This is a genomic window from Neobacillus sp. NPDC097160, assembly GCF_044762155.1.
Lineage (GTDB): Bacteria > Bacillota > Bacilli > Bacillales > Cytobacillaceae > Neobacillus.
In genome coordinates, this window is record NZ_JBIWDU010000027.1 from 1 (window position 1) to 54,716 (window position 54,716).

Annotated in this window: 60 protein-coding genes; 9 read left to right on the forward strand and 51 right to left on the reverse strand. The window is 38.5% G+C overall.

Annotated elements, in window-relative coordinates; all coding sequences use genetic code 11:
- Positions 1 to 121: 121 nt before the first annotated feature.
- The 21 genes from ACIQXV_RS26830 to ACIQXV_RS26930 form a co-directional block, all read right to left on the reverse strand.
- Positions 122 to 1,270, reverse strand: coding sequence for a YqgU-like beta propeller domain-containing protein (locus tag ACIQXV_RS26830; RefSeq protein ID WP_402964540.1), 1,149 nt, complete (start codon positions 1,268 to 1,270; stop codon positions 122 to 124).
- A 122-nt stretch (positions 1,271 to 1,392) separates the two neighbouring features.
- Positions 1,393 to 2,367 carry an ROK family glucokinase gene (locus ACIQXV_RS26835; RefSeq protein WP_402964543.1) on the reverse strand — a complete coding sequence of 325 codons (975 nt, stop codon included), beginning with the start codon at positions 2,365 to 2,367 and terminating at the stop codon, positions 1,393 to 1,395.
- A 9-nt stretch (positions 2,368 to 2,376) separates the two neighbouring features.
- Positions 2,377 to 2,586: a YqgQ family protein gene (locus ACIQXV_RS26840; protein ID WP_402964546.1), complete on the reverse strand. Its 210-nt coding sequence runs from the start codon at positions 2,584 to 2,586 to the stop codon at positions 2,377 to 2,379.
- A gap of 8 nt (positions 2,587 to 2,594) precedes the next feature.
- A complete protein-coding gene (locus ACIQXV_RS26845; protein ID WP_402964549.1) occupies positions 2,595 to 4,157 on the reverse strand; it encodes a rhomboid family intramembrane serine protease in 1,563 nt (520 codons plus the stop codon).
- Positions 4,158 to 4,346: 189 nt separating this feature from the next.
- Positions 4,347 to 4,541, reverse strand: coding sequence for a hypothetical protein (locus ACIQXV_RS26850; RefSeq protein ID WP_402964552.1), 195 nt, complete (start codon positions 4,539 to 4,541; stop codon positions 4,347 to 4,349).
- A gap of 90 nt (positions 4,542 to 4,631) precedes the next feature.
- Positions 4,632 to 5,591, reverse strand: a complete 960-nt coding sequence (locus tag ACIQXV_RS26855) for an L-lactate dehydrogenase (RefSeq protein ID WP_402964555.1) — start codon at positions 5,589 to 5,591, stop codon at positions 4,632 to 4,634.
- A 56-nt stretch (positions 5,592 to 5,647) separates the two neighbouring features.
- On the reverse strand, positions 5,648 to 6,433 hold the full coding sequence (locus ACIQXV_RS26860; RefSeq protein ID WP_402964558.1) for a DUF92 domain-containing protein: 786 nt from the start codon (positions 6,431 to 6,433) through the stop codon (positions 5,648 to 5,650).
- Positions 6,430 to 6,996 carry a 5-formyltetrahydrofolate cyclo-ligase gene (locus ACIQXV_RS26865; RefSeq protein ID WP_402964561.1) on the reverse strand — a complete coding sequence of 189 codons (567 nt, stop codon included), beginning with the start codon at positions 6,994 to 6,996 and terminating at the stop codon, positions 6,430 to 6,432. Before ACIQXV_RS26865 ends, ACIQXV_RS26860 begins: the two co-directional genes overlap by 4 nt.
- A gap of 58 nt (positions 6,997 to 7,054) precedes the next feature.
- Positions 7,055 to 7,204, reverse strand: a complete 150-nt coding sequence (gene rpmG, locus ACIQXV_RS26870; RefSeq protein WP_015594975.1) for a 50S ribosomal protein L33 — start codon at positions 7,202 to 7,204, stop codon at positions 7,055 to 7,057.
- A gap of 55 nt (positions 7,205 to 7,259) precedes the next feature.
- A complete protein-coding gene (locus ACIQXV_RS26875; protein WP_402964565.1) occupies positions 7,260 to 7,895 on the reverse strand; it encodes a hypothetical protein in 636 nt (211 codons plus the stop codon).
- The gene (locus ACIQXV_RS26880; protein WP_402964568.1) at positions 7,892 to 9,166 is read right to left on the reverse strand and encodes a glycosyltransferase family 4 protein; all 1,275 of its coding nucleotides are present in this window, start codon (positions 9,164 to 9,166) and stop codon (positions 7,892 to 7,894) included. Before ACIQXV_RS26880 ends, ACIQXV_RS26875 begins: the two co-directional genes overlap by 4 nt.
- On the reverse strand, positions 9,159 to 9,680 hold the full coding sequence (locus ACIQXV_RS26885; protein ID WP_402964571.1) for a DUF4912 domain-containing protein: 522 nt from the start codon (positions 9,678 to 9,680) through the stop codon (positions 9,159 to 9,161). The genes ACIQXV_RS26880 and ACIQXV_RS26885 overlap by 8 nt, the downstream gene beginning before the upstream one ends.
- 309 nt (positions 9,681 to 9,989) lie before the next feature.
- A complete protein-coding gene (gene phoU, locus ACIQXV_RS26890; RefSeq protein WP_402964574.1) occupies positions 9,990 to 10,649 on the reverse strand; it encodes a phosphate signaling complex protein PhoU in 660 nt (219 codons plus the stop codon).
- 13 nt (positions 10,650 to 10,662) lie between these two features.
- Positions 10,663 to 11,436: a phosphate ABC transporter ATP-binding protein PstB gene (gene pstB, locus ACIQXV_RS26895; RefSeq protein ID WP_402964577.1), complete on the reverse strand. Its 774-nt coding sequence runs from the start codon at positions 11,434 to 11,436 to the stop codon at positions 10,663 to 10,665.
- Positions 11,437 to 11,448: 12 nt separating this feature from the next.
- Positions 11,449 to 12,255 carry a phosphate ABC transporter ATP-binding protein PstB gene (pstB, locus tag ACIQXV_RS26900; protein WP_402964698.1) on the reverse strand — a complete coding sequence of 269 codons (807 nt, stop codon included), beginning with the start codon at positions 12,253 to 12,255 and terminating at the stop codon, positions 11,449 to 11,451.
- 32 nt (positions 12,256 to 12,287) lie between these two features.
- Positions 12,288 to 13,175: a phosphate ABC transporter permease PstA gene (pstA, locus tag ACIQXV_RS26905; RefSeq protein ID WP_402964580.1), complete on the reverse strand. Its 888-nt coding sequence runs from the start codon at positions 13,173 to 13,175 to the stop codon at positions 12,288 to 12,290.
- The gene (gene pstC / locus ACIQXV_RS26910; RefSeq protein WP_402964583.1) at positions 13,175 to 14,095 is read right to left on the reverse strand and encodes a phosphate ABC transporter permease subunit PstC; all 921 of its coding nucleotides are present in this window, start codon (positions 14,093 to 14,095) and stop codon (positions 13,175 to 13,177) included. The genes pstA and pstC overlap by 1 nt, the downstream gene beginning before the upstream one ends.
- A gap of 81 nt (positions 14,096 to 14,176) precedes the next feature.
- Positions 14,177 to 15,106 carry a phosphate ABC transporter substrate-binding protein gene (locus ACIQXV_RS26915; RefSeq protein WP_402964586.1) on the reverse strand — a complete coding sequence of 310 codons (930 nt, stop codon included), beginning with the start codon at positions 15,104 to 15,106 and terminating at the stop codon, positions 14,177 to 14,179.
- 267 nt (positions 15,107 to 15,373) lie between these two features.
- Positions 15,374 to 17,473 (reverse strand): peptidoglycan D,D-transpeptidase FtsI family protein, encoded by a 2,100-nt coding sequence (locus tag ACIQXV_RS26920; RefSeq protein ID WP_402964700.1) that lies wholly within the window; start codon positions 17,471 to 17,473, stop codon positions 15,374 to 15,376.
- A gap of 361 nt (positions 17,474 to 17,834) precedes the next feature.
- Entirely contained in the window at positions 17,835 to 19,061 is a 1,227-nt protein-coding gene (locus ACIQXV_RS26925) for an MFS transporter (protein WP_402964589.1), read from the reverse strand.
- Between the two features lie 111 nt (positions 19,062 to 19,172).
- Positions 19,173 to 19,781 carry a superoxide dismutase gene (locus tag ACIQXV_RS26930; RefSeq protein ID WP_402964592.1) on the reverse strand — a complete coding sequence of 203 codons (609 nt, stop codon included), beginning with the start codon at positions 19,779 to 19,781 and terminating at the stop codon, positions 19,173 to 19,175.
- Between the two features lie 351 nt (positions 19,782 to 20,132).
- Between ACIQXV_RS26930 and ACIQXV_RS26935 the strand changes: the two genes are divergently transcribed.
- The 4 genes from ACIQXV_RS26935 (at position 20,133) to ispG (ending at position 23,410) form a co-directional block, all read left to right on the forward strand.
- The gene (locus ACIQXV_RS26935) at positions 20,133 to 20,828 is read left to right on the forward strand and encodes a Crp/Fnr family transcriptional regulator (protein WP_402964595.1); all 696 of its coding nucleotides are present in this window, start codon (positions 20,133 to 20,135) and stop codon (positions 20,826 to 20,828) included.
- 153 nt (positions 20,829 to 20,981) lie between these two features.
- The gene (locus ACIQXV_RS26940) at positions 20,982 to 21,755 is read left to right on the forward strand and encodes a DUF1189 domain-containing protein (protein ID WP_402964598.1); all 774 of its coding nucleotides are present in this window, start codon (positions 20,982 to 20,984) and stop codon (positions 21,753 to 21,755) included.
- A 102-nt stretch (positions 21,756 to 21,857) separates the two neighbouring features.
- Positions 21,858 to 22,193: a hypothetical protein gene (locus ACIQXV_RS26945; protein ID WP_402964601.1), complete on the forward strand. Its 336-nt coding sequence runs from the start codon at positions 21,858 to 21,860 to the stop codon at positions 22,191 to 22,193.
- A gap of 116 nt (positions 22,194 to 22,309) precedes the next feature.
- Positions 22,310 to 23,410, forward strand: a complete 1,101-nt coding sequence (gene ispG / locus ACIQXV_RS26950; RefSeq protein ID WP_402964702.1) for a flavodoxin-dependent (E)-4-hydroxy-3-methylbut-2-enyl-diphosphate synthase — start codon at positions 22,310 to 22,312, stop codon at positions 23,408 to 23,410.
- Between the two features lie 58 nt (positions 23,411 to 23,468).
- Here ispG and ACIQXV_RS26955 read toward each other — a convergent pair whose 3' ends face one another.
- Complete coding sequence (locus ACIQXV_RS26955; protein ID WP_402964704.1) at positions 23,469 to 23,813, reverse strand: hypothetical protein; 345 nt, start codon at positions 23,811 to 23,813, stop codon at positions 23,469 to 23,471.
- 336 nt (positions 23,814 to 24,149) lie between these two features.
- On the opposite strand from ACIQXV_RS26955, the gene ACIQXV_RS26960 reads away from it, so the two are divergent.
- On the forward strand, positions 24,150 to 24,752 hold the full coding sequence (locus tag ACIQXV_RS26960) for a hypothetical protein (protein ID WP_402964604.1): 603 nt from the start codon (positions 24,150 to 24,152) through the stop codon (positions 24,750 to 24,752).
- Between the two features lie 44 nt (positions 24,753 to 24,796).
- Here ACIQXV_RS26960 and zur read toward each other — a convergent pair whose 3' ends face one another.
- From zur to ACIQXV_RS26975, 3 genes are read right to left on the reverse strand one after another with little or no spacing between them, the layout of a single operon-like run.
- Positions 24,797 to 25,207: a zinc uptake transcriptional repressor Zur gene (gene zur / locus ACIQXV_RS26965; protein ID WP_402964607.1), complete on the reverse strand. Its 411-nt coding sequence runs from the start codon at positions 25,205 to 25,207 to the stop codon at positions 24,797 to 24,799.
- Complete coding sequence (locus ACIQXV_RS26970) at positions 25,204 to 26,055, reverse strand: metal ABC transporter permease (protein ID WP_402964610.1); 852 nt, start codon at positions 26,053 to 26,055, stop codon at positions 25,204 to 25,206. The genes zur and ACIQXV_RS26970 overlap by 4 nt, the downstream gene beginning before the upstream one ends.
- Complete coding sequence (locus tag ACIQXV_RS26975; RefSeq protein ID WP_402964613.1) at positions 26,052 to 26,828, reverse strand: metal ABC transporter ATP-binding protein; 777 nt, start codon at positions 26,826 to 26,828, stop codon at positions 26,052 to 26,054. Before ACIQXV_RS26975 ends, ACIQXV_RS26970 begins: the two co-directional genes overlap by 4 nt.
- 171 nt (positions 26,829 to 26,999) lie before the next feature.
- On the opposite strand from ACIQXV_RS26975, the gene ACIQXV_RS26980 reads away from it, so the two are divergent.
- Positions 27,000 to 27,257: a DUF2624 domain-containing protein gene (locus ACIQXV_RS26980; RefSeq protein WP_402964616.1), complete on the forward strand. Its 258-nt coding sequence runs from the start codon at positions 27,000 to 27,002 to the stop codon at positions 27,255 to 27,257.
- A gap of 31 nt (positions 27,258 to 27,288) precedes the next feature.
- On the opposite strand, the gene ACIQXV_RS26985 is transcribed toward ACIQXV_RS26980, so the two are convergent.
- Positions 27,289 to 28,182, reverse strand: a complete 894-nt coding sequence (locus ACIQXV_RS26985) for a deoxyribonuclease IV (RefSeq protein WP_402964619.1) — start codon at positions 28,180 to 28,182, stop codon at positions 27,289 to 27,291.
- Between the two features lie 22 nt (positions 28,183 to 28,204).
- The gene (locus tag ACIQXV_RS26990; protein WP_402964622.1) at positions 28,205 to 29,521 is read right to left on the reverse strand and encodes a DEAD/DEAH box helicase; all 1,317 of its coding nucleotides are present in this window, start codon (positions 29,519 to 29,521) and stop codon (positions 28,205 to 28,207) included.
- A 264-nt stretch (positions 29,522 to 29,785) separates the two neighbouring features.
- Here ACIQXV_RS26990 and vrrA point away from each other — a divergent pair, with 264 nt between their 5' ends.
- Together vrrA and ACIQXV_RS27000 are read left to right on the forward strand one after the other, a co-directional pair.
- Entirely contained in the window at positions 29,786 to 30,523 is a 738-nt protein-coding gene (vrrA, locus tag ACIQXV_RS26995; RefSeq protein ID WP_402964625.1) for a VrrA/YqfQ family protein, read from the forward strand.
- Between the two features lie 131 nt (positions 30,524 to 30,654).
- Positions 30,655 to 31,602 (forward strand): 4-hydroxy-3-methylbut-2-enyl diphosphate reductase, encoded by a 948-nt coding sequence (locus tag ACIQXV_RS27000; protein ID WP_402964628.1) that lies wholly within the window; start codon positions 30,655 to 30,657, stop codon positions 31,600 to 31,602.
- Between the two features lie 46 nt (positions 31,603 to 31,648).
- Here the strand turns inward: ACIQXV_RS27000 and ACIQXV_RS27005 are convergent, their stop codons facing one another.
- The 24 genes from ACIQXV_RS27005 to rpsU all read right to left on the reverse strand — a co-directional run bounded on the left by ACIQXV_RS27005 (position 31,649) and on the right by rpsU (position 53,481).
- A complete protein-coding gene (locus ACIQXV_RS27005) occupies positions 31,649 to 32,764 on the reverse strand; it encodes a Nif3-like dinuclear metal center hexameric protein (protein ID WP_402964631.1) in 1,116 nt (371 codons plus the stop codon).
- On the reverse strand, positions 32,751 to 33,470 hold the full coding sequence (locus ACIQXV_RS27010) for a tRNA (adenine(22)-N(1))-methyltransferase (RefSeq protein WP_402964634.1): 720 nt from the start codon (positions 33,468 to 33,470) through the stop codon (positions 32,751 to 32,753). The genes ACIQXV_RS27005 and ACIQXV_RS27010 overlap by 14 nt, the downstream gene beginning before the upstream one ends.
- 95 nt (positions 33,471 to 33,565) lie before the next feature.
- Positions 33,566 to 33,934 (reverse strand): cytochrome c550, encoded by a 369-nt coding sequence (gene cccA / locus ACIQXV_RS27015; RefSeq protein ID WP_402964637.1) that lies wholly within the window; start codon positions 33,932 to 33,934, stop codon positions 33,566 to 33,568.
- Positions 33,935 to 34,124: 190 nt separating this feature from the next.
- Complete coding sequence (locus ACIQXV_RS27020) at positions 34,125 to 35,264, reverse strand: acyl-CoA dehydrogenase family protein (protein ID WP_402964640.1); 1,140 nt, start codon at positions 35,262 to 35,264, stop codon at positions 34,125 to 34,127.
- Positions 35,265 to 35,512: 248 nt separating this feature from the next.
- A complete protein-coding gene (gene rpoD / locus ACIQXV_RS27025) occupies positions 35,513 to 36,643 on the reverse strand; it encodes an RNA polymerase sigma factor RpoD (RefSeq protein WP_402964643.1) in 1,131 nt (376 codons plus the stop codon).
- A 42-nt stretch (positions 36,644 to 36,685) separates the two neighbouring features.
- Entirely contained in the window at positions 36,686 to 38,494 is a 1,809-nt protein-coding gene (gene dnaG / locus ACIQXV_RS27030; RefSeq protein ID WP_402964646.1) for a DNA primase, read from the reverse strand.
- 485 nt (positions 38,495 to 38,979) lie between these two features.
- Positions 38,980 to 39,789: a pyruvate, water dikinase regulatory protein gene (locus tag ACIQXV_RS27035; RefSeq protein ID WP_402964649.1), complete on the reverse strand. Its 810-nt coding sequence runs from the start codon at positions 39,787 to 39,789 to the stop codon at positions 38,980 to 38,982.
- Positions 39,790 to 39,822: 33 nt separating this feature from the next.
- Complete coding sequence (gene ccpN, locus ACIQXV_RS27040) at positions 39,823 to 40,455, reverse strand: transcriptional regulator CcpN (protein ID WP_402964652.1); 633 nt, start codon at positions 40,453 to 40,455, stop codon at positions 39,823 to 39,825.
- 110 nt (positions 40,456 to 40,565) lie between these two features.
- Positions 40,566 to 41,948, reverse strand: a complete 1,383-nt coding sequence (locus ACIQXV_RS27045) for a glycine--tRNA ligase (protein ID WP_402964655.1) — start codon at positions 41,946 to 41,948, stop codon at positions 40,566 to 40,568.
- A 294-nt stretch (positions 41,949 to 42,242) separates the two neighbouring features.
- Positions 42,243 to 42,995: a DNA repair protein RecO gene (gene recO / locus ACIQXV_RS27050; protein WP_402964658.1), complete on the reverse strand. Its 753-nt coding sequence runs from the start codon at positions 42,993 to 42,995 to the stop codon at positions 42,243 to 42,245.
- A 36-nt stretch (positions 42,996 to 43,031) separates the two neighbouring features.
- Positions 43,032 to 43,175 (reverse strand): YqzL family protein, encoded by a 144-nt coding sequence (locus ACIQXV_RS27055; RefSeq protein WP_024030127.1) that lies wholly within the window; start codon positions 43,173 to 43,175, stop codon positions 43,032 to 43,034.
- 160 nt (positions 43,176 to 43,335) lie between these two features.
- A complete protein-coding gene (gene era, locus ACIQXV_RS27060; RefSeq protein WP_402964661.1) occupies positions 43,336 to 44,256 on the reverse strand; it encodes a GTPase Era in 921 nt (306 codons plus the stop codon).
- Complete coding sequence (locus ACIQXV_RS27065; RefSeq protein WP_402964664.1) at positions 44,246 to 44,647, reverse strand: cytidine deaminase; 402 nt, start codon at positions 44,645 to 44,647, stop codon at positions 44,246 to 44,248. Before ACIQXV_RS27065 ends, era begins: the two co-directional genes overlap by 11 nt.
- Positions 44,648 to 44,859: 212 nt before the next feature.
- Positions 44,860 to 45,234: a diacylglycerol kinase family protein gene (locus tag ACIQXV_RS27070; RefSeq protein WP_402964667.1), complete on the reverse strand. Its 375-nt coding sequence runs from the start codon at positions 45,232 to 45,234 to the stop codon at positions 44,860 to 44,862.
- Positions 45,218 to 45,688: an rRNA maturation RNase YbeY gene (gene ybeY, locus ACIQXV_RS27075; protein WP_402964670.1), complete on the reverse strand. Its 471-nt coding sequence runs from the start codon at positions 45,686 to 45,688 to the stop codon at positions 45,218 to 45,220. Before ybeY ends, ACIQXV_RS27070 begins: the two co-directional genes overlap by 17 nt.
- Complete coding sequence (locus tag ACIQXV_RS27080; protein ID WP_402964673.1) at positions 45,685 to 47,862, reverse strand: HD family phosphohydrolase; 2,178 nt, start codon at positions 47,860 to 47,862, stop codon at positions 45,685 to 45,687. Before ACIQXV_RS27080 ends, ybeY begins: the two co-directional genes overlap by 4 nt.
- A gap of 175 nt (positions 47,863 to 48,037) precedes the next feature.
- Positions 48,038 to 49,006 carry a PhoH family protein gene (locus ACIQXV_RS27085; protein ID WP_402964676.1) on the reverse strand — a complete coding sequence of 323 codons (969 nt, stop codon included), beginning with the start codon at positions 49,004 to 49,006 and terminating at the stop codon, positions 48,038 to 48,040.
- Positions 49,003 to 50,199, reverse strand: coding sequence for a sporulation protein YqfD (gene yqfD, locus ACIQXV_RS27090; RefSeq protein WP_402964679.1), 1,197 nt, complete (start codon positions 50,197 to 50,199; stop codon positions 49,003 to 49,005). The genes ACIQXV_RS27085 and yqfD overlap by 4 nt, the downstream gene beginning before the upstream one ends.
- Positions 50,196 to 50,498, reverse strand: coding sequence for a sporulation protein YqfC (gene yqfC / locus ACIQXV_RS27095; protein ID WP_402964682.1), 303 nt, complete (start codon positions 50,496 to 50,498; stop codon positions 50,196 to 50,198). The genes yqfD and yqfC overlap by 4 nt, the downstream gene beginning before the upstream one ends.
- A gap of 74 nt (positions 50,499 to 50,572) precedes the next feature.
- A complete protein-coding gene (locus tag ACIQXV_RS27100) occupies positions 50,573 to 51,028 on the reverse strand; it encodes a hypothetical protein (protein WP_402964684.1) in 456 nt (151 codons plus the stop codon).
- Positions 51,029 to 51,061: 33 nt separating this feature from the next.
- A complete protein-coding gene (gene floA, locus ACIQXV_RS27105) occupies positions 51,062 to 52,057 on the reverse strand; it encodes a flotillin-like protein FloA (RefSeq protein ID WP_402964687.1) in 996 nt (331 codons plus the stop codon).
- 21 nt (positions 52,058 to 52,078) lie between these two features.
- Complete coding sequence (locus ACIQXV_RS27110; protein WP_402964690.1) at positions 52,079 to 52,714, reverse strand: NfeD family protein; 636 nt, start codon at positions 52,712 to 52,714, stop codon at positions 52,079 to 52,081.
- A 131-nt stretch (positions 52,715 to 52,845) separates the two neighbouring features.
- A complete protein-coding gene (locus ACIQXV_RS27115) occupies positions 52,846 to 53,292 on the reverse strand; it encodes a GatB/YqeY domain-containing protein (protein ID WP_402964693.1) in 447 nt (148 codons plus the stop codon).
- A 15-nt stretch (positions 53,293 to 53,307) separates the two neighbouring features.
- Positions 53,308 to 53,481 carry a 30S ribosomal protein S21 gene (gene rpsU / locus ACIQXV_RS27120; protein WP_007087607.1) on the reverse strand — a complete coding sequence of 58 codons (174 nt, stop codon included), beginning with the start codon at positions 53,479 to 53,481 and terminating at the stop codon, positions 53,308 to 53,310.
- A 183-nt stretch (positions 53,482 to 53,664) separates the two neighbouring features.
- Here rpsU and ACIQXV_RS27125 point away from each other — a divergent pair, with 183 nt between their 5' ends.
- Positions 53,665 to 54,606, forward strand: a complete 942-nt coding sequence (locus ACIQXV_RS27125; protein ID WP_402964696.1) for a Na/Pi symporter — start codon at positions 53,665 to 53,667, stop codon at positions 54,604 to 54,606.
- Positions 54,607 to 54,716: the final 110 nt, after the last annotated feature.

A 54,716-nucleotide genomic window follows, 5' to 3' on the forward strand; every position in this document is an offset into this window, starting at 1 on the left:
TTTGCCATAGAAAAATCCCCTCCAAGTAGTAGTGTATCATCCATAAGAAATAATGGACTTTTTTACACTGTCTACCTAAAGGGGATAATATCAAAATGACAGTCTTTTTTATATACAATCGTTATTCTTTTATCACATTATATATTTTTTTAGCATTTATATCGATTATTTTTTCAAACTGGTTGCCATAAAGAAGTGCCTTACCTGATGGCGAAAAATTGATTGGTTCATTTTGCAATCCTTCCATAATCAGTGTACTACTCCCTTTTTTAAGATCAAAGGTTAGAAGCTGGAAGCCGTCAGAATAAGAATCAGCTTCACCGCTTTTAAGTGGACTAAAGGTAATAAATTGTTTCATCTGGACATTATAGTCATAAAAAGGAACTAACCAATCTGAAAACTTTGTTAACTGCGGGATTGAAAATGTGAATAGCTTTTTCATCTCATGGTCAAAAAAAGAATAATCGGCCATCTTCTTGTCTTGCTCATTAACAGTAACCGCCATGAGCAGGCTGCGAAAAGCGGAAAACTGAATGGCTGATGGTAATACTGTTTTTTCCATTCCATTGTCTAACCTTTTCACGACAAGCGGGGCATATAATGAGGGATTACTTTCATCCCAATTTAAAAAGGCTACCTCGCTCTCATCCATCCACTTAACAAAAGGCTGCGGCAAATAAATCTCCGTAGTTTTGGCATTGTTAATATCTAATAAAAAAAGTTGAAAGTTCCAATCCTCATCAAATTTCGAAACCAACACCTCAAACTCATTATAAGGATTCCATTCAAATACTAATTCATAGGATGCAAAAGATTGCTTCGATAGTTCTGTTCCTTTTGAATCGATGATCGTGACAAGTCCTTCATATGATGACGGTGAGGAATGGATCAAAAGGAATTTTCTTGTGGGACTGATTTGTACAGTGACAATTGGACTCCCACACCTATATATTAATTCACTTTTACCTGATAATAGATTGTAACGAAAGACACTTGAAGTTTGTTCAAGATTGGTAATATAAAGGAGCTCTGTGTCAGAAAGCCAGCCAGCGAGCCTGGAAAATTCACCTTCTCTTTTTGGAATCGAAATAGGTAACTTCCACTCATTCTCTAGTGCAGCAACGGGTGCTTTAGGCTTTTCATTTTTAGCTGGAATTTTATTTTTAGGCTGCTCCTTATTCGTGCATGCACCTAAAAGGAGGGTCGATAAAATAAACATGAGGATAAAGGAAACACAATTTGTTCGTTTTAGCTTGTTCAATTTAATCAAATTCCCTCCCCGGTTTACACTCTCTATGTTAGTACGTATTTTTAACAAAAATGTTTCAATATTTCAATCATATTAAAAAAATAGGAAAAAAGCCGCGTTTCTGCGGGCTTTTCCTTCATAATTTATTGATTCAATTTATTTTTTATCAGCCAGGCAGCACCAAGTACACCTGCATCATTTCCTAAAGTTGCTAAAGCTAATTCTGTAGAATCTCTTACTGCAGAAAAAGCAAACTTTGCGAACTTTTCATTTACTGCATCTAATAAAACTTTTCCTGCTTTTGAAACACCGCCGCCTAAAACAATTTTTTCCGGATTCAAGGTGTTGGCAATATTTGCTAACACAAACCCTAAATGAAAGGAAACCTCTTCCAATATTTTATTGGCCATTTGGTCTCCATTTCTTGCAGAGTCAAATACATCTTTAGCGGTAATTTTCCCATTTACCGCAATCAGTTTGCTCAATTCACCAGATGATTCATTTTTATTAACTTCTGCCATTGCTAAACGAACAATTCCAGTGGCGGAAGCAACTGTTTCAAGGCAGCCCGTCTTCCCACAATTACAAGGAGCACCACCAGAGGGAATTGCCGTAATATGACCTATTTCTCCTGCTGCCCCATTTATTCCTTGAACAATATTTCCATTAGCAATCACTCCGCCGCCAACACCAGTCCCTAATGTAACACAAACAAGGTCTGTAGCGCCGTTACCGGCACCCTGCCACATCTCACCCAATGCCGCACAATTTGCATCATTTTCAATCGCTGCCGGGAGGGAGGCTGCTGTTTCAAGACTATCTTTAAGCGGATAGTTATCCTTCCAGCCTAAATTGACCACGTTCAATATAATCCCAGTTTCATAGTCCACCGGCCCCGGTGCACCCATTCCAATTCCTGCTAACTTGTCTTTTGTCTCGTCAATTTGTGAAAGCCTTTCAGCTATTGCAGTCGCAATATTTGTAGTAATATTTTGACCCTCATTAGAATTATCCGTTGGTATTTCCCATTTATGAACGATTTCTCCATCCATCGTAATAAAGGCTATTTTAGTAGTTGTACCACCAAGATCGACTCCAGCTATCCATTGTTCTGCCACGTAACTCACCTATCTTTGTTTACTTTTTTCTTTTTGTATTTGGATTTCGTGCCTTAGAATTAAAAGCGCTGTTTGGAATTCCCTCGTTTCAATTAATTGGGCCTGATAAAGCTCCTTTAATTCTGATTCCATTAATTCAAGGTCTCCGACACGATCACCAACATAAATAATCGTTCCAAATTGCTTTAAAAATTGTTGAATCTCATAGATTGATTTCATTTCTGGTATTACTCCCCGCCTTCGCCAGTTGATTGAAGTTGATGAATATAATTTACTAAATTCGAAAATCCCTTATCATCCGGGCTTAGTTTTGCAGCCTTTTCTGCATTTATTTTGGCTTGATTAACATTATCCTCATTTAAATTTACTAATGCAAGATAATAATAGGCCGGTGCGAAATTTTCGTCAAGACTTATCGCTTTTTGCAGATGTTTCTTGGCATTCGAAAACATATCTTGCTTATACTCTACAAAGGCTAAAATGACATATGTTTTTTCAGTAGGATTGGCTGCTTTCTCTTCAAAATTCTTTAATAAATGATAGGCATGTTGATAATCTTCTTGATTAACATACTCTTGAGCCTTTATAATAACCGATTGTTCTTCAAGGGTTTTTGCCACTGAATGGAATCCATATGATAATGCTCCCCAACAAATAGCTCCTGAAGCAATTAAAAACAACATTTGCCCTATAAGCCTTTTCTTTTTAGGAAAGTGAACAATACCTGCTGCTAAGAAACCCCCTGCTAACCCTCCTAGATGGGCGGCCATATCGATCCCGGATGCTGTGTAACTAATAACAAGGTTTATTCCAAGAATAAAGATTAAGTTCATCCCCATTGTCCGGGAAAATAATTTTGGATAGATTACACCAAAATACAATAACGCACCGAAACAACCATAAATTGCACCGCTTGCTCCTGCGGATATGGTAGCACTAAAGATAAAACTGGCAATACAACCCGTAACACCAGCAAACAAGTAAATAAATAGAAAACGCCCCTTACCAAATATCCTTTCGACTGTCGTCCCAAGAAAATACAAGGCAAGGGTGTTCATTGCCAAATGCACAAATCCAATATGCAAGAAAACGGGTGTAATAAATCTCCACCATTCTCCACCATTAATTAATTGCTTCACCATTGCCCCGTATTTAATTAGCGTGGAAGTATTGGTGCTCCCACCGTGCAGTTCAAGCCAGAAAAAGACAGCTACCTGGATAACGATAAATACATAGGTAAAGAAGGGGTTTCCAGTTGAGAGAATTGCCCTTTCCGTTTTTACTTTTTTTATTGCAAAATCCAATGTTGCTTTCTTTAAGGATTCAACATCTTGTTCAGAATAATCCTCATTAAGGGAAAAGTGAATCTCAGCCCCTATCCTTTCGGAAATCCGATCGAAACCAGGATCATATTCCCCTTTTGCTAACAGAATCGAGCTAACCATCGTTTTATTTCCTTCAGGATATACAAAGGGTTTAGCTATTCGATATTCATATTCATCAACAGGTGGAAATTGGCTGATGTAGATATTAACAACATTTAATTCAGTACGGCCAATTTGTTTGCGGACTCTTTCTCCATTAGAAGCAGTAAATTCAATATCTCTCTGCATGGCATTACCCCAATCTAAATCTTGAAGCAGCATGCGAATAATCGGAGCCTTCTTATTTTCTAATTTTTCAAGCCATAGTTCTTTTTGATTTTCAAATAATTGAATAATTCGATAACCATGATCAGAGATGAAAGAATAAGCCAGCCTCCAAAAAATGTACCCCTCTTTATTATTCATTTCTCCCCTTCTTTCCATTACAATACGCCATGCCGAAGTCATCCATCGTGACAATCTGATTAATAATATGTATTCATTTTTACCGCATTAGTTTCATTATAAACGAAGGAAGACGTTTTACATGACTGAATCATCTTAAAATGTGGACAATTAATAAACTCTACAAAAGTAAAAAACCATCTGTGGTTTTCACCATTCAGATGGTCTTCCAAATACCGATTTCATCATTTTATTTTTCACACCGGGTAAGCTCATCATGGATCCAACTGCAAGCCGGCGCATCCAGCTTGAACCAAGCAGCACATTGATAATTCGGTATCGGAAGCGGTAAGCAAAATATCCAATGGAACCAATCATAAAAATCGATGTTAACATTCGAGACATCGTACATCCCTCCTGCTATTATTCTGTGTTAGCGGCAGCCATTTTATCCAAGGATACTGAAAAAAGGATCGAATGGTAGAATCCGATCCATTACAATTCGATATTTTTAAACACAGGCTCCATTGTTTTCTTTAAAACTTGAACAGAGTTCGTGAATTTTGCCTTTTCCTCTTCATTTAAATCAAGCTCGACTATTTGTCTAATTCCTTTACGGTTGACTACAGCAGGTACACCGATGTAAATATCATGTTGTCCGTAGTCTCCCTCCAAATAGGCAGAAACGGTTAAAACAGAATTTTCATTTTCAAGAATGGCCTTTGTCAATCTGACAAGCCCCATAGCGATACCATAATATGTGGCACCTTTCCGCTCGATGATATGGTAGGCAGCATCACGAACATTCAAAAAGATTTGATTCAAATCCTCTTGATTATATCCATCCTTATTTTTTGTCCATTCAGAAATGGATGTACCGGCAATATCAGCATGGCTCCATACAGGAAGCTCTGTATCACCATGTTCTCCAATAATATAAGCATGAACATTCCGCGTATCAACATCAAAATAATCTCCCAGCAAAAAGCGGAACCGTGCGGTATCCAAAATCGTTCCAGAGCCAATTACCCGCTCTTTTGGCAGGCCGGAAAACTTCCAAACTGCATATGTTAAAATATCCACTGGGTTGGTGGCAACTAGGATAATACCATCAAATCCACTTGCCATAATCGCCTCGACAATACCTTTAAAAATTTTTGTATTTTTTTCAACCAAATCAAGCCGCGTTTCACCAGGCTTTTGGTTTGCTCCCGCTGTGATCACAACTAAATCAGCTTCACCGCAATCCTGATAATCACCATACCAGATTTTCGTCCGTGATGGAGCGAATGGGAGTCCATGGTTTAAATCCATTGCGTCCCCTTCTGCCTTATCTTTATTTAAGTCAATTAGGACAAGCTCTTCAGTAATGCCTTGATTTAAAAGGGCAAACGCATAGCTTGAACCAACAGAGCCAGTTCCAATTAATGCAACCCTGTTAACACGTTTTAACATGACCATTCCTCCAGTAGACCCTATTTATTAATATTATTGCAAAAGTAGTTAGCTTACTATAACACTAAAATGATTCCTAGGGCTAACACTGCAGCAAGAAAGCCCGAGAGAAAATTCACCATATCATTATCCACTAAGGTGAACCCTTTTATTCTAGTTGTTGGCTGCTGACAATGTTTCTTTTTTTCTGTCTCAATACCGCAATGCTGACACACATATACTTGTTGGTAAAAGGCTCCCACTACCGTATCGATGACATTACCGATATAACCAAAGAGAAATACAAGTAAAGTTAACTTAATATCTAAATGGAATAACCAAAAACTGATGATTGAAATAAGCAACGATCCAGCAAGTGCTGCTGTACTTCCTAATAAGCTGATCGCTCCTGATGTCCCTTTTTCAATACGCTTAAATGTCCGGATATAAATTGGATTCTTTCGGCTTAAACTGCCGATTTCTGATGCCCATGTATCTGAATTAGCACTTGCAAGACAAACAACAAACGCAATTAGCCAGACGCTGCCGTGATGAAAATAATGAATAATACTAAAAAGTCCGGCTGCTCCCCCGTTGGCTATCACTTGACGCCAATCCCTTGTTGTCCCTTTAGCCAATTTTTCTTCGATCGTCCTCTTTAAGGAACTTTTATAATTTGACCAAAGACTTGAAGAGGCAAAGAAGGTGCCGAGTAATAAGAGTCCATTTACTCCAAAACCAGCATAGACGGCCAGTCCAACTAAAATCGCTGCCGATGCACCTGATTTGGTCAAGGATTTAACCAGGTAACCACAAATTCCAGTTACAATGATTACACAAATAATGATTGTAACGTTTATCATTTTATGTAAATGGTACTTTCGTTTGTAATAATTTTAGCAACTGGGATATCGAACCCTTCCACAGGGAATTGCGGGATGATTTGTTCTTTAAAGGCGAGTGATAGGGTTTTACCTAAGAAATTTGGTATGTATCGATCATAATATCCACCGCCAAAACCTAAGCGATAACCCTCCAACGTATAAGCCAAACCAGGAACAATTAAAAGATCAATCTTATTGGCAGGAACTTCGGTGGTCAATGCTTCGATCGGCTCAAGTAATCCATAGTAGACGGATTCAAGCTGAGAAAATTCTCGTAAAGTTCTGAAGATTAGTCTTTTTTCCTTCGGATAACATTTTGGGACAACCACTTGTTTTCTCAGTTCCCATGCTTTACGGATAATTTGGTATGTATCGACTTCAGGCTGTTTCGAAACCGTAATCCCGATTACCTCTGCATGTTTAAAGTCTTCATCTTCATAAAGCCTGCCTGCGATTTTATAGGAATAATCTTCGTAGAGGGGTTTGGTAAGCTTTGAGAGAGACTCCTTTACCTGATTACGAACAATATTTTTATCATTCATGTATGTATGTTCCTCCTAACTTTTAGACAACAAAAAAAGCAGCAGGAAGCCCTACTGCTTATTTTGTTTCACGGTGTGCTGTTGTACGCTTTTCTCTTGGGCAATATTTCTTAAGCTCAAGACGATCCGGGTTGTTACGTTTATTTTTTGTTGAAATATAGTTACGATCTCCACACTCAGTGCAAGCTAACGTAATATTTACACGCATGTCAATTTCCCTCCAAACGATTAAGCTAGTTCGTGCATACGACTTTTCTATAATATCATTTTTCCACAGGAAATGCTAGTGTGTTTTTTAAAAGTGCGTGCTCCATTGAAATCAATTCATTTTTGCTTGAACCATTAATCGTCCATGTGTTCATTTTACTGGTTTCATGAGGTGCAATCGACATTTTCATGGCAAAGATACTAGCTGCCGAACCTTTAGCCATTGGCTGAAATTTTAAGCTCCCATTATGAAGCGAACTCCAGATTTGATCGGTGTATGCATTCCACAACGGAATGGCGGTGTATTCTTGCATGCCTGAATGTTGATATTGTGCGTTAACAAGAAAAACCTTTTTATTTGCATGGTGAAAAATTTGATTATCTGTCGGAGAAACAAATGTTAAATGGTCTTGTCCGACATTTAAAAAATGGTGCATGGCTAAAATTTTTATCTCTTTCGTCTGATTGCTATGATTACTTACAAAAATACTTGAAAAACGAATTTTAGAGTGGATTTGTTCCTGCTTCACTTTCATAATTAATTCTTCGTCGTAAATGACCTTTTCAGTACAGTTTTGCAGCCAAAGATACTTGCCATTTACCCAAATTCCAGGAACAAATTGGAGAATTTCCGTCGGTAATTGTGATTTAGGAATGTGTTGATTCTTTTGTAATTCAGTTAGGTTCATCATTGTTTACACCTTTTTTTATTTTTTGGTGTTTCCTTTTGCCTATTTTCATTTATCCGTTTATTTAATAAAGTATCTTCCATTACCCTGCTTGTTTCCGAAGCAATGCGCTTCCAGCCATATAAAATTTTTACAATTCGCCTTCCCTTATTACCAATTTCTTCTGCTTTCTCTGGATTATTCATAAGGAAATCGATTTGTTTCAGGAGGCTTTCTGCATCGCCAGGAACCATCAGCATTCCCGTTTGTAAATGCTTCACGATCCCTTTCATACCGCCAGTATTGGAGACTATCGTTGGTTTCCCGAGGATCATCGTTTCCAGGGCAACAATGCCAAATGGTTCATATAGGCTTGGAATTACCGCTACCTCACTTCCTTGAATAAGAGCATTCCTTTGTTCATCAGTTATATAACCAATAAAGGTTACATACTTGTCTAAACTCCTCGCAGAAATTTGCTGTTGATAGGTTTCAAGCATCGGACCTTTCCCCGCAACAACAAAAAAGCACTCTAGATTCTTTTCTTTGGCAATTGCTGCAGCCTTTAGAATCGTTTCAAAACCCTTTTCCTTAACAATTCTCCCAATCGAAAAAATGTATTTTTTTTGTTTCAGACCAGGAAAGATTTCCTCTAAATTTCGCTTTGACTCTAAGGGTTCAACTCCATTTGGAATAATGGTAATCTTTTCATCTTTGGCATTAAATATGGAAACAAGTCCATCCCTCATGTATTCACTACAAACAATGAGTTGATCAGACTCTACGATTAATTGTTGTTCCTTGTCATGGATAAATTGCTGCATCTCAGTATGAATACCATTATTCCTTCCATGTTCAGTAGCATGAATAGTCGTTAATAACGGGATACTTAGTGACTCCTTTAATGCAATTGATGCTGCACCGACCAGCCAATCGTGAGCATGCAGGAAATCAAATTTTATCTCATCTGTTAGCTGCTCAGCCTTGAATGCCATTGCCAAATTAAGGCCGGCAATCCATGAAAGGAAATGATCATCTCGTTCATTTACTGGATTCACACGGTGGACATTCACACCATTCATTTTTTCAAATGATAGAAGCCCGCTATTTCCCGCCGTTAAAACATGGACTTCATGACCCCTTTCTGCCAAATGAGTTGACAATCCGAATACATGTCTTGAAAGGCCGCCCACAATATTGGGTGGGAATTCCCAGCAAAGTATCAAGATGGTTAATTGCCAATTGATTAGCGGTTTACGGTCTAAGTCAACTTGTTCGGAAATATGGTTATTCATTTGTCTCCTCCAAGTTAGTAGATTTCAAGTAATAGCTGTAAGTACTTACCTGTTCCATCCACTGAGGAGGTTGGTCTTCATATCGCTGGAATGGCAATAAATCCTGAATGTTACCATCTCCGTTTGGTATTTCGGGCGAAGGCATTTGGATGTATTTCGAACGATACAGTGGGAAAAACTCGATTTCCGAAAAATAAACACCTAATTCAACTATATAGCAGCGGTTTTCCACCAATCCTTTAACAAACCAGTGTTCACTGTGGTAAGGAACAGGGATATCGTAAAAATGATGAGCATGTTTTCCATTAAAGATAAGATTGGTTACATCATATATTCTTACAACTGTGACCAGCTCTTCAAACTTTCGATGAAAAAATAGTTCAATAATCTTTTTAGGCAATTTGGAAGCTTCCCAAAAGACAATTATTTTTCGAGGTGCAACTAGTTTTGCCTTCAGCTGACCCTTCTGTGGCATTAATCCTTCTTCACTTAGTTTGATCATTTCCCCAATCATTTCTTTCCTCCATTCTGCAAACTATCTATATATGCACTTTAAATCAAATTATTCATAAATTAGTGGTGATTTAATCGTATCATCAGATTGGGAAGCATACAATAAACACAATTTGTCGTATCTTGCTAGTCCATACAACAGGCAAGTTCAAGGATAGGAATTTTTTAAAATTTTTGGGATAAATGCATCTTTCTACATAAAGCAACAGTCTTCATTTTTGAACTCACAAAATTTTTCGACACTTTTTCCCATAAAAAAAAGATGGAGCTTTCTTATGAGCCCCATCGTTGAAATTTCTTTTTTCTGCTTTTATGCATTTAAATTAACGCGTTTTCCCGTTACCAGATATAGAACATTCTCAGCAATATTCGTTGAATGATCCGCAATCCTTTCAATATATCTACAAATAAATGCTAATTGGATAATTTGGTTTGTTGAGTTCGGATTCTGTGGGATATAGCTCAATAATTCGTGTACTAAGTCCCCAAACATTTTGTCTACTTCATCATCTTTTTCCGCGCATTTTTTAGCCAGTTCAATATCATCGGAATAATAGGCAGTGATGGATTCAGAAAGCATTTCTAAGGCCATCTCCATCATTTTGGGAATATCAATAATTTCTTTAAAATGCTCTTCATTGCCGATATGAAGGGCAGATTTGGCAATATTTACTGCGATATCCGCCAGCCGTTCCACTTCAGATGAAACCTTTAATGCTACACTAATTTTCCTAAGATCGGTTGCTACAGGCGATTCTCTTGCGATTAATAATAATGCCTTATTGTTAATTTCATAATCTAAATCATCGATTACATTATCTCCATCAATAACCTTCTTCGCCTTGTCCATGTCCTGATTTAAAAGTGCAATCATCGCTTCTTTGATTGCTAGTTCCGATATATGGGCCATTTTTAAAAGCATTTCTTTTAACTCTTTTAAATTTTGATCAAAATTTGCTCTTGCGCTCATTTATGCCACCTCTTCATCCGAATCTTCCAGTAATATAACCTTCAGTACGTGAGTCTTTTGGATTTGAAAAAATAGTAGACGTTGAATCTAGTTCGATTAATTCCCCCATTAAAAAGAAGGCAGTTTTATCTGATACCCTCGATGCTTGCTGCATGTTATGGGTGACAATCACAATGGTATATTTTTCTTTTAATTCCAATATCAATTCTTCAATTTTTAAGGTTGAAATCGGGTCCAGGGCAGATGTTGGCTCATCCATTAACAAAACATCCGGTTTTGTCGCTAAGGCTCTAGCGATACATAACCGTTGCTGTTGTCCCCCGGATAATCCGAGAGCAGGTGCAGTTAAACGGTCTTTAACTTCCTCCCATAAAGCCACATCCATTAGTGATTTAATGACAATCTCATCAAGGTGCTTCTTTTTTTTGATTCCGTGAACTCTTGGACCGTAGGCGACATTATCATAAATAGATTGTGGAAAAGGGTTTCCCTTCTGAAAAACCATGCCAACATGTTTACGAAGTTCAACTAGATCGTTTTTCTCGTCTAATATATTTTTTCCGTTTAAATTAATTTCCCCGGTCATTTTAACATTAGGAACCATATTGATCATCAAGTTGAGTGTCTTAATAAAAGTGGATTTTCCGCATCCTGATGGTCCAATGATTGCCGTTACTTCTTTTTTGTTAATCGGAAAGTTGATGCCCTTTAGTGCATGATGATCTCCATACCATAAATTTAAGTTCTTAACATCAAATATTTCTCTGGTCAATGTTGGAATTGTCATTCCAGTTCCCCCTTATCCAAATCTTCCTGAGATATATTCTTCCGTCTTCTTGACAGAAGGATTGGTGAAGATTTTTTCTGTATCATCATATTCAATTAAATCACCGCTTAAAAAGAAGGCTGTTTTATCGGAAATGCGGGAAGCCTGCTGCATATTATGGGTGACAATGATAATCGAATAATCCTTTTTCAAATCAACGATCAAATCTTCTACCTTTGCGTTAGAGATAGGGTCCAGCGCCGAAGATGGTTCATCAAGGAGCATCACCGTCGGTTTCATTGCAATCGTCCTTGCAATACATAGCCGTTGCTGCTGTCCTCCTGATAGGGAGAGTGCTGACTTATGAAGCCTGTCCTTCACCTCATCCCATAATGCTGCTTTTTGCAAGCTCTCTTCAACAATTTGATCAAGCTTGCTTTTATTTTTAATACCCGCAAATTTAAGCGCATGGGTAATATTTTCATAAATTGATTTTGGAAATGGGTTAGGCTTTTGAAAAACCATTCCAATTTCTTTTCGTAGTGCCACCACATTTATTTGTTCAGACAAAATATTGATGTCCTCATAAAGGATTTCACCTTGCGCTCTTGCACCTGGAATCAGGTCATTCATCCGATTGACGCTTCTTAAAAACGTGGACTTTCCACAGCCAGAAGGTCCAATTAGTGCTGTTATCGCATTCTTTCCAATATCCATTGAAATACCGTTAACGGCACGTTTATCCCCGTAGAATATTTCTAATTTGTTTACATTTAAAATATGATTCATTTGCAACGGGACGGTTGATTGTATAGTTTGTTCTGTAGATTCCTTTTCCATAATTGTTGTAACCATCCGTTCTCACCTGCCCTTTATTTAGTTGCAGTAATTTTTTTCGTAATGATACTTCCAATATATCTAGCTAATAGGTTAAATAGTAAAACTGATATGACAAGTACTGCTGCTGAACCACTCGAAATTTCCTCAACATCAGGTATTAACCCTTGGGTATTAACTGACCAAATGTGGACGGCAAGAGTTTCAGCAGGTCGAAAAATATTCAATGGCGATTGCTCAGAAAATGGGTTCCAATTGGCATAATCGAGTCTTGGTGTTGAAAGACCTGCTGTAAATAAAAGTGCGGCAGCTTCACCAAATACCCTGCCCGCAGCCAGAATTACTCCTGTTAAAATCGATGGGAATGCACTTGGTAAAATAACAGTCTTTATCGTATGCCATTTGGTAATCCCTAAGGCTAGACTTGCTTCCTTTAAATCACGAGGCACGGATCGAATTGCGTCTTCACCCACCCGTACAATGGAAGGAAGGTTAATAATCGTTAACGCTAAGGCGCCTCCTAAAATGGTGTACCCCCATCCTGTTGTATTAACGAAAATCAATAATCCAAACATACCAATGACAATCGATGGCAATGAGGCAAGTACTTCAATACAAGATCGGATAATATCCGTGATCTTGCCCGGCTTAGCATATTCAGCCATATAAATTGCTCCGCCTAAACCAAGCGGAATCGCAATGACCATCGTAATAAAAAGTACATAGAAAGAATTAAATAATTGATCGCGAATCCCCCCGCCTGCACTTATGTTGCTAGAAGGAGAAGTTAAAAAATCAAAAGTTACATGTTTAAGTCCATTCACTAAAATATACGAGAATAATCCAACTAGAATAGTAATAATGATTATGGCAATAGCAATAAACACTCCCGTGGCTATTCTGTCTGCGGTTTTGCTTTTCATTACATTTTCCTCCTTGATGATAGATAACGAATCAGGAGAATAAACACGAAAGACATCACTAATAAAATTAAGCCAAGCGACCATAGTGTGTTATTTTCAACACTGCCATATGTGGTATGACCCATGTTTAACGTGATAATGGTTGTTAAAGTTGCCGAAGCATCTAAAAGATTTGAAGGTAAATTTCTCACGTTTCCGATGACCATTTGCACGGCTAGAGCTTCTCCAAATGCCCGCGCCATCCCGAGGACGACCGCCGTAAGTAATGAAGGTAGTGCTGCGGGAATGAGCACCTTACGAATCGTTTGCCAGCGTGTTGCACCTAGTGCGTAAGAGCCTTCCCTTAAATTCTTCGGTAATGAGCTCATTGCATCTGTTGCAATAGTCGTGATCGTTGGCAATATCATAATCGACAGGACAATTACGCCTGAAAGCAAACTAAAACCTAGTCCGCCAACATGACTCCTGATAAATGGAACTAATACTGTAAGCCCGATGAATCCATAAACAACAGAAGGAATTCCAACTAATAGTTCAACAACTGGCTGTAATATTTTTCTTCCCCAAGATGGTGCAATCTCTGTCATAAATATCGCGCCGCCAATGCCTAATGGAGCTGCTACAATAGCTGATAGAAAGGTTACAGCAAATGAGCCAAAAATAAATGGGAAAGCACCATATTCCGGATTGGCTTTATTTGTAGGATTCCAATGTGTACTGGTTAAGAACTCAATAAGACTGACACCATTTTTGATAAATGATTGTAAACCCTTTGTGCCAAGAAATATGGTAATGGATATGGTTGCGGATATCATGATTACGGCACATATGATCACAAGAATCTTTCCGCGTAATTCCCCATCCATCCAATTTTTTTCGGATTTTAACAATCTTTCCTTTGCCGGAATTATCTTTTCCATAATGCACCAAACACTCCTAAAATACGTCATAATAGGGTAAATGCCCTAGCGCATTTACCCCGTTTATTTATTTACATCTTTTTATAAATTCTTTTGATTTCCTTTTGCATCACGTTCTACTTTCATTTTTGTAACAGGAAGATATCCTTGTTCCTTTAATAAAGTTGTTTGGATATCATCTGACATTAAGTAGTCTAAGAACGCTTTTGCTACATCAGTTGCTTCACCTTTGGTATAAGAATGTTGGTAAGCCCAAACTGGGAATTTACCGGATTGTACATTTTCTTCAGTTGGTTCCACACCATCAATCGCAAGTGGTGTAACAGCATCATCAGTGAAGTATGAGAAAGCAAGGTAACCAACTGCTCCGTCAGTTTCGTTGATAATCTTTTTAACAGTGTTTGAAGAATCTTCAGTAATACCTTCAGCTGGTGTTGCACCATCAAGTGCAAACTTATTGAATATTGCACGTGTTCCAGATGAATCAGGACGGTTTACAAGCACGATCTTTTGATCTTTTCCGCCAAGCTCTTTCCAGTTTGTAATTTTACCTGTGAATACTTTAATTAAATCGTCTTTTTTAATATCCTTAATACCAACTTTAGGATTAACTGCAGCAGTCATACCCACAACAGCTACTTTATGGTCAACAAGCTCACTTGCTTTATCGGGGATTTTTTCTTCAGCAAATACGTCTGAGTTACCAATTTGTACAGATCCTTCAGAAACTTGTGATAAGCCTGTACCAGATCCACCGGCTTGTACTTGAATATCTACTTTTGGATTATCATTCATAAATTTTTCAGCTGCTGCTGCAACTAATGGCTGCATGGCAGATGAACCTGAAACGCTCAATGAGCCGGAAAGTTCTTTCTTTTCTTCCGTTTTTGGTGCCGCTGATTTGTCAGTTTCTGTTGTTTTGTCTGTTGATGTACCGCCACCACAAGCAGCCATAACTACCATTAACGCTGCAAATATAGTAAGTAGGCTAAATTTTTTCAAACTTTTCATTTCCTTTATTCCCCCTAAGGTTTTTGTTGGTGATGATGTTTGTCTGCCTTACATGTATAAGAATACGGGATAAGTGTAAACTGCGTTTTAATGAATTGTAAAGGTTTTGTAAATATACATTGTTCTTTTGTAAATTCGACAAATTTCCTCAATTGCTTAGCTTCACTAACCGTAGTCTACAAAATCTTAGTTTTATGTTGCTCATTAAGCAAAATCTTTATGTGAAAAAAACATCTGCCTCAATTGAGACAGATGTTTTATTGGTCATTATTGTCCTGATTGCTGGCTATTTTGAATAGTGTCAGCATTAGTTGATTGTTGCTCAGTACCTTCCGTTCCTTCATTAAGCGGTCGTGATTTTTTTAAATCGAAATAGGCATCTAAAACTCGTTTACCGATTGTCATATTAACACTTGGACCAGTATTCCCTTGATAGGCCCATGGTACAACAACGGCCATAGCCACTTCCGGATTATCAAACGGTGCAAAGCTGACAAGACTTAAGTTCATTACTGGTGTATTCTTTTGCGATTTAACTGGACCGTCATAAAACGCCTCTGCAGTTCCTGTTTTACCTGCCGGATTATAGGTAACACCTTTAAAGGTACCAACTCCAGTACCGTCGCCAACCTGCATAACCATCCTGAATCCATCTTGAACCCGCTTGATCCATTCACCTTTCATATCTAAATGATTCAGCACTTTCGGTTGGATCTCTTCGATTATAGGACCCAATTCATTATTTTCCATGACTGGTTCGCGAATTTCCTTTACAATATGCGGCTGCACACGGTTACCTCCGTTCGCAATTGTGGACACGTACTGCGCGAGCTGGATTGGTGTATACGTATCATACTGACCAATTGCAAAGTCAAGAAGTAACCCAGGCTTATTCTCAGACCCCGGAAAACCGCTCATTTCATTTGGCAGATCAATCCCGGTTCGAGTACCAAGACCAAACTGGCTAAAGGATTGACGCATCGTACTAAACGTTTTATCCGTTTCCAATACAAGCGGACCCTTTGGAATATACTTTCCTTGTCCCATTGCAATGACAGTTTTCCACATGTAAACGTTGGAAGAAACTTGCAATGCTCTTAGGTCATTTATGGAGCCAAATGTCTTCCAAGATTTTTTGGGCTTTGGTGTTCCTTTGAATACTAATGGCTCATCAACTAAGTAATCCCCCGGCTTAATAGCGCCAGTTTTATAGCCAGTTAATATGGTCGCTCCTTTAACAGCAGAACCAACATTATAGGAGGAGGTAATATTACCGCCGGCATAGTCGTTCATAACCGTTTTCCCGTCTTTGTCCTTGCCAATTTGCCTTCCCGCTAGCGACAACACTTCCCCAGTGTGAGGATTCATTACTACCACGAAGGCACGGTCCAAAAGAGTGGTGCCAGGTTTTTGCTTGGCACTCCACATCTCTTCTTCAATAATCTTTTCTACCTGCTGCTGCAGATCCATATCGATTGTTAAGACAAGGTCTTTCCCCCGCTTCCCTTCTGAGATGACTTCAGTAGAAAGAATTTTTCCTGTCTTATCTGTTACATTTTTTACTTTTGCTTTTTGACCATGGAGGACATCTTCATATTTAAGCTCAAGATAACTTTTTCCAACCCGGTCATTTCGGCTGTAGTCACGGGCGAGATATTTTTCAAGCTGTTCTTTTGGAATGCCTGCTTCAGAGGTAGATACATCCCCTAAAATTGATTTTAACGTATTGCCAAACGCATACATTCGTTCCCAGTCTGTTGTTGTATCGACACCTGGGAGATTCTCTAAATTTTCGCTGACAACCGCAAATTCTTCAGGAGTTACATCTTTATTTTTGACAATTTGTGGTGTTAAAGCATAGCCGCTATTAAATTCCCGGTAGATGGCAATCGTTTCAAGCTCTTCAGGTGTAAGACTTGATACTTCCTTTGGAGTAACCCGGGCAACCTGCAAGTTATATATTTCCTTATCATCTAATTTTTTCTGATCATATAAATCCCATTCTTTTTTGGTGATTTTTGCTTTTGCTTCTTCAGGGTGTTTTATGATCCAAAAATCCTTTTTCTCACGTTCAGGAACTTTAGAGGTATCTTTGGTAATAAGTTTCGCTAATTTTTCTGCTGTTTCAATCATTTCTTTTTGATCGGCTGATTGGTATTTAGTGTAAGTGATTGCATTTAACGGGGTATTATCAACAATGACCTTTCCATTTCGGTCGAACATTTTTCCCCTCGGCACCGGGTTATTAACAGTAATATCTTCTGTCCGTTCAATTTCACGTTTAAAATCATCACCAAAGACAATTTGTAATTCGCCAAGGCGAAGAATGAGAACAGAAAAAAGTATAAACACAACAAAGAATACCATGTTTAAGCGAAACGGGACATGTGTCTTCTTCTTTTTCTTTTTATTATCCAAGATCTATCTACACTTCCTTTTTTCAAGGGTTAACATAACTTTCTCTATTTTATAAGATAATGTCCCATTTATCTATGAATAACCCTTACCAATTTTAAGAAAAGCGAAAGTGCCCTGGTCAGAGGCGTATGGCCTGGAGCGCTCCAACTGAGATAAGGGAAACACGAAGAGCCGAAAGGCGATTCGATGTTGACTTATCGTAGGGCGGAGAGCGAAGGACACTAGCCGCTAGGGCGCTGGAGCTGGACATTTCTCAAAGTCGAAATGAAACCCTTTCTTCATTAAAAAAATGCGATGAGCAGGAAGACACTCATCGCATTTTTACTTCCGGTATTTTTACCCGCTTAATAAACAAATAAATTAAGGAATGGCCGGCACCCAAGAATAAGAGTAGAATGGGAATGCTTGACTCCTCATCAAACCAGGTTACCGCAGCTAGAAAGGCTAGGATGGATACAATGCGCCCTATATTTAAGAAAATCTCACGGACCACTATATATTCAATTCTCATTTCCGCTGCTTTCCAACCGGTTCCTATTACATCATATGTAGTTGACATATATGGGACGAGCAAAAGTGGGTAAGCAATTGCAATCATCCCTGCGTAGATTAACAATTTAACAAAATTTATATCCCAAACAATCAGTAGGACAGCGGCATAAAGGATGATCCCGCCAATCAGGATGGCTTTCTTTCGAAAACTTTTTTTAATTAATCGTGAGGCTAAATAATAGGCAATAAATGAGATACCGGAATTAATTAATCCAAATGTCCCTAAAGCCAATTCACTTCCCGTCGAAATGTATACAAAGACGGAAATAACAAATAAAAACGTCCCTTCTCTTAGTCCCTGAAAAAAGTGGGCATTGGTAATGAGACGCCAATTTTCATTAAGTTTTCTTTCCGCTAATATCCGCTTAAAGCAGTACCTCCCTTTGGCAGGTCTTGGCTTTAATGAAAAACTCATGAAAACGGCTAAGGCGAATAAGGCTAAAGATATACCAAAAATGATTGTATATCCGGTGAATTTTTCAAATCTTGTAATGATGATTCCAGCCGCAATTGGCCCAATCATTCCCCCAGCAGACGTTAACGTACCCAATAAGCCATTAAAAAAATCTCGTGTCTCTGGCTCCGTAATTTCAAATGTTAAAACATTATAGGCAAGCCAATAAAAACCATATCCGATTCCAAGAAGGCTTCCTAGTAATAGTAAGTAGGTGGCTGCCTTGGTACCCGTTATTAAAACGGCAAGATAAAATAACGCCAAAAAAATAACACCTATCCTAAGGACAATCACCCTGTCAATTTTCTTTGCCCATCGCCCTGCTAAAATAAATGTTAACGGCTGCAAGACAACAATTGCGAGGTTGTAAAGGGCTAAATCTGAATACTTTCCTGTTTGTTTCCAAAGATAAATATTCACAAATGTGTTGGATAGGGCAATACTCAATGAGTATAACCCGCCAATTATTAGCAAAAGCGATAAATCTTTGGTTAATTCTACATCACCTAAAATCTTGAATTTTTTTGCCATAAAAAAAACTCCCCTTTGTATAAGGGTAGTCTTTATCTGGGCTGTGGTTCTTATTCAATATTTTAGGAAAACGAAAAAAGGCAACTCTTGGTTGCCTTTTTTCATACTATTTTATTTTGCTGCGTTGTAACGTTTAGAAACTTCATCCCAGTTTACTACATTCCAGAAAGCGCCGATGTAGTCTGGGCGTTTGTTTTGATATTTTAGGTAATAGGCATGCTCCCAAACATCAAGACCAAGAATAGGAGTTTTTCCTTCCATTAATGGAGAGTCTTGGTTAGGAGTGCTGGATAGTTCTAATTCACCGTTGTTTACAGATAACCATGCCCAGCCAGAGCCGAAACGAGTAGTTGCTGCTTTAGCGAACTCTTCTTTAAAGCTTTCAAAGCTGCCAAATTTGCTGTTAATCGCATCAGCTAATTCACCGGCAGGTGCGCCGCCGCCATTTGGAGAAAGAATTTGCCAGAATAAAGAATGGTTTGCATGTCCGCCGCCATTGTTTCGTACAGCAGTGCGCGCAGCTTCTGGAACCGCATCCAAATTAGCAATTACTTCTTCAACTGATTTAGAAAGTAATTCTTCATTACCTGCTAATGCATTGTTTAAATTTGTAACGTAAGTGTTGTGGTGTCTAGTGTGATGAATATTCATTGTTTCTTTGTCAAAATGTGGTTCAAGTGCATCTTCTGCATAAGGTAATTTTGGTAATTCAAATGCCATAATAAAATTCCTCCTATGTACGATTATTTTTTGGGCTTTAGTAATTCTTACATTTTAAGAATATTTCTAAAGCTTTAGTCTAAACATACCAAAATTTGTTCATTGTTACAAATAAAATGCTTAGCCAACACATATACAATCCCCATTGAACAAATTTTTATTCCCGTGACTTTCATAAATACATGCATGATTCATATTTCGAAAAATTGTCATGTTTCACCAAAACTGCATGCTGTCAACGATTTTTGTCATAACCCCATCAAAAAACTTCCAAATCATGTAAATAAATTATTGACATGATGTTAATAATTCATTTTAATCAAACTGAAGGGTAATAAAGGAGTGATCGTTATGCAAAAAAGCACCATGTCAATATATAGTTTAATGGTCCAATTTTTCCAAAAAAGTGAGCCAATCCAAAAATTCAAATCTGGTTCTGTTCTTTTTCAAGAAAAGGATTCGGTTGAATATGTTTACTTATTGCTTAAAGGTAGTATTGCTCTTGGGAGGGTTCACCTAAGGGGTAAGGATTTTATTTTAAAAATTTTAAACGATCGGGAATTAATTGTCGAATACCAGCTGTTTAAAGCAAATCCTCATCATCAATTTTATGCCAAAGCACTAACAGACTGTGAACTGCTTTTCATTAAAAAGGAACAATTTGAAGAATATATTTTAACAGACCCCGAAGCCATGAATGCACTTGTTGCATGGTTAAGCACAGGGTATTTAAAGGCACAAATGAAATGCCAGGACTTAATCATGAATGGAAAAAAAGGCGGTCTATACTCTATCCTCATCCGCCTATGTAATTCCTATGGGATGAAGACAGAGGGTGGAATTCTTATTGACCTGCCATTAACGCACCAGGAATTAGCTAATTTAACTTACGGTACAAGAGAAGTCATTCAACGTACCCTAAAGGATCTTCGTGAGAAAAATATTATTTCATATGAAAATCAAAAGTTTACCGTGAAAAATGTAAATTATTTAAAAGAAGAAGTAGATTGCCAAAACTGTTCATTTGAAATTTGTGGTCTTAATTAATTGATGAAAGCCGCCTTTTAGAAAAAAAGGCGGCTTTATTCTCGCCATATTTCTATAAACCATTCATCAAAGTAGTTTCAACATTATCATCCTTGTGTATAAAGGGAACACAAGCTACAATAGAATGGTGAATCTGTATAAAGGTGGTCCAGTATGAACATTTTCAAACAATTTTATAAAAGTATTTACTCTCCCAAGGATATTGCTTTATTTCGTTTTCAAGGAATTGGAAAAACCATTTTATATGTTTTTTTCCTAACTTTTATTTCTATTCTTCCGTCCGTCATTTTTTTAAGTAATGCACTTACTACCGGAATAGATTCAGCAAGATCAATTATAAAGGATGAAGCACCCGACTTTTCGATTAAGAATGGTCAGCTATCTGCAAAAACAGATGTACCGGTTACGATTAATAAAGATGATTTTACCATTATTATTGATCCAACTGGAGTTATTTCTGATTCGGATGTGGTGAATGAGGGAAATGCATTTGCCATGTTGAAGGATAAATTTGTCCTTTCATCAGGCGGCAGGGTTGATTCCTATCCATATTCAATGCTGGAAAACCTTCAAATCACAAAAAGCGATTTCCTTGATTTTATTGATACGATCAGTGGAATGAAGGGGATTATCATTCCTGTAGTATCTGTTTTTATTTATTTATTTTCAAGTGCTGCTAGCTTTATTGAGGTATCCATTTTGGCCTTGTTTGGTCTAGCTTTAAAAAATCTTTTAGGCCGAAAAGCGAATTACCGGCAATTATGGAGAATGGCCGCATACAGTGAAACCCTGCCAACCCTATTTTTCACGGTTATGGCAGCCATTAAAACATCCGTACCAAACAGCTTTATCATCAATTGGGTGGTTGCGATTATTGTCTTATACTTAGCTATTAACGAAATGCCAAAACCGAAAAAAGCGGACTAGAAAATACGCCCAAACAATTGGGCGTATTTTTTAAAAAAAGGTTCTTTTACCGAATGGACAAGCATAGGAATGTACAAACATTCCATTATGGAGGCCTGTCCGATGAAAAAGTTATTTGGTTTTCTCTTTGTCATTTTGGTTATATATGTCATTTATTTCGATTTAACTGTCGGCACCCTTCCTGCCTCCAAATCTAAGCAGGTTGATGCAAAAGTGGAGACCACTGTTACAAAGGAACATAAATCGGACATTCCTTCATTTGATGCAGAAGTACAACCTGGTGAAACCGTGATCTCGATTGTAGAGCACGAGCTAAAAAAGCCATTACCTGTTTCTATTACAGATTTAATTGAAGACTTTCGAAAATTAAATCCGGGGCAAACCCCTGAAAAAATTCAAATTGGGTCTACATATCAATTCCCTGATTACTCAAACTAAAGTGGATAGACACTTTTCTTGTCAAAATTAGTATGAGACTGATAAAATAAAGTCGGATTGATTTTTAACCATATATTCGAATTCCAATTTAAAGGAGCGAATTCCACGTGAGTGAAATTATACATCGCACAAAAACTCGACCAATTAAAGTGGGTAATTTAACAATTGGCGGGAGCAATGAAATCATTATTCAAAGCATGACAACAACAAAAACCCATGATGTTGAAGCAACTGTCGCTGAAATAAAACGACTTGAGGACGCAGGATGCCAAATTGTACGTGTTGCCTGCCCTGATGAACGCGCAGCAAATGCCATTCCGGAAATCAAAAAGAGAATTAACATACCACTGGTAGTCGATATTCACTTTGATTATAAATTAGCATTAAAAGCTATTGAAGGTGGAGCAGATAAGATCAGAATTAACCCAGGAAACATTGGGAAACGGGAAAAGGTTGAAGCAGTTGTCAAGGCAGCCAAAGAACGCGGAATTCCCATTCGAATTGGAGTAAATGCTGGCTCACTTGAAAAGAAAATTCTTGAAAAATACGGTTATCCAACCGCTGATGGAATGGTAGAAAGTGCCCTTCATCATATCAAGATTCTTGAGGATTTGGATTTCCATGATATTATTGTTTCCATGAAGGCCTCAGATGTAAATCTTGCCATTGAAGCATATGAAAAAGCTGCTCGTGCCTTCGATTATCCGTTACATTTGGGCATAACGGAATCCGGAACGCTTTTCTCTGGAACAGTAAAAAGCGCTGCAGGATTAGGAGCGATCATTAGTATGGGAATCGGAAACACACTTCGTATCTCTCTAAGTGCTGACCCTGTAGAAGAAGTAAAAGTTGCCCGAGAACTCCTAAAAGTATTTGGCCTTTCTTCCAATGCCGCGACATTGATTTCCTGTCCAACCTGCGGAAGAATTGAAATTGACCTAATTAGTATTGCAAATGAAGTCGAGGAGTATATTTCTACGATAAAGGCCCCGATTAAGGTATCTGTGCTTGGCTGCGCCGTAAACGGCCCTGGTGAAGCTCGAGAAGCCGATATTGGGATTGCCGGTGCCCGCGGGGAAGGCTTATTATTTAGAAAAGGTGAAATCGTCCGCAAGGTTCCTGAAGCAGATATGGTTGAGGAATTAAAAAAGGAAATTGATTTAGTCGCTGCGGAATATTTCCAAAAAAAAGCTGAGGAAGAAAAGATTTCGAAATAAACGTCAAGAAACCCGGTAACCAACCGGGTTTCTTTTTTTGCTCCTATTGCAAGACCTGTTAAAAAAACGGAAGGATGAAGATACCGACAACAATCGATATCACACCAATACCAATGGCCCAAGCACCAAGACCTGTGGCACCTCTGCTTCTCGCAACGAATCCTAACACAATCCCTGCAGCACCAAAAAGAATGGGCATAACAAACAGTGATAAAATCGATAGTGCTAATGCAAGGGTACCCATGCCGGTGCCGCCTGCTGTTCGTTCCCGAGAGTCATCACGTTCCCTTCTTCGTACAGTTGGAACAGGTGCAGCTATTTCTGCAGCTGTTTCTTCCCTATATGCAGAAGATTGTAATGGAACAGATGCACCAATTTCAGGAACATGCTCTTCTTTTTTCAATGAGTAGGAAGTCTTAATAGGTACTGCCACTTCAGACGCTACTTCCTCCCTGAATTCTGCGGGAGAATTGGGGATATCTTGACCAATTATTGAACTTCGAAGGGCTTCTTGCACTCTCGTGTCTCTTTCATCTGCCATCCTAATCCCTCACTTTCAGTTATAGGAGCATTAATTATTGTTTCTAGTCTTGCTCACTTTTACTATGTCAATGTTTGTCTTAAATAGGTTATTATTTCAATTACCAAAAAAATTTTCTTATAAAATAAGTACTTCATTGTTCACCCCACTTTGGTAAAATATAATGAGATACCCTAAACCGACGAAGGTGAAGACAAAATGAGAAAAAGATTTGGAATCGATATTGACGGTACCGTAACATGTCCAAAATCCATTATCCCTTTTATTAATAGAGCATTTGACATGAATATTTTGTATGAGGAAGTAAACCAGTATGAATTAACACCTTTCGTTGATGTTTCGGAAGAAGAGTTTGCAAAATGGTTTACTGAAAATGAACCAACTATTTATAAAGGGTCCCCTCCTGCAGAAGGTGCGGTGAACGTTCTCAAAAGGTGGAAAAATAATTATGACTTGTTTCTTATCAGTGCACGCGGTCCCCACTTACTAGATGTCACGGAAGAGTGGTTCTTCAATCATGGATTGACCTTTCATCATATCGAATTAATCGGCTCGCACGATAAAGTGGAAATGGTAAAAAAGCATAAGCTTGATATCTTTTTTGAGGATAAACATGATAACGCCGTCATGATTCATGAAAAGTGCCAAATACCAGTAATTTTATTTGATACACCCTATAATCAAGAGTCCATTCCTAATGGTGTCATTCGCGTAAATAATTGGAGAGAGGCCAATATATGGGTGGCAAATTGGATAAAACAGAATCAGACAAAATGTGAAGCGGCTGCCACATTCAATTAACATAAAAATAAAAAAACAGCTTGTGCCAGACACAAGCTGTTTTTTTAATGGCATTCAGGACAACGCCCATAAATCTCGAATTTATGCCCGGATATATCGTATCCCTTTAAATTTTCACTTAATCCATCCATTGGACATGTTTCAATTTCTTTTGTTTTTCCACAGTCTAGACAGATAAAATGGTGGTGATGGTGGTGTCTTGAACAAGTAAAGCGGAAATGCTTTTCACCTGATAGCTCTGTCATTTCCAATATCCCCATATTGACAAATAAAGTTAGGTTTCGATAAATGGTATCAAAGCTCAACCCCGGATAATCATCCTTTAATTGATCAAGCACCTCCTTAGCCGTTAAATATTTATCACTATCTGCAAATAATTGGAGCATATCCTCCCTTTTTCCTGTCTGTTTAAATCCATTTTCCTTTAAGTATTGAATTGCTTCATCTACGTTCACTCTGCTCCACCTCCTATTGCACTTGTTAATTTTTTATAAAAGATCGTTAAGGCTAAAATGAGAACGGCGAGCATAACAATCGTTCCACCTGGTGCAAGGTCAAGGTAATAGGCTGTAAATAGCCCGCCGAGCACAGAAATTTCACCAAAAATAACAGATAAAAAAATGGTTTGTTTAAAACCTTTAGCAATTCGAATACTAGCAGCAACCGGTAATGTCATTAGAGAGGATACTAACATAATCCCGACAATTCTCATTGAAGCAGCAATGACTAGAGCAACCATAACAATAAAAATGAAATGGATGCTTTTTGCTGCAATACCAGAGGCTTTTGCGTGTTCTTCATCAAAAGAGAGTAAAAATAGCTCTTTGTACAACATAATAATAACTAAAACAACCAAAACACTAATGACTAAAATAACCCACAAATCTGTTCGACTAACGGCGGATACACTGCCAAACAAGTAACTAAACAGGTCAGTGTTAAATCCATTTGCAAGCGAAATAAAAATAACCCCAAGCCCGATCCCACTTGAAAGAATGATTGGAATGGCTAATTCCTGATAGTGCTTATAAACTCCTCTAAGTTTTTCAATGAACAACGATCCCCCTACCGAAAAAACCATTCCCATGTAAAGAGGATTTAAGCCTGCCATCATCGCAAACTTTCTTTCAATTAGAAGGCTCGCCGCAATTCCTGCTAATGTCACATGGCTAAGGGCATCGGCAATCAGAGATAGTCTTCTAACAACAATAAAAACCCCCAGCAGCGGGGCGATAATCCCGATCATAATCCCTGTTAAGAAGGCATTTTGTAGAAATTCATAATGAAAAATTCCCTCAATCATTTTACCACGCCTCCGTGTTCATGATGGTGGGTAAGTACGTGGACATCATGGCCATAAACTTTAGATAAACCATCCCCATTAAGCTGCTCAAATTCTGCAGTTTCCCCATGAAAATGCAGATGTTTATTTAAACAGGCAACATGTGAGATCTTTTCAGAGATCGCTCCAATATCATGTGTAACCAATAACAGTGTAATTTCTCGGTTTTTATTTAACTCACCTAGCATTTGATAAAAGGAATTAACATTTTCCGCATCAACACCAACTGTTGGTTCATCAAGAATCAGAAGACTTGGTTCACTAACAAGGGCCCGGGCAATAAAAACCCTTTGCTGCTGTCCTCCGGAGAGTTCTCCAATATTTCTGTTTCTAAACCCTTTCATTCCAACAGCATCTAATGCTTCATTAACCTTTTCAGAATGTTCCTTTTTAAAAAAAGTAAATAGGCCTAGCTTTTTAGTTAAACCGCTTGCGACAACTTCAAATACGGATGCCGGAAAACCAGTATTAAAGGAATTGGCCTTTTGTGATACATAACCGATCTTTTGCCAATCTTTAAATTTATTTATATCCTGGCCAAATAAAAGGATTTCTCCTTTTTGCGGCTTTAATAAACCTAAAATTAACTTTAACAGTGTTGATTTTCCAGAGCCGTTGGGGCCAACAATCGCCAAAAAAGAGCCATCTGGTATAGTCATGTTAATATTTTCTAGGACTGTATCCTTTTCATAACGGTAGAAAAGATGGTTAACTTCAATAATAGATTTCAACATTTGTGCTCTCACCTTTAATTATAAGAATCATTCCGATTTAACTTCAAGTAGTATACAATAGGATTTTGTGATTGTAAAGGCAGAAAAACTGTTCATGATTGCTCGTCCACTCTTAAACCATTGTCACACTCCTGTTCATTCTTCATACATTAGCATGGAGGAGTGGTGAGGGTGAAAATATTTGAAAACATCATTAATCATAAAATTAACACGATAACTGCTGAAGAACTATTAAAGTATGCGGATCAGTTTAATATTGCAGTGAATCGGCAGCAAGCTAGAAAAATCACCGAATACTTACGAGGTAAAAATGTAAATATTTTTGATGACAAGGAGCGTGCAAAATTAGTAAAACAAATCGCAAAAGCAGCTGGACCGGAAACAGCACGTGAAGTAAATAAACTTTTTATGCAATTTACGAAGCAATAAGAAAGCTGTGCCCGTTTGGCACAGCTTTTTCTTATGATTGTATAATGTGATCGAGCAAATTCTCATTGAACTGCTGTTCGCGAAGCATGTTAATTTCAAATTGATATGGAGCTTTCTTGTTGTTCTTATCTTCGCCTACATAAGGAGTTTCTAGGATTTTAGGAACATCCATCAACTGTGGATGATGAACGATATGGTTAAGGGCCTTGAAGCCAATATGGCCAAACCCAATATTTTCATGGCGGTCCTTTCTCATCCCTACAGCATTCTTACTATCATTAATATGAAGTACTTTTAATTTATCGAGGCCAACAATCTTATCAAACTCATTTAAAACACCGTCAAAGTCTTCGACAATATTATAGCCTGCATCATGTGTATGGCATGTATCAAAGCAAACGGACAGCTTATCACTATAGTTAACGCCATCCATAATCATCGCCAATTCCTCAAACGATTTTCCACATTCTGAACCTTTACCGGCCATTGTTTCCAAAGCGATTTGAACCTGTTCCTTACCAGTTAATACTTCATTCAAGCCCTCGATGATTTTCTTAATTCCAGCTTCGGTACCTGCCCCTACATGCGCACCGGGGTGAAGAACGATTTGTTTTGCTCCAATCGCCTCAGTTCTTTCAATTTCACTGCGAAGGAACCTTACCCCCAATTCAAAGGTAGCTGGATTGGTGGTATTGCCAATATTGATGATATAGGGAGCATGGACAACAATTTCTGAAATCCCGTTCGCCTCCATATGTCTTCTCCCTGCTTCAATGTTCAGGTCTTCAATTTTCTTTCTTCTTGTATTTTGCGGTGCCCCCGTATAGACCATAAACGTATTGGCGCCATATGAGACGGCCTCCTCACTTGCTGCTAACAGCATATTCTTTCCGCTCATGGAAACGTGTGAGCCAATTTTCAGCATCCGTTTTCTCTCCCTTCACCCATTATTTCTTTCTTTGATCTATTCTCCGCTGCCGTTTTTTAATTTTATCCATTTCCCACTGCATTTTCTTTTTATAGCCAGGTTTTACCTTCTGCGGTTTTTTCACCAATGACTTAGCTTTCTTATCTGCCTCATCCTCTTTCCTTACCCGCGTCTTTCTCTTATTTCGTTCATCCGCTTCAGAAAATTCACCTTTTTTAAGATCCACATACTTAAACTGAATCCCCATTTTTTCTAAACGATTTAAGGCATCTTCATCGGAAATATCATAAACCGTTAGGGCAATTCCTGAATTTCCGGCTCTCGCAGTTCTCCCCACCCGATGGATATAAAAATCTAGATCAGATGGGAGTTCATAATTAATAATGTGGCTGACACCCTCTATATCAATCCCTCTTGATGCAAGATCGGTAGCAACGATATATTGGTATTCCAAATCTTGAATCTGCTTCATCATTTTTTTCCGTTCACGTGGGTTTAAATCTCCATGGACACGGCCAACCTTTAAACCTTTCTCATTTAAAAAGTAGGCTACCTCTTCCGCCATCTTTTTTGTATTGGTAAACACAATGGCTAGATAGGGATTGTAAGAAATTAATGCATCATGAACAAGTTGTTTTTTATTGCGATGTCTTGATGGCAACAGATAATGCTCTAAATTTTCCGCTGCTTTTCTTTTTGATTCAATTTGAATCGTCTTTGGATTTTCCATATATTTTTTAAGAAACGGTTTTAACTTTTCAGGAATGGTAGCTGAAAACACCAGGATCTGCAGTTTGTCCGGCATTTTAGCTGCAATCTGATCCACATCTTCAATAAATCCCATATCAAGCATCATATCAGCCTCATCAACGACAAGAATATCCGCTGTATGAATGAAAAGAGCTTGCTCAATCATAAGATCTTTAATTCTTCCAGGGGTTCCAACAACAATATGTGGCTGTACTTTCAATTTTTCGATCGTGCGCTGCTTGTCTGTTCCACCAATATAGCATCTCGTCATGATTGGACTTTCTGGACTGCATTGCTCCGTAACCTTTAAGATCTGTTTATAGATCTGTGATGCTAACTCCCTAGTTGGTGCCGTAATGACCGCTTGTACCTCTTGGCGTTTTGGATCTATTTTTTCAAGGATCGGCAGCACATAGGCAAATGTTTTCCCTGTTCCAGTCTGCGATTGACCAATGGCACTTTCCCCTTTTAATACTAACGGGATCATCCGTTCTTGAATTTCAGTCGGCTCAAAAAATCCAAACTGATTTAGGGATTCTATAATAAACGGTTGAAGCTTAAAACGTTCAAATCGATTTTCTTTCATATAATGGCTCCTTATTTTAAAAATATCTATTGACTATGGAGTAGTTTTCTTCCCTTAGCAAGAGCTTCCACTTTTATTTCCATCATGTAATTATAGTAAAGTTTCACCTAAATAACCAGCTAACTATCCTTTAATTCTCATCTTTTACTTTTCAGCCACTTTTTAAAACGAAAAATAGTTTTTTCCTTGTGTGGAATACCTAAACCAAATTAGGTTACCTGCATATTTTAAAGTATGAGGGAAAGGTGAAAGGAGGTCATGGGTATGCAGCCTAGACCAGGAATGCCCATGCAAGGCAGGATGGGGTCAGGCCTATTTGGCGGAAGAGGGCCAATGATGGGACCTAGGGCAAATCCATTTGGCGGGGGCGGCTCAATGATGAGACCGCCAGGGGGCTTATTTGGTGGTGGCGGCTCAATGATGAGACCGCCAGGGGGCCTATTTGGCGGTGGAAATCAAATGATGCGGCAAATGATGGGAGCCTCCCAAATGAACAGGGGCGGCGGTGGTTTACTTTCGAAAATTCTTGGAAGAGGAACTCAAGCTGGCGGCCCGGGAGGACTTATGGGAATGTCAGGGGCAGGAAGAGCAGCAGGAGGTGGCGGCGGCTTACTCCAATCCTTAAGTAATCCAGGTGGACTATCAGGAATTTTAAATAATACCCAGAATGTATTAAAAACTGCCCAATCCATTGGTCCGATGGTTCAGCAGTATGGGCCAATTGTCAAGAATCTTCCTGCGATTTGGAAGATGTATCGCGGCTTCAAAAATGCCTCAAAAAGTTCGGATTCCGCTTCAGATGAAAAGACGAAAAAGACTGAACCTGCAGCAGAAGAATCTTCCAGCAATGAATCAACTGAAATTCGGACTTCATCTAAAAATACCAGCCGGAAAAAGATTCAAAATTCAAGTTCCAGTTCTCAAAAAAGAAGTCAGCAGCAAAGTTCTAAGCGTAGTAATTCCTACCAAAAAGGCAGCTCGAGACCTAAAATGTATATATGAGAGAAGAATGCCGGGAACCCCGGCATTCTTTAATTTTTCTGAAAAATCCATGTATCTTTGAATTATATCTATTAGTTTTATATAATAAAATACATAGACTACTAATAATGTCTTTTAGGGGGACTTCATATATGCAAATAATCAAAATTTCACCACGCGGATACTGTTATGGTGTAGTGGATGCTATGGTCATCGCAAGAAATGCCGCGTTAGATAAATCGCTGCCTCGTCCCATCTACATTTTAGGGATGATCGTTCATAATAAACATGTTACGGATGCCTTCGAGGAAGAAGGGATCATAACCCTTGACGGAAAGAATCGTAAAGATATTCTCGATAAGGTAGATTCAGGTACTGTTATTTTCACCGCTCATGGTATCTCACCAGAGGTGCGTGAAATTGCGAGAAAGAAAGGTCTTGTAACAATTGATGCTACATGCCCTGATGTGACAAGGACGCACGACTTGATTGAAGAAAAAACAAAAGAAGGCTTTCAAGTCATTTATATTGGTAAGAAAGGTCATCCTGAACCAGAAGGTGCTGTTGGGGTAGCTCTAGGCATGGTTCATCTTGTTGAAACTCCTAGCGACGTAGAAGCATTAACGGTTGAGAGTGACAAACTCATTGTTACAAATCAAACCACTATGAGCCAATGGGATGTTTCCGATACAATGAAAAAAGTGCAGGAAAAATATCCTCATGTCGAGGTTTATAATGAAATTTGTCATGCGACACAAATACGCCAAGAAGCAGTAGCAGAGCAAGCAACCGCAGCAGACGTGACCATTGTTGTCGGTGATCCAAAAAGCAATAACTCCAATCGCTTAGCACAAGTTTCAGAGGAAATTGCCGGAACGAAAGCGTATCGCATTGCCGATATTACCGAACTAGAAATTGATTGGATTAAGGATGCCAAAAATGTCGCTGTAACATCCGGTGCCTCTACACCGACCCCAATTACAAAAGAAGTTATTACATTCCTTGAACAATTCGATCCAAATAACGAAGCAACATGGGAACGTAGTAAAAAGGTTCAACTTAGCAGGATCTTACCTAAAGTGAAAAAAACTGAAGAATAAGTTTAAAAAGAACCGCGTCTGATGATGATAAGACCGGTTCTTTTTCTTATACAAATTGAAATGGGTCTGTATTAACTTCAGAAGGAAAAATCTCAACTTCATAGCCAGATTTCTGGCACAGCTTTTGCAATGTCGCTGTCAGCCCTTTTTTCATTACCTTCTCTACGTTATGCCCCGGGTCAATCATATTCAATCCCTGCATCATCGCATCATGGGCAGTGTGATAATAAATATCCCCTGTTACATACACATCCGCCCCATTAAACTTGGCATTCATGAAGTATTTATTTCCATCTCCGCCTAATACTGCAACCTTTTTAACCTTTGTGGTTAAATCTCCCACTACCCGTACTTTATCTACCTCAAGGGCTGTTTTCACCTTTTCAGCAAATTCTCCTAAAGTCGTTTCACTAACCTTGCCGATTCTTCCAAGCCCGAGTACTTCTCCTTTGTTTTCCAATGGGTATACATCATAGGCCACTTCTTCATATGGATGCGCTTTGATCATCGCTGTAATTGCTTTTTTTACAAGCGGCTCAGGAATGATCGTCTCAATCCGGACTTCATCCACTTCTTCTAACTTCCCTGCTTGACCCAAGAAAGGGTTCGTATGATCTCCAGGCAAAAACCTGCCTGTTCCATTTGCCGAGAAAGAACAATGACTATAATTGCCGATAAATCCTGCTCCTGCATTGCCAAGGACCTTTCTGATTTCCTCTGCGTGGCTGGCAGGGACAAAAACAACTATTTTCTTTAGCTTTGTTTCATATGTAGGCACAAGGACCTCTGCATCTTCTAACCCTAACGCCTCTGCCAGCAAGTCATTAACGCCGCCCTTTGCAACATCAAGGTTGGTGTGGGCGGCATAAACAGTGATATCATGTTTTACTAATTTTTCAATCATTTTCCCCTGTACCGTATCTGTTAGCAAATTTTTAAGCGGACGGTAAATAATTGGATGGTGGGCAATGATAAGCTGGACATTTTTTTCAATCGCCTCATCAATCACATTTTCCAGTACATCAAGGGCGATCATAATCCGTTCTACCTTTTTGTTTAAGCGGCCGACCTGCAAGCCAACCTTGTCGCCTTCCATTGCCAGTCCTTTCGGTGAAAACTGTTCAAATAGTTGGATGATTTCATGACCATTAGGATTCTTCATTTTCCAAGACCTCCTCTACTAACTTTAACTTATTTAGCAGTTCATGCCTTTTTTCAATCGTTTCGCCCGTTTCTGATGCCCCTTTGAGAGCCTCGTAAATACGCTGCCAATTATTCCTTTCCATTGTCCATTTTTGCTTAAAGGCATCTCCCTTTTTTTCCATCAAGAACGGGCCAAATAAAAGCCCCATCTCCATATTTTCTCCATATGGTTTATTCGGATTTCCCTTTTCAGCAACTAATATTTCATAAATTTTTCCATCTTCTGTGATAATTTCTTCGTCAATCAGTTCCCAATTATTTTCCAATAGCCACTCTCGAATAGAAATCGCGCTGATATTCGGTTGTAAAATAAGGCGCTTAACAGAATTTAGTTTGTTTTTTCCATTTTCCAATATGCTGGTAATCAACGCGCCGCCCATTCCAGCGATCGTAATACAATCTACTTCCTCGTTCTCGATGACCTCAAGTCCATTTCCCATACGAACGGAAATCATTTCAGTTAGTCCTTCTGATTGGACATTGCCTTTTGCAGATTGATATGGACCATCTGCTACTTCACCAGCCACAGCAAAGGTGATCCCATTATTCTTCGCTAAATAACAGGGTAAATAAGCATGATCTGAACCAATATCCGCTATTTTCGAGCCAATTGGTACATATTTTGCAACTGTTGCTAACCGGGTTGATAATCTTTCCGAATTCAAAAATAACACCACTCTTTATTCTTACTTATTATGTATAGTATATAAAAGGATCCTTCACAGATGCAAAGGACCCTAGGGTAAAATAATATAGCTTTTTACTTTATTTTAGAAACCCAATCTGCCATTGCGTCCACTTGCTCAGCCGGTACAAGACCTTTAGGCATACCAGTTCCTTTACCATTATTAAGAATGTCCTTAACCTCATCCTTTGATAAACCTGTGTTTTTTAATGATGGACCAACGACGCCTTGGTATTGATCACCATGGCAGGCGATACAAGTTGATTTATAAATGTCTTCAGGATTAGATGAAGCCACCTCTGTTGTTTTCTCTCCGCCTTTTTCTCCGCCATTCTCTTTGGCGACTTCCTTCATATCACCAAGTCCTTTGAATGACAAGATAAACACAAGGACAATACCAAAAACAAAGATGATAATGTACGGAATTACCGGATTTCGATTCATGATTTAACCTCCCTATGTACGTACCTCGTAAATTAAATAACCTATACTTGCAAACAACTTCTATTTTACTTGAAAATGAACAGAAGGAAAAGCCCTAAACTTATTTTATCACTATAATCTTTGTAAAAAGAAAAAAGAGGCCACATAAAATTTTTTGTTCAGCCTCTTATTAGCTTTCCCTATTTATTTGTTAACAACCAATTAATCGTGAAATAACCATTCTTTGAACTTCCGATGTCCCCTCACCAATTTCAAGCAGCTTTGCATCACGCATCATTCTCTCCACATGATATTCCCTCATATAGCCGTATCCTCCATGAATTTGTACGGCTTGGTCTGTCACTTCCATACAAATTTCTGAAGCATATAGCTTACACATGGCAGCTTCCTTAGAAAACGGTCTTCCCTGGTCTTTTAACCATGCTGCTTTGTACACCATATTTCGTGCTAATTCAATTTTCATCGCCATATCCGCAAGTTTAAACTGAATTGCTTGGAAGGAGGAAATCGATTTGCCAAATTGCTTCCGTTCCTTTGCATAGGCAAGGGCCTTTTCATACGCTCCTTGAGCAATCCCTACAGCCATAGCGCCAATCCCGATACGTCCACCATCAAGTGTAATTAAAAACTGTCTAAAGCCCTCTCCTCGCTTTCCTAAGAGGTTTTCGACAGGTACACTTACATTCTCTAATACAAGTTCGGTCGTATTTGATGAATTCAAGCCCATTTTTTCATAATTATCGATGACTGTAAATCCAGGTGCATTTGTTGGGACGATGATGGCACTAATTTCTTTTTTCCCATCTATTTCACCAGTCACAGCGGTTATGGCTAAATGCTTTGCAAAGCTGGCATTGGTAATAAAACATTTATTCCCATTAATAACAAATTCATCGTTTATTTCTTTAGCAGATGTTCTTGTACCGCCTGCATCTGAACCGGCATTAGGTTCCGTTAATCCAAAGGCCCCGAAAGATTCTCCAGTACAAATAGGAGTTAAATATTTTTGTTTTTGCTCCTCCGTACCAAACAAATAGAGTGGTGCCCCTCCTAAAGAAATATGGGCAGAGTAAGTTATTCCAGTCGAGCCGCATACCCTGCTTAATTCTTCTACAACAATAGCAAAGCTAACCGTATCTGCTCCCGCTCCGCCGTATTCTTCCGGAAAAGGCAGCCCCATTATCCCCATTTCTGCCAGCTTCTTAAATATCCCTACAGGAAATTGCTTCGTTCGATCACGGTCCAAAGCACCAGGTGCAACTTCTTCATCAGCAAACTGGTGTATTGTTCGTTTAATCATTTCTTGTTCAGAAGTTAAATCAAAATTCATGTCCATCCCCCCAGAGTAACTTTGTATACGCTTTCTTTTTAATTATAAGAGAAATTGTCTAAATTTCTCAACATTTAAAAATATTTAAAAAGAAATAAAAACCAAATGGATATTTGCAAAATGAGAGACAATTCAGTAAAATAGAGGAAAATAAAGAAAGTGCTTTCATTTTACTCAATGGGATAGCCGCTTCTACAAAAAAAAATAGTCTACTCCCGTTAAGAAGTAAACTATTTTGTCATTGTATCCTATTCTAAGAAATCTTTTAAGCGTTTGCTGCGGCTTGGGTGACGTAATTTACGTAATGCCTTTGCTTCAATTTGGCGAATCCGTTCACGGGTTACACCAAAAACTTTACCGACTTCTTCAAGGGTGCGAGTCCGGCCATCATCAAGTCCAAAACGCAGACGGAGGACATTTTCTTCACGATCAGTTAAAGTATCAAGCACATCTTCCAGCTGCTCTTTTAATAATTCGTAGGCAGCATGCTCTGAAGGGGATGTTGCATCTTGATCTTCAATAAAATCTCCGAGGTGTGAGTCATCTTCTTCACCAATCGGTGTTTCAAGTGAGACTGGTTCTTGGGCAATTTTTAAAATTTCCCTTACCTTATCAGGTGTTAAATCCATATCTTCACCGATTTCTTCCGGTGTTGGTTCGCGGCCAAGATCCTGAAGTAATTGACGCTGAACACGAATAAGCTTATTTATCGTTTCAACCATGTGCACAGGAATTCGAATCGTTCTTGCCTGGTCAGCAATTGCACGAGTTATTGCTTGACGAATCCACCATGTTGCGTAAGTACTGAATTTGAATCCTTTTCGGTAATCAAATTTCTCAACGGCCTTGATTAGACCCATATTACCTTCTTGGATAAGATCAAGAAATAGCATTCCACGGCCCACATAGCGTTTTGCTATACTTACGACAAGGCGAAGGTTTGCCTCAGCAAGGCGTCGTTTTGCTTCTTCGTCGCCTTCCTCAATCCGGTTGGCCAGCTTAATTTCTTCTTCAGCAGAAAGCAAGTCAACACGGCCAATTTCTTTTAAGTACATGCGAACTGGATCATTAATCTTAACTCCCGGTGGAACGCTTAGATCGTTTAAATCAAATTCTTCGTCATCTTCTTTTGCTAATTTTTTAACATCCGGATCTTCTTCTTCATTATCACCGACCAACTCAATTCCTTGATCGCCTAGAAATTCTAAGAATTCATCCATTTGCTCAGATTCTAATTCAAAATTAGCCAGCTTTTCAGCAATATCATCATAGGCAAGGACACCGATTTTTTTACCCAGCTCAGTTAACTGGTCTTTTACTTGTTCAAGGGTTAATTCGTTTTCAACCGCTTTTGAACGGGCTGATTTTTCAGCAGCCATATGTCCCCCTCCTTCCAGAATCAAAAACACTTAAAATGGGATTTAAAGCAATTTACGCAATTGATTTATTTCACCAGCAATAATTGCTGCTTTATGAAAGTCACTTTGTCGATCCGCTTCTTTTAGTTCTACTTCTTTTTCTTTTATCTTTAACACTTTTTGATAATTCAACACCTGTTTGATATAATCCGTTAATTCTTGGTTGCTTATTTCATCATTTATGGAAATCATTTCAATGTTTGCAACCATTCTTCTAAGATTATCATCTTGAATATAGGTAATAAATGCGCTGCTATCTGGTTCCAGATGGTCCTCATAAAATGCTAACAGATATGTTATTATTGCCTGATGTTCATCAATATTAAACGTGTTTCCTGCAAGTAATTCCTGAACCTTATATGCCACATCGCGATTTTTAAGCATGTGAGCAATTAAACACCTTTCGGCCGCATAATGTGCGGGCTTTAATTCCTCCGCTTTTTTTTGGATCACCAAGGGTTTATGTTCAGGTTCATTTTTCCCATTTGACCTTCTTTTTTCAGCAAAGAACATCTGCTTTTGCTGCTGTTGTAATGCATCTAGCGATAGCGAAAATTCTGTTGCAAGCTGCCGTAAATAATGATCTCTTTCAACAGCTTTGTCCAAATGGCTGATTTCTTTGATTATCACTTCGATATATGCAAGCCGTTCTCCTTCATTCTGAAGGTTTTTTCCTCTTCGAAAGTAAAGAAATTTAAATGCCATCCAGGTTAAACTTGCACCAATCACTTCATTACGGAATTTATCAGCGCCATTCTTTTTGATATATTCATCAGGATCCTGTCCATCAGCCATCATGGCTACTTTAATTTGAAATCCCGCATTGTGAAGATGGTTACCTGCGCGGTATGCAGCTTCAATACCAGGTTTATCGGAATCATAACAAATGGTTAGGGATTGAACGCTTTGACGTAAAAGAGCTATATGTTCATCTGTCAAGGATGTCCCCATTGTGGCAATCCCATTCTCCACCCCAGACCGGTCCGCTGCTATACAATCGGCAAATCCCTCAAATAAAACCGCATGTTGTAATTTTTTTATACTTGGTTTAGCCAAATGATAATTATATAAAATTTTACTTTTATTAAAGATTGCCGTTTCGGGACTATTTAAATATTTTGGCTCATCATGCCCTAGTGATCTCCCTGAAAAAGCAATCGTATTACCATGTCGGTCAAAAATGGGAAACATAATTCGATCCCTGAATCGATCGAAAAACGTCCCGTCCCTTTCTCGTTTGATAATTAATCCGGCTTTTTCCATCCATTCAGGTGAAAAATCCCTTTTAGAAAGGAATTTACAAACAAAATCCCATGAATTTAATGAATAGCCAATTTGAAACTTATCAATCGATTCTCGGGTAAATCCTCTTCCAAGTAAATACTCTAAGGCATGCTGACCTTCTTTTGTATTTACAAGTAAGTGATGGTAAAATTTCCGTAAAAGCTCGTGAGCATCAAGCATGGATTGAAGCTCATGGGAAACCTTTTTTCCACCATGTGTTGAAGATAAATTAATTTCAAGGTCGATATTTACCTTCGCCGCTAATTTAATGGCTGTCTCCTGGAATGATATTCCTTCAAGCTCCATTAAAAAAGAAAATACATTTCCCCCAGCTCCGCAGCCAAAGCAATGGAAAATTTGTTTGTCAGGTGATACCGAAAATGACGGGGTGCTTTCTCCATGGAAAGGACATAATCCGAAGTAATTTCGCCCCTGTTTTTTCAGTTGAACATAATCGCTGATTACCTCGACAATATCAACAGCCTGACGAATTTGATCAATCTTATCTTCGGCAATACGGTCTGCCATGAAAACAACTCCATTTGTACTACTAGGTATTCGGCAGGCAATCATTAAATTCCTGCAAATTTCGACAAAATTTTAGGTAAATATGTACTTTTGTCGTTCACACAAAGATCTAAGGAAACAATAAAAAAATTTCAACGAAAAATTCGGAAGTAATTTCGACAATTTCTTCTTTTACGGTGCAAGTATCTGCATCGACAAAAATAGCCGTTTTGCCTTTTACATAAGTATTAATTCTACATCACTCCGCATATTCCTTCTTTAAGAGTTACTTTTTATAAAAGGATTTATGTCGAATTTTTTTTAAGGGGCTGCCTTGACATCTAACAATAAATAGTTTATTCGTTCCCATGCAACTCTAAACCTAAAAAGATATATTTTTATCACAATTTTTTATTATAGTATATTCATTATCATTTTGCCATAACTTTTTCTCTGAACATGCCCACTTTTTACATTGAAAAAACACATAATCAAATGATTATGCGCTATAGTCTGCCCTTTTGAATATAATTTAAGATGACATTCGCCGTCTCTTCGACTGCTTTATTGGTAACATCGATTACTGGACAATTTATTTTCTTTACGATCTTTTCAAAGAAAGTTAATTCTTCTTTAATTCTTTCGATATTCGCATAACTGGCTTGATCATTCAATCCAAGAGAAATTAATCGTTCCCGTCTAATATTGTTTAACTTTTCCGGGCTAATTTTCAACCCAAAGCATTTTTCGATTGGAACCTTATATAGTTCTTCCGGCGGGTCCACTTCTGGAACAAGAGGGACATTTGCCACTTTTAACCGTTTATGGGCCAAGTACTGTGATAACGGCGTTTTAGATGTTCTTGATACCCCGATTAAGACAATATCTGCCTTTAAAAGCCCTCTTGGATCGCGGCCATCATCATATTTCACCGCAAATTCAATGGCTTCTACCTTTTTAAAATAATCCTCATCAAGCTTTCTCACGAGGCCCGGTTCACATAAAGGTGTTTTTCCGGTAAAAATCTGAATTTGGTCCATGAGCGGCCCAAGCAAATCTACTGCAATGATCCCTTCCTCATCTGCTTTTTCCTTCAAATATGTACGCATTTCAGGTTTAACTAGTGTAAAGGCCATCATGCCTTTATCATGCGAAACAAGTGATAACACTTCATCAATATGTTCCTTATCCTCAACATAGGGAAATCTCTTTAAGGTCATTCCAGAACCATTAAATTGGCTAATCGCCGCTTTCGTCACTAATTCAGCTGTCTCCCCGACTGAATCAGATACAACATAAATGATAGGCAAACTCATTCTCCCTCAACAGCTCCTTTTTCAAATATATTTTTACTCGTCACCTAACGAAACAAAGGCTTTAGTGATATTCGTTTTCGTTATTCTGCCAATTACCTCGTAACCTTTTTCTGATTTTTTAACAACAGGCAAGGCATCTATTTGTTTTTCAATTAATTTCTTGGCAATATCGATTAATAAATCTTCCCGTTCACACATGGTTATGTTTGGCATCCTAGTCATAATAATATTGACAGGAATACTTGAAAGCTCCTGCTTTCCAATACTGGCTCTCAGCAAATCTTTTCGTGAAAGGACCCCAACGAGGCTTGAGTATTGGTCAACTACAAATAATGTTCCTACATCCTCAAGAAACATCGTGCAAATAGCATCGTAAACGGAAACATTTTCATTTACGACAACTGGAATGGATTGATAATCCTTTACATAGATTTTCTGCAGATTTTCCGTCAGTAACTGTGCTCCCGATTTCCCCGTATAAAAATAGCCGACACGTGGTCTTGCATCTAAAAAACCAGCCATCGTTAAAATAGCAAGGTCCGGCCTTAACGTCGCCCTGGTCAAGCTTAATTTGTCAGCTATCTGCTCTCCTGTAATGGGACCATTTTCTTTTACTATTTGCAAAATATGCTCCTGGCGTTTAGTCAGTTCGATTGTCCTCACCACCTTAAAATATCCATCAACAAAAATTAATTAATCTTAGGAATATTATATACCACATAGTATTTCAATTCCATCTATAGAAAAAGGTACGGGAATCCGCACCTTTTAGATGTTTAATATACCATTTTTTCTTGTAAAAAGCTGACAAGGTCTGCAATTGGAACACGTTTTTGTTCCATTGTGTCCCGGTCGCGAACAGTAACCATGTTGTCTTCTTTTGAATCAAAGTCATACGTGATACAGAACGGCGTTCCAATTTCATCATGGCGGCGGTACCGTTTACCGATTGAACCAGCTTCATCATAATCCACTGTGAAGTATTTTGATAATGAAGCAAAAACCTCTCTTGCCTCATCAGACAGCTTTTTCGATAACGGAAGGATGGCCGCTTTAAATGGTGCCAGCGCAGGGTGGAAATGCATCACCGTTCTTGACGTACCATCTTCTAGCTGCTCTTCATCATAGGCATCGATCAAAAATGCAAGCGTTACCCGATCAGCACCAAGCGATGGCTCAATACAGTATGGCACATACTTTTCATTCGTTTCCGGATCAAGGTAATGGAAATCCTCACTTGAAAACTCCATATGTTGTTTCAAATCATAATCCGTTCTGGAAGCAACACCCCATAGTTCGCCCCAGCCAAACGGGAACTTAAATTCAAAATCAGTTGTTGCATTACTATAGTGTGATAGTTCATCTTCAGAATGATCGCGAAGCCTTAAATTTTCCTTCGTAAGACCTAATGATAGTAACCAGTTTTCCGCAAAATTCTTCCAATAATCGAACCATTTAAGTTCCTCACCAGGTTTACAGAAAAATTCAAGTTCCATTTGTTCAAACTCTCTTGTTCGAAACGTAAAATTCCCCGGGGTAATTTCATTACGGAAGCTTTTTCCAATTTGTGCGATCCCAAACGGCAATTTCTTTCTCATTGTGCGCTGTACATTTTTAAAGTTAACAAAAATCCCCTGTGCTGTTTCCGGACGAAGAAAGATTTCATTCGTGCTTGATTCTGTTACCCCTTGGAAGGTTTTAAACATTAAATTGAATTGACGAATCCCGGTAAAATCATGACTTCCGCAATCAGGACAGGCAATGTTATGTTCTTTGATCAACTCTTCCATTTTTTCAAATGGCAGGCCGTCTACCACCATTTCCATTCCTTTTTCATCAAGTGCATTTTCAATTAATTTATCAGCACGATGGCGTGCTTTACAATTTTTACAGTCAATCATTGGATCATTAAAGTTCCCGATATGTCCCGATGCTTCCCATGTACGCGGGTTCATCAGGATACTTGCATCCAAGCCGACATTGTAAGGCGACTCTTGAACGAATTTTCGCCACCAAGCCTGTTTTATATTATTTTTAAATTCAACGCCTAACGGGCCGTAATCCCAAGTGTTTGCAAGACCTCCGTAAATCTCTGAGCCCGGAAAAATAAATCCTCTGTGCTTGGCATGTGAAACAATTTGATCCATTGTTACTTTCATTACTACTCGCTCCTCTTCTTTAGAAAAATAAAAAACTCCCGTCCCTATGCTATAAAAGCATAGGGACGAGAGTTACCCGCGGTTCCACCCTATTTGCTGCAAAATAGCAGCCTCCTTGAAGCGTGTTTCATCAACACGCGATTGCTCAGGAACGCCTTCGTTAGGACCCTATACCCTAGCTCACACCATCCTAGGTTCGCTTTTATAGAGATGACCAAGTACTACTTTCCGTCACAGCAATTATTGTATTAAACAGAATTTTAACCAAAACTCCCGCCATTGTCAACATCGCTTTTATAAGAGATTGCGAAACTGATCCATGGAATTAAGAAATTTCTTTGATTTAAGATGAAGACCTGAATACTCTTCATAGTAAGCCGTAATTATTTTTTTTAGCTCTTCTTTCGTTTCGGTTTTAACTGTTATATTTCCTAACCTAGAAAGATCAAAATAATAAAATAACCGTAATAATTTAACCGTAGCTGGTGATAATTTAAAATGGTACGGATCTTTTGGAAGACATCGATGGCAGATAAATCCGCCTTCACGAATGGAAAATGAAAAATGTCCGTCTGTAAGGCCGCAAACGGAACATTGATTTAAGATTGGATATAATCCCATTACATTCAACATTTTCATCTCATAAATATTCATCAGAATATCTGGATCAAAGCCTTCATTCATGTAATTCAATGTTTGATAAAGCAATTCATAATGATATGGATTTGGTTTTTTTTCCTCCGTACATTTATCGGTTAGTTCAACAATATAACTAGCATAAGCAGTTAAAAAAATGTCTTCACCAATCGAACGCAATGAAGTAGCAATTTCACCCTGCTGCAGGCTTCCTAAACCAGTCCCTCTTTGTACAAGATAATATCCGTGGGTAAAAAGCTGGGTAATGGAGGAAAGACGGCTGTTCGGCTTTTTGGCTCCCCGTGCCATAACGCCAACCTTTCCCCATTCCCTTGTGTATAAGGTTACAATTTTATTGGTTTCACCATAATCTGTTGTTCTAATGACGATGCCTTCACACTTCTGAAGCATTAAAAGTCACCTTCTTAAGTCGTGCGAAAGACTTGCTTATGAAACGGGAAAATCAATTTGTGCTAGCTCTTCATTCAGATTTCCGGGTATTTCTTGGTTTTCCTTCTCAAGCTCTTTGAAGAGAAGATATGTGTCAATATTACCTGTCTGGAGGAATACTTTCCACGTAAAATCCATCATCGAAAACCCCACCTTTCATTATTTAGACTAGCCTTTAAGTTAATCCCAAACCTTACAATTATCATAGCCTGCCTTTGCCAAAATCATAAGACGAAATATTTGTTAATGTTGTCCATGCATATTCTTGTAGCCAAGATAATATTTTAATTAGGGTTATTAATTAGTATTCATCTTCATTAAAGCCATAATCACGAAGCTGGGACATCTTATTACGCCAATCCTTCTGGACTTTAACCCAAAGCTCTAAAAATACCTTTGACCCGAGGAGATTTTCAATATCAACACGGGCTCTTTTTCCGATTTCTTTCAACATACTACCTTGTTTGCCAATAATAATACCCTTTTGTGAATCTCTCTCAACAATCACAGTAGCCATGACATGAATAATATCTTTACCCTCTCGCCGTTCCATTTTGTCCAGCACAACAGCCAAAGAATGTGGAATTTCTTCTCTTGTTAAGTGCAGGGCTTTTTCCCTTATCAGCTCTGTAATGATAAAGCGTTCTGGATGATCGGTTACCTGATCAGCAGGATAATATTGCGGACCCTCAGGTAAAAAGGATTTTATTTGTTCTAATAGTCGTTCGACATTATTTCCTTCAAGTGCAGAAATTGGCACAATTTCTTTAAAGGCGTATTTTTCTTTATACGAATCAATAATAGGGAGCAATTCATCTGGATGGATTTGATCAATTTTATTAATAACAAGAAAAATTGGGGTGTTTACGGTCTGGAATTTTTCAAGAATAAATTCTTCCCCACGTCCAAATCCTTCTTCGGCATTTACCATAAATAAAATCAAATCAACTTCTTTTAGTGTGTTTTGTGCAACCTTCATCATAAAGTCGCCTAATTTATGTTTTGGTTTATGGATACCTGGTGTATCAATAAAAATCATTTGAGCATCAGGAAGTGATAACACACCTTGAATTTTATTTCGAGTTGTTTGTGGTTTATCACTCATAATAGCAATTTTCTGACCAATCACTCGATTTAGAAAAGTGGATTTTCCTACATTTGGTCTGCCGATAATAGAAATAAACCCTGATTTGAATCCGTTTTCATTCCCATTATTCAGCATGTAAATCCTCCGGCGAAAAGGCACCAGGCAATAGTTCTTCAACAGTGATTTCTAGAATATCCCCTTTAAGATTTGTTAATACCACTTTCATATCTCGAGGGCATAGTTCAGAAATTACTTGTCGGCATGCACCACAAGGGGAACATGGGCGCTCTGTATCAGCAACAACGGCGAGCATTTGAAAATCCCGATCACCATGTGAATAAGCACTAAATAGGGCGGACCGTTCTCCACAGTTACACATACTGTACGCGGCATTTTCAATATTACAGCCATGGTATACCTTTCCATCTGTTGTTAACAATGCTGCTCCTACTCCAAACTTGGAATATGGAACATAGGCTTTATCTCTTGCCATTTTTGCTTCTTCAATTAATTGTTCAATGTTCACAAATCTTCTTCCCTTCCAGCAAGAATCTGCTGTTTCTTTATTTTACCTCAAAAACAAGAGAAAATCATTACTTGCAACAAAAAAGTAATATAAAATTTTAAAAAATTGGAATTTTCTCATAAATCAACTTGTCTTCAAATTAAGCTGATTAAGTCATTTTACCGAATTAGCAAATCTATTTCAAATCAATAAGGAAAATTTTATATTCTTGACTAAAAAAGCTTTAGGACGTAAGGCGAAAAGATGACAATTCCAATTACAACCGAAAGAATAGCATAAACTAAGACAGCTCCAGCTGCCAAATCCTTTGCTTGTTTTGCAAGGGGGTGAAACTCGGTGGTAATGAGATCCACCACCCGTTCGATCGCTGTGTTCATCAATTCTAAGGCAAACATCCCCCCAATTGCGAAAAGGACGAAAACCCACTCTACTTTTGTAATTGAAAAGGAAAAGGAACCAATTACCACAATTATCGAGACTATGAAATGGAACCGCATATTTCTTTCCATTTTGAGTGCTGTCAAAATTCCCGTGAAGGCAAACACAAAGGTTTTCATGAATGGGAAAGGCTTATCTTGTGAGTCCATAACCGTTTAAAATTTCCTTTTGCAATGTAAACATTTCCTTTTCATCTTCCTCTGTCATGTGGTCATAGCCTAACAAATGGAGGAATCCATGAACTGCAAGAAACCCAAGCTCTCTTTCAAAAGAATGGCCATATTCTGCTGCTTGTTCCTTTGTTCTTGGTATCGAAACAATAATATCCCCCAAAACGCGAGGCATTTCTACCCCTGTTAATTCCATTTCCCCTTCACCAAGCTCCTCCATTGCAAAAGAGATCACATCTGTTGGCATGTCCTTATCACGATATTCTCGGTTAATCTCTTGAATTCTCTCATTCGAAACAAATGTTATCGAGACTTCGCTTTGTTCTTCAATCTTCTGTTGCTTTGCAGCAAAATTGATGATCCTTTCAATTTCAAGCATTTGCTGTTCTGTTAGTTCATTGGTTTCATCGATACAATCTATCAGTAATGTCATGCTTGCTTCACCTTCTTTGTTTTAGTCAGTTCCGGGTACTCAATTCGTGAGTGAAAAATCCCCTTTAATGTTTCACATAGCGTGTGAGATACGGTTTCAATTTCTTTAATTGTAATATCACACTCATTTAATTGACCATCCTGCAGCCGGTCAGCCACGATTTTCTTAACGAGCGATTCAATTAATTCCGGTGTGGGCTGTGATAAGGAGCGAACAGCCGCCTCGACACTATCTGCGATGCCTACAACTGCAGACTCCTTTGTCTGTGCCATTGGACCTGGATAGCGAAATTCCTCTTCCCGGACGTCAGCATCACTTTGAATTGCTTTATGGTAAAAGAATTTTAGCAATGTTGTCCCATGATGCTGCTCGGCAATATCAATAATTTCTTTCGGCATATGATATTTTTTCAAAATGGCAGACCCATCCGTGACATGGGAAATAATGATATTCGCACTTTTATCGGGCGGCAAGCGATCATGTGGATTATCATGATGCATTTGGTTTTCGATAAAAAAGTTCGGTCGTTTTGTTTTCCCGATATCATGATAATAACTCCCTACCCTTGCCAAAAGCCCATTAGCCCCAATGGACTCACATGCAGATTCCGCTAAATTCGCAACCATAACGCTATGATGGTACGTTCCCGGAGCCTCCATCAAAATTTTCCGAAGGAGCGGATGGTTCGGATTAGAAAGTTCAATCAGTTTCATCGTTGAAAGGATCCCAAAACTTGCCTCAAAAAGTGGAAGTAATCCAATGGTTAATACAGCAGACCCGATACCTGAAACAAGGGCGGTAATGAGATAGTACCCATATTCTACCCCCGAAAACTGGCCATTTGGCAAAAATATTAGCGCACATATTGTCAAAACATTGACAATCGCCGCAAATGTGCCAGCTTGTAATATTTTTGTACGATGATTTTGGGTGTTCAAAAACAGAATTGCCGCTAAAGCACTGAACAGGATATAAATCCCCTCTGAAAAATTTAGTGTCCCTGTTACCTCTTCATTAAATAAGATACTTCCGCAAACTGCCATAATAATCGACATAAGGATCGCTAGTTTTTCATCAATTAAAATCTTAAGCAGGATGCCGCCCATCGCTGCCGGAAAAATATAACCAATGCCAGCAAAATTAAAAATTTGCAGCATACTAATAATTTTCATTATAAAAATGGAGAGGATGAAAATAATCCCATACAATAACAAGAACGTTTGCCGTTTTTCGGGTAGAGATTTCAATTGATAAAAATAATAATAGATCGCTGAAAGAATAATAGTAATCAACATTACCAAACCAATAAATGGCTTAAATGATTTTTCATTACTTAACAGACCGGCTAATTTTAATTGCCGAAAAATATCTTGATTAATTAACTTACCTTCCTCGACAATAATTTGCCCTTGAAGAATTTTTACCGGTTCTACACTTTCAGCAGCCTGTTGCCTGAGCTCTTCTGTTGCACCCGGATCATAAAATTCATTTTGAATGACAGCATATCTGCCTAAGTCGATTGCAGCCAATCTTAAATTATCATTTAAGGTGGTATATTTTAATTCTTCCTCGACTCTTTTTTTAGCATTTTCCACTTCATCGGTTGAAATTCTTTTTGACATAACATTGTTGATCGCCGTTACGGTCAAGTCCTTTGCTATTGATAATTCATCATTCCCCGATTGGACTAAGGAAGAAAAAACTTGATCTGAAAGATCCTTCGAAACACCCGCGGTCAATTTTGCTTTTAATCGCGTAACTTTATCGGAAACATTTGGTTCCACTTTTTCCGATTTTTCCTCGGTAGCTGCTTCTTCCTGCTTCTTCATTTCTTTTTTTATTTCGTCATTTACCTCTACCGCTGCTTGAAATATGGAAGTGATTAAATCAACCCGATTTTGAGTGTATTCATTTTTTAATGCATAGACAGGCTGCACCTGGTTAATAGCTTCTTTACGCTTATCTTCTGTACTTTTTTTATCCTCAATTGTCCCCGGGGAGCGAATTGTTTTTTCAGCAACTGAAAAAAGGCTTAAATCCAGTTTTTCCGGTTTTACATTACTGTACATGGCTCCAAAGAGGACGATTCCTAATACAAGAAAAAATAAGATCCGAAAAAAAGTAATATCAAGAAGCTTTCGGATCCGTATGAAGTTCTGCTGTAGTTTATCCAACTAAATCCCCCCACCCACGGCCCATTGTTCTAGCGAAAGAATATACATATTATTACTGAAAGTGTTCTTTATGTAAAATGATAACAGTTTTTTAAAGAAGTTTCACCCTATATCAAGAAGAAGGTCCGGTCGATATGGAAAAAGGGATAAACCTTACAAAGGTTTATCCCGCATTTTACTGCTGGTTAGCTTTATTCTCATAGGCTTCGATAATTCGGCCGACGAGCGGATGACGAACAACATCACTTTGTTCTAAAAAGATGAACGAAATTCCGTTTACATTTCGCAAAATTCCCTCTGCTGCAATGAGACCGGATTTGGCACCCTTTGGTAAATCAATTTGAGTTTGATCTCCCGTAATTACCATTTTCGAGCCGAAGCCAAGTCTGGTCAAAAACATTTTCATTTGAGCATGAGTAGTATTTTGCGCCTCATCTAGAATAACAAAAGCATCATCCAATGTGCGGCCTCTCATATAAGCAAGAGGAGCAATTTCTATCGTCCCACGTTCGATTAACCTTTGAGTATGTTCTGCTCCCAGAACATCATTCAGCGCATCGTACAAGGGTCTTAAATATGGATCCACCTTTTCTTTTAGATCACCAGGGAGAAATCCAAGACTTTCGCCTGCCTCGACAGCAGGCCTGGTTAAAATAATTTTATTTACCTGTCCATTTTTCAGGGCATTCACGGCCATGACAACCGCGAGATAGGTTTTACCTGTTCCAGCGGGGCCAATCCCAAAGACAAGGTCATTTTTCTTAATGGCCATCACATATTGCCTTTGTCCCAGCGTTTTAATCCGGATTGTTTTTCCTTTTACATTTTTCCCAATTTCTTCGTCGTATAAATTCACAAAATAATCAAGCGTTCCTTTTTGTGCCATTTGAATGGCATACAGTACGTCTCTTTGACTAATCGTAATCCCCTTCCGAATCACGAATATTAATCGGTCAAGTATTTGTCCAGCCATGATGACCTTGTCTTCATCGCCTGACAGACTGACAGATTCGCCTCTTGTAATGATGGAAACATCGAGCTCTTGCTCAATCATTATTAAGTTTTGATCAGAATTCCCCAGCAGATTAACGGCCTCTGCCGGATTTTCAAGCTGCACATTGATCGTTGTTAATTTTTCTGTCATTCAGGAGTCTCCTTGGAAATCGGTTGTCCGACTGCAATGTTTTCGATGATTTTAAAATGAATAGCTAATATAACCTTACCATTTTTATACTCTTTGTGTAAAATTTTTTCATCATTTATGATAGCATCTTCGTCTAACTTGCTTTTTATTTCTTTTTTCGCCAGCTCCAACGCATGTTGTTCTGCCTCTTGCTTCGAATAAGTTCGCTGAAATTCCTCATGTTCACGAATTGTTTTATTGATATAGGAAATCGGCAGCTCCCATTTCAGAAAATGAATTTTATGAACAGTCTTTTCTGTCTCATATTTCTTGTATTCAGGTTTCCCAAAACCCCAGATTGGTATTTCAATATTCCCTAATAAAAGAGCATGCTTTTGCTTTTCCTTACCGGTATAGACATTAAAGTTTGTCACCATTGGAAGTTTGACGTCACTTAAATACCAGGTTTCCCCCCATATCTCACCTTTAGCTGCAACTAATTCAGGAGACGCCCCTTCTTGCCCATATACTCCTGATACAAGTAATTGGCCTTCTTCCACGTGGTCATTAATTTCAACGACCGGTTGTCCCGTTTCTACAAATCTCTTCACAATAATCGCCTTCTTTTTTGCAACGAGATTTTGCGGCGATAATTGTTCTGGTTTTTTTGGCTCATTCTTTTCCACTACTTGCAGATGATAGGTTGTCCCCTTTAATTCCACACCAACCCATGTTAGGGCACCAATATTATCGGTTAATTTCCTTTGAATACCTTCCACATTATCGACAAAAAACTGTACCTTTCCAATTTTAACGCCCATCTTGTCCAATTCTTTGCGAATTTGATATTCGGTGGCCGGCTTTGCTCCTTTTATTTCAATACCCCAAATCACATTTGATAAGAAAAAAATGATGAATAAAAAGGCGGCTGCTCCCAACATAAAACCGCTATTTTTCAACATTCTTTTTAACAAAAACGGCACTCCACTTCGTCGTAAAAAAGAAATCTTACATTCACTTTTTCGTGAAAACTGTCTCATTTTCAAGGCATCCTGAACTCTTATTTTAAAGGTAATCGTCTCAGTCCCATGCCGTTTTACATTCCAAATATGAAGACCGTTCCTTGTTAACACATTTAAAAAGCGCTCAAGCCCCTTTCCAGTTACTTTTACGGTAACCCTGCCATATAGAAATTCAATCCATTGGTTCTTCATTTTGTTCCTCCCGGATTTTCAGTTATATAAATGACCTGATCAATTTTTCCTTCAAGTAAAATTTCTTCAGGTAAAATCGTTTTAATTACAAAAGACTTACCTTTAATTAATAATTGGCCTTGCTTTAAAAGCAAACGGAGTTCTTTATCGGTAAATGCTATAAGGCCGCGGTGATTTTCTATATATATGTGGATTTGTCCAATCATCGTAATGCGGGGCAAATCCATCATGACATCTTGAGGAAGATCCATTTTATTAGCCATCCAGTTGCGCACTCGTTGGCCCCATTTTTTTGCCATAAAAAAAGAACCCCCTTTCATCTCATGTTTATGAAATGAAAGATGGTTCTAGCACATCTTTTTCGTTTGATTTCTTAGCCTCTTTTTGCAATATAAGGTTTTTTAGAGCGTGGCTCACCAAGAATTTCCGACCAAATAATGCCATTAATCAATGTTTTTGGATCCGGGTCAGTAGAAATAATGGGATCACTTTCGTTCTGTCTAGTCTGGATTGTCTGTTCCTTCAACTTTTCACTTTGCAGTCGTGATGCAGCCATTCCCATGCGACTGGATTCAGACTCTAGTCTGACTTGTTGATATTCTTTTTCAAGATTCTTCGAACTATTTTGCGGCAACTCTGGTTTTAGTTCCGTTTTAATTGGGCGCGTTTTTTTGGGTTCATCATTGGTAAGCTCTTTAAATAGTGTTCGAATTTCCTCCATACCACTTGTTGAAAATGGCTTTTTTGGGGATTGTCCTTGACTTCGTTTTGCTTTACCAAATATCGTTGAGATGACACCGATAATAATCATAAATAAAATGGTTTCCAAAGCTCGCACCCTCCTTTTTTATTAAAGTGGGTTTTACTTGTCGTCTTTCTTCTCACCTGTCATCTTCCCGATAGAACCTCGCATATCTGTATCAGCTGAGATGTTTTTAAAGTTCATATAGTCCATCACACCGATATTTCCTGATTTAAGTGCTTCAGCCATTGCAAGTGGTACCTCTGCCTCTGCTTCCACTACTTTGGCCCTCATTTCTACTACTTTCGCCTTCATTTCTTGTTCGGAAGCGACTGCCATCGCCCGGCGCTCTTCTGCTTTTGCTTGAGCAATTTTCTTATCAGCCTCTGCCTGTTCTGTTTGCAATTCTGCACCGATGTTTTTACCGATATCCACATCAGCAATATCAATCGACAGGATTTCAAAGGCTGTCCCCGCATCAAGTCCTTTTGATAAAACGGTTTGCGAAATTAGGTCCGGATTTTCAAGGACCTTGCTATGGCTGTCCGATGAACCAATTGTCGATACAACACCCTCACCAACACGAGCGACAACGGTTTCTTCACCTGCACCACCGACAAGGCGCTCAATATTGGCACGTACTGTGATTCTAGCTTTTGCTTTTACTTCAATACCGTTCATCGCCACACCAGCGATAAATGGTGTTTCAATTACTTTTGGATTAACGCTCATTTGCACTGCCTCTAAAACATCCCGTCCTGCAAGGTCTATCGCGGCACAGCGTTCAAATGATAGTTCAATATTGGCACGGTGGGCTGCAATCAGTGCATTAACGACTCGATCCACATTCCCACCGGCAAGATAATGGCTTTCAAGCTGATTGGTCGTGACATTTAAACCAGCCTTATGTGCTTTAATCAGCGGATTAACCACCCTGCTTGGCGTTACCCTTCTAAGTCTCATTCCTACTAATGTAAAAATACTAATGCGTACTCCTGCAGCAAGTGCCGAAATCCAGAGCATGACTGGCACAAAGGATAATAAAATCCCCAAAAGGATTAAAGCAACAACAACTACGACAATGATAAAAATAGTTCCCCCGGATACTACATCCATTTAATATAACCCCCTAATGATTTATTTAACTTCTCTAACAACAATGCGGGCACCTTCTACCTTAATTACTTTCACTTTTGCATTTTGCTCAATAAATCCGCCTTCACTTACGACATCGATTCGTTCATTATGAATGATCATCGTTCCTGCCGGCCTTAAAACCGTTAAGGCGGTTCCTACTTTGCCCAAAAGATCTGTACGGTTTATATTTGAAACATAGCCATCCTCTTTTCTGGCTGTATCAGACAGAACCATTTTATTAAAAAGGACAAGCTTTCTGCCAAAGATTTTAATCATCATAAAGAAAACAAAAATAGAAATGAAAATGGCAATAAGGATGGAAACTCCTATTTGCAGCGTATCTTCCCCTGCTAGGAAAAGGCTTAAAATTAAGGCAGCAACACCCAGCGTTCCAGCAACCGCTCCTGGAAGAAAAAATTCCAGAAAGATAAGGAGTACCCCTCCCACAAACAAAAATAAAGTTCCATATCCGGCTAATCCGGCTTGAAAATGACCATAAAAGAATATAACTAGCGCCAATACACCAATGAATCCCGCGATTCCAAACTTAGTAGAAAAAAGCTCCAACACGATTCCAACTCCCGCTATCGCTAAGAGAACGGTTACAACTATCGGGTCAGTAAGAAATTCAATCATTCAAGACACCCCCTTAATCTCTTTCAACTGACTCTATGTATTACGTGTAAAAGGGAAAAAGGTTTCACTTTTATTTAAATTAACTTAAAAGACCGCTGGCACTCGATGCCTGCGGTCTTTATGTCAGAATACTATGAAAGGTGTTGTTGTACAAATTTATTTACGAGTGAGCCATCCGTTTTGCCTTTTACTTTAGGCATAATCGCTGCCATCACTTTTCCCATTTCCGCTTTTGATGTTGCACCGACTTCAGCAATCGTTTCTTTAACGATTTCTGACAGCTCTTCTTCAGAAAGCTGTTTCGGTAAATACAGCTCGACAATCGAGAGTTCAGTATGCAATTTATCCACTAAGTCTTGACGTCCAGCCTTATCAAATTCATGGAGGGAGTCTTTGCGTTGCTTTACTTCGCGAGAAAGGATTGTTAACTCCGTATCTTCGGAAAGCTCTTTAGTTCCGAGCTTAATTGCTTCATTTTGCAATGAAGCTTTGACCATCCGAATAACCGAGAGTTTGTCTTTTTCCTTGTTTTTCATCGCTTGTTTCATATCATTATTCAAACGCTCGAGAAGACTCATGTATTACACCCTCTCTTAAAACTTACGTTTTCTTGCTGCTTCAGACTTTTTCTTACGTTTTACACTTGGTTTTTCATAAAATTCGCGCTTTCTTGCCTCTTGCAAAGTACCAGTTTTTGATACTGTACGTTTGAAGCGACGAAGAGCATCTTCAAGCGATTCGTTTTTACGAACGACGGTTTTAGACATTCTCTTTCCCTCCCTCCGAAACACAACACACTAACATTCAATCCATGTACCTTGCAATTATAATATAACCTTGATACAAGGTCAACTGAAAATCGCAACGGAGTATTAAGCATCCTAAAAAAATTTCAGCAAGTGGCATGTCCCTCTCCACTTGGCCATAGAATGAAGCGAGGGGGCCAAGACATGCTGTACATATTATTATTTGTTCTTTGTATTTTAATATTTATTTTTGGAATGACCATTATTAGGTTTGGATTATTTAATTTGTCTGCAAATAAATTAAAAACATGGTTAATAAAATTAACTAGCACGCCACTAAAAGGGATGGTAACAGGCACGTTTATCACTGCCCTGCTGCAAAGCAGCTCAGCCGTTATGGTCATCACAATCGGATTAATTTCGGCTAGAATTATGACCTTTCCTCAGTCTATTGGTATTATCCTTGGTACAAATATCGGCACAACCTTTAAAACTGAACTAATAACGTTTGATTTGGATGCCATCCTTGTACCTCTTGCCATTAGTGGAGCACTTCTCATTATATTTAAAAATAAAAAAGCTCGAAGTATTGGCATGCTGCTGTTCGGGATTGCTTCCGTTTTTACAGCCATGAAGGGCTTTGAATTATTAGCACACCCATTAACAACCATGGGTTTTATTAATAAATTTATTTTATCTATTAATGACAATCTAATCTTAAGCCTTTTAGCTGGTACAGTTATTACAGCGGTTATTCAATCCAGTACTGCCATGACAGGGATTGCGATGGGATTTTTAACCGCTGGTCTGCTGCAGCTGGATGCAGGCATTGCGATTGTGCTTGGAGCTAATATCGGTACATGCATTACTGCTATTATCGCATCAATCGGCGGGGGTAAGGAATCTAAACTGGCTGCATTCGCTCATGTTTGGCTTAATGTGTTTGGAGTATTACTGTTTATTCCGCTGATTCCAATACTAACGGAAAACGCACCATTACTTGCCAGTAAAAAAGACGTACAGTTAGCACATATTAGTGTGATATTTAATGTGGCTACCTCATTGATCATCTTACCGTTTGCAACAAAGTTTGGTGAAATGATTTTATATTTACACGATCGACATCCTAAGCGGCCAGTTTCATAAGAAAAGACGGCGTGAATGATATTATCCCCTTTAGGTAGACAGTGTAAAAAAGTCCATTATTTCTTATGGATGATACACTACTACTTGGAGGGGATTTTTCTATGGCAAAA

Bases quoted from the DNA above. Each gene is read 5' to 3' on its own strand.
- ACIQXV_RS26840 (WP_402964546.1), bottom strand. From the start codon at position 2,586: ATGAAATCAATCTATGAGATTCAACAATTTTTAAAGCAATTTGGAACG.
- ACIQXV_RS26845 (WP_402964549.1), bottom strand. From the start codon at position 4,157: ATGAATAATAAAGAGGGGTACATTTTTTGGAGGCTGGCTTATTCTTTC.
- ACIQXV_RS26850 (WP_402964552.1), bottom strand. From the start codon at position 4,541: ATGTCTCGAATGTTAACATCGATTTTTATGATTGGTTCCATTGGATAT.
- ACIQXV_RS26855 (WP_402964555.1), bottom strand. From the start codon at position 5,591: ATGTTAAAACGTGTTAACAGGGTTGCATTAATTGGAACTGGCTCTGTT.
- ACIQXV_RS26860 (WP_402964558.1), bottom strand. From the start codon at position 6,433: ATGATAAACGTTACAATCATTATTTGTGTAATCATTGTAACTGGAATT.
- ACIQXV_RS26865 (WP_402964561.1), bottom strand. From the start codon at position 6,996: ATGAATGATAAAAATATTGTTCGTAATCAGGTAAAGGAGTCTCTCTCA.
- rpmG (WP_015594975.1), bottom strand. From the start codon at position 7,204: ATGCGTGTAAATATTACGTTAGCTTGCACTGAGTGTGGAGATCGTAAC.
- ACIQXV_RS26875 (WP_402964565.1), bottom strand. From the start codon at position 7,895: ATGATGAACCTAACTGAATTACAAAAGAATCAACACATTCCTAAATCA.
- ACIQXV_RS26880 (WP_402964568.1), bottom strand. From the start codon at position 9,166: ATGAATAACCATATTTCCGAACAAGTTGACTTAGACCGTAAACCGCTA.
- ACIQXV_RS26885 (WP_402964571.1), bottom strand. From the start codon at position 9,680: ATGATTGGGGAAATGATCAAACTAAGTGAAGAAGGATTAATGCCACAG.
- phoU (WP_402964574.1), bottom strand. From the start codon at position 10,649: ATGAGCGCAAGAGCAAATTTTGATCAAAATTTAAAAGAGTTAAAAGAA.
- pstB (WP_402964577.1), bottom strand. From the start codon at position 11,436: ATGACAATTCCAACATTGACCAGAGAAATATTTGATGTTAAGAACTTA.
- pstB (WP_402964698.1), bottom strand. From the start codon at position 12,255: ATGGAAAAGGAATCTACAGAACAAACTATACAATCAACCGTCCCGTTG.
- pstA (WP_402964580.1), bottom strand. From the start codon at position 13,175: ATGAAAAGCAAAACCGCAGACAGAATAGCCACGGGAGTGTTTATTGCT.
- pstC (WP_402964583.1), bottom strand. From the start codon at position 14,095: ATGGAAAAGATAATTCCGGCAAAGGAAAGATTGTTAAAATCCGAAAAA.
- ACIQXV_RS26915 (WP_402964586.1), bottom strand. From the start codon at position 15,106: ATGAAAAGTTTGAAAAAATTTAGCCTACTTACTATATTTGCAGCGTTA.
- ACIQXV_RS26920 (WP_402964700.1), bottom strand. From the start codon at position 17,473: ATGGTATTCTTTGTTGTGTTTATACTTTTTTCTGTTCTCATTCTTCGC.
- ACIQXV_RS26925 (WP_402964589.1), bottom strand. From the start codon at position 19,061: ATGGCAAAAAAATTCAAGATTTTAGGTGATGTAGAATTAACCAAAGAT.
- ACIQXV_RS26930 (WP_402964592.1), bottom strand. From the start codon at position 19,781: ATGGCATTTGAATTACCAAAATTACCTTATGCAGAAGATGCACTTGAA.
- ACIQXV_RS26935 (WP_402964595.1), top strand. From the start codon at position 20,133: ATGCAAAAAAGCACCATGTCAATATATAGTTTAATGGTCCAATTTTTC.
- ACIQXV_RS26940 (WP_402964598.1), top strand. From the start codon at position 20,982: ATGAACATTTTCAAACAATTTTATAAAAGTATTTACTCTCCCAAGGAT.
- ACIQXV_RS26945 (WP_402964601.1), top strand. From the start codon at position 21,858: ATGAAAAAGTTATTTGGTTTTCTCTTTGTCATTTTGGTTATATATGTC.
- ACIQXV_RS26960 (WP_402964604.1), top strand. From the start codon at position 24,150: ATGAGAAAAAGATTTGGAATCGATATTGACGGTACCGTAACATGTCCA.
- ACIQXV_RS26970 (WP_402964610.1), bottom strand. From the start codon at position 26,055: ATGATTGAGGGAATTTTTCATTATGAATTTCTACAAAATGCCTTCTTA.
- ACIQXV_RS26975 (WP_402964613.1), bottom strand. From the start codon at position 26,828: ATGTTGAAATCTATTATTGAAGTTAACCATCTTTTCTACCGTTATGAA.
- ACIQXV_RS26985 (WP_402964619.1), bottom strand. From the start codon at position 28,182: ATGCTGAAAATTGGCTCACACGTTTCCATGAGCGGAAAGAATATGCTG.
- ACIQXV_RS26990 (WP_402964622.1), bottom strand. From the start codon at position 29,521: ATGAAAGAAAATCGATTTGAACGTTTTAAGCTTCAACCGTTTATTATA.
- vrrA (WP_402964625.1), top strand. From the start codon at position 29,786: ATGCAGCCTAGACCAGGAATGCCCATGCAAGGCAGGATGGGGTCAGGC.
- ACIQXV_RS27000 (WP_402964628.1), top strand. From the start codon at position 30,655: ATGCAAATAATCAAAATTTCACCACGCGGATACTGTTATGGTGTAGTG.
- ACIQXV_RS27005 (WP_402964631.1), bottom strand. From the start codon at position 32,764: ATGAAGAATCCTAATGGTCATGAAATCATCCAACTATTTGAACAGTTT.
- cccA (WP_402964637.1), bottom strand. From the start codon at position 33,934: ATGAATCGAAATCCGGTAATTCCGTACATTATCATCTTTGTTTTTGGT.
- ACIQXV_RS27020 (WP_402964640.1), bottom strand. From the start codon at position 35,264: ATGAATTTTGATTTAACTTCTGAACAAGAAATGATTAAACGAACAATA.
- rpoD (WP_402964643.1), bottom strand. From the start codon at position 36,643: ATGGCTGCTGAAAAATCAGCCCGTTCAAAAGCGGTTGAAAACGAATTA.
- dnaG (WP_402964646.1), bottom strand. From the start codon at position 38,494: ATGGCAGACCGTATTGCCGAAGATAAGATTGATCAAATTCGTCAGGCT.
- ACIQXV_RS27035 (WP_402964649.1), bottom strand. From the start codon at position 39,789: ATGAGTTTGCCTATCATTTATGTTGTATCTGATTCAGTCGGGGAGACA.
- ACIQXV_RS27045 (WP_402964655.1), bottom strand. From the start codon at position 41,948: ATGAAAGTAACAATGGATCAAATTGTTTCACATGCCAAGCACAGAGGA.
- recO (WP_402964658.1), bottom strand. From the start codon at position 42,995: ATGCTTCAGAAGTGTGAAGGCATCGTCATTAGAACAACAGATTATGGT.
- ACIQXV_RS27055 (WP_024030127.1), bottom strand. From the start codon at position 43,175: ATGATGGATTTTACGTGGAAAGTATTCCTCCAGACAGGTAATATTGAC.
- era (WP_402964661.1), bottom strand. From the start codon at position 44,256: ATGCTGAATAATGGGAATGAAAACGGATTCAAATCAGGGTTTATTTCT.
- ACIQXV_RS27070 (WP_402964667.1), bottom strand. From the start codon at position 45,234: ATGGACTCACAAGATAAGCCTTTCCCATTCATGAAAACCTTTGTGTTT.
- ybeY (WP_402964670.1), bottom strand. From the start codon at position 45,688: ATGACATTACTGATAGATTGTATCGATGAAACCAATGAACTAACAGAA.
- ACIQXV_RS27085 (WP_402964676.1), bottom strand. From the start codon at position 49,006: ATGACAGAAAAATTAACAACGATCAATGTGCAGCTTGAAAATCCGGCA.
- yqfD (WP_402964679.1), bottom strand. From the start codon at position 50,199: ATGAAGAACCAATGGATTGAATTTCTATATGGCAGGGTTACCGTAAAA.
- yqfC (WP_402964682.1), bottom strand. From the start codon at position 50,498: ATGGCAAAAAAATGGGGCCAACGAGTGCGCAACTGGATGGCTAATAAA.
- floA (WP_402964687.1), bottom strand. From the start codon at position 52,057: ATGGATGTAGTATCCGGGGGAACTATTTTTATCATTGTCGTAGTTGTT.
- ACIQXV_RS27110 (WP_402964690.1), bottom strand. From the start codon at position 52,714: ATGATTGAATTTCTTACTGACCCGATAGTTGTAACCGTTCTCTTAGCG.
- ACIQXV_RS27115 (WP_402964693.1), bottom strand. From the start codon at position 53,292: ATGAGTCTTCTCGAGCGTTTGAATAATGATATGAAACAAGCGATGAAA.
- rpsU (WP_007087607.1), bottom strand. From the start codon at position 53,481: ATGTCTAAAACCGTCGTTCGTAAAAACGAATCGCTTGAAGATGCTCTT.
- ACIQXV_RS27125 (WP_402964696.1), top strand. From the start codon at position 53,665: ATGCTGTACATATTATTATTTGTTCTTTGTATTTTAATATTTATTTTT.